Annotated in this window: 50 protein-coding genes, 2 tRNA genes and 1 pseudogene (2 of these 53 running past the window's edge); 28 read left to right on the top strand and 25 right to left on the bottom strand. The window is 70.0% G+C overall.

Annotation, left to right across the window (positions count from 1 at the left end; translation table 11 throughout):
• A protein-coding gene (locus ABZ208_RS06665; protein ID WP_328398896.1) for a LacI family DNA-binding transcriptional regulator crosses the window boundary here: on the bottom strand, positions 1-822 show its 5' portion. The gene continues 291 nt to the left of window position 1, outside the view; the window shows 822 of its 1113 coding nt (coding positions 1-822); its start codon is at positions 820-822; its stop codon lies off the left edge, out of view.
• Positions 823-1193: 371 nt separating this feature from the next.
• Here ABZ208_RS06665 and hisC point away from each other — a divergent pair, with 371 nt between their 5' ends.
• The 6 genes and pseudogenes from hisC (at position 1194) to ABZ208_RS06635 (ending at position 10333) form a co-directional block, all read left to right on the top strand.
• Positions 1194-2273, top strand: a complete 1080-nt coding sequence (gene hisC, locus ABZ208_RS06660) for a histidinol-phosphate transaminase (protein ID WP_356908461.1) — start codon at positions 1194-1196, stop codon at positions 2271-2273.
• Positions 2274-2523: 250 nt separating this feature from the next.
• Entirely contained in the window at positions 2524-4032 is a 1509-nt protein-coding gene (locus ABZ208_RS06655) for a cytochrome ubiquinol oxidase subunit I (protein ID WP_356908460.1), read from the top strand.
• A 23-nt stretch (positions 4033-4055) separates the two neighbouring features.
• Positions 4056-5057 carry a cytochrome d ubiquinol oxidase subunit II gene (gene cydB / locus ABZ208_RS06650; RefSeq protein WP_356908459.1) on the top strand — a complete coding sequence of 334 codons (1002 nt, stop codon included), beginning with the start codon at positions 4056-4058 and terminating at the stop codon, positions 5055-5057.
• Between the two features lie 6 nt (positions 5058-5063).
• Positions 5064-8645 (top strand): thiol reductant ABC exporter subunit CydD, encoded by a 3582-nt coding sequence (cydD, locus tag ABZ208_RS06645; protein WP_356908458.1) that lies wholly within the window; start codon positions 5064-5066, stop codon positions 8643-8645.
• A 256-nt stretch (positions 8646-8901) separates the two neighbouring features.
• Positions 8902-9111 (top strand): annotated as a pseudogene (locus tag ABZ208_RS06640) (histidine kinase); the annotation flags it as partial.
• Positions 9112-9286: 175 nt separating this feature from the next.
• Positions 9287-10333, top strand: a complete 1047-nt coding sequence (locus ABZ208_RS06635) for a peptidoglycan DD-metalloendopeptidase family protein (RefSeq protein WP_356908457.1) — start codon at positions 9287-9289, stop codon at positions 10331-10333.
• Between the two features lie 15 nt (positions 10334-10348).
• On the opposite strand, the gene ABZ208_RS06630 is transcribed toward ABZ208_RS06635, so the two are convergent.
• Positions 10349-11221, bottom strand: coding sequence for a Cof-type HAD-IIB family hydrolase (locus ABZ208_RS06630; protein WP_356908456.1), 873 nt, complete (start codon positions 11219-11221; stop codon positions 10349-10351).
• 95 nt (positions 11222-11316) lie between these two features.
• On the opposite strand from ABZ208_RS06630, the gene ABZ208_RS06625 reads away from it, so the two are divergent.
• On the top strand, positions 11317-12216 hold the full coding sequence (locus tag ABZ208_RS06625) for an LLM class flavin-dependent oxidoreductase (RefSeq protein ID WP_356908455.1): 900 nt from the start codon (positions 11317-11319) through the stop codon (positions 12214-12216).
• Between the two features lie 102 nt (positions 12217-12318).
• On the opposite strand, the gene ABZ208_RS06620 is transcribed toward ABZ208_RS06625, so the two are convergent.
• The 4 genes from ABZ208_RS06620 to ABZ208_RS06605 all read right to left on the bottom strand — a co-directional run bounded on the left by ABZ208_RS06620 (position 12319) and on the right by ABZ208_RS06605 (position 16645).
• Positions 12319-12888, bottom strand: coding sequence for an RNA 2'-phosphotransferase (locus tag ABZ208_RS06620; protein ID WP_356908454.1), 570 nt, complete (start codon positions 12886-12888; stop codon positions 12319-12321).
• A gap of 144 nt (positions 12889-13032) precedes the next feature.
• The gene (locus ABZ208_RS06615; protein WP_356908511.1) at positions 13033-13974 is read right to left on the bottom strand and encodes a MerR family transcriptional regulator; all 942 of its coding nucleotides are present in this window, start codon (positions 13972-13974) and stop codon (positions 13033-13035) included.
• Between the two features lie 56 nt (positions 13975-14030).
• Entirely contained in the window at positions 14031-15800 is a 1770-nt protein-coding gene (locus ABZ208_RS06610; protein ID WP_356908453.1) for an SDR family oxidoreductase, read from the bottom strand.
• The gene (locus tag ABZ208_RS06605) at positions 15797-16645 is read right to left on the bottom strand and encodes a M24 family metallopeptidase (protein ID WP_356908452.1); all 849 of its coding nucleotides are present in this window, start codon (positions 16643-16645) and stop codon (positions 15797-15799) included. Before ABZ208_RS06605 ends, ABZ208_RS06610 begins: the two co-directional genes overlap by 4 nt.
• A gap of 217 nt (positions 16646-16862) precedes the next feature.
• On the opposite strand from ABZ208_RS06605, the gene ABZ208_RS06600 reads away from it, so the two are divergent.
• From ABZ208_RS06600 to ABZ208_RS06575, 6 genes are all read left to right on the top strand, one after another.
• Positions 16863-17828, top strand: coding sequence for an ABC transporter ATP-binding protein (locus ABZ208_RS06600; protein WP_356908510.1), 966 nt, complete (start codon positions 16863-16865; stop codon positions 17826-17828).
• Positions 17825-18721, top strand: a complete 897-nt coding sequence (locus ABZ208_RS06595; RefSeq protein ID WP_356908451.1) for an ABC transporter permease — start codon at positions 17825-17827, stop codon at positions 18719-18721. Before ABZ208_RS06600 ends, ABZ208_RS06595 begins: the two co-directional genes overlap by 4 nt.
• Positions 18718-19629: an ABC transporter ATP-binding protein gene (locus ABZ208_RS06590; RefSeq protein ID WP_356908450.1), complete on the top strand. Its 912-nt coding sequence runs from the start codon at positions 18718-18720 to the stop codon at positions 19627-19629. Before ABZ208_RS06595 ends, ABZ208_RS06590 begins: the two co-directional genes overlap by 4 nt.
• Before the next feature lie 24 nt (positions 19630-19653).
• Entirely contained in the window at positions 19654-20373 is a 720-nt protein-coding gene (locus ABZ208_RS06585) for an ABC transporter permease subunit (protein WP_356908449.1), read from the top strand.
• Positions 20374-20658: 285 nt separating this feature from the next.
• The gene (locus tag ABZ208_RS06580; RefSeq protein WP_356908448.1) at positions 20659-21348 is read left to right on the top strand and encodes a hypothetical protein; all 690 of its coding nucleotides are present in this window, start codon (positions 20659-20661) and stop codon (positions 21346-21348) included.
• A 254-nt stretch (positions 21349-21602) separates the two neighbouring features.
• Positions 21603-21692: transfer RNA gene (locus ABZ208_RS06575), tRNA-Ser, on the top strand.
• A gap of 102 nt (positions 21693-21794) precedes the next feature.
• Here ABZ208_RS06575 and ABZ208_RS06570 read toward each other — a convergent pair.
• The 9 genes from ABZ208_RS06570 to ABZ208_RS06530 form a co-directional block, all read right to left on the bottom strand.
• Complete coding sequence (locus ABZ208_RS06570; RefSeq protein ID WP_356908447.1) at positions 21795-22610, bottom strand: HAD family hydrolase; 816 nt, start codon at positions 22608-22610, stop codon at positions 21795-21797.
• Entirely contained in the window at positions 22607-23884 is a 1278-nt protein-coding gene (serS, locus tag ABZ208_RS06565; RefSeq protein ID WP_328398922.1) for a serine--tRNA ligase, read from the bottom strand. Before serS ends, ABZ208_RS06570 begins: the two co-directional genes overlap by 4 nt.
• A gap of 571 nt (positions 23885-24455) precedes the next feature.
• On the bottom strand, positions 24456-25391 hold the full coding sequence (gene pheA / locus ABZ208_RS06560; protein ID WP_356908446.1) for a prephenate dehydratase: 936 nt from the start codon (positions 25389-25391) through the stop codon (positions 24456-24458).
• A gap of 76 nt (positions 25392-25467) precedes the next feature.
• Positions 25468-26709 (bottom strand): iron uptake transporter deferrochelatase/peroxidase subunit, encoded by a 1242-nt coding sequence (efeB, locus tag ABZ208_RS06555; protein ID WP_356908445.1) that lies wholly within the window; start codon positions 26707-26709, stop codon positions 25468-25470.
• A 3-nt stretch (positions 26710-26712) separates the two neighbouring features.
• Complete coding sequence (locus ABZ208_RS06550) at positions 26713-28635, bottom strand: copper resistance protein CopC (RefSeq protein ID WP_356908444.1); 1923 nt, start codon at positions 28633-28635, stop codon at positions 26713-26715.
• Between the two features lie 24 nt (positions 28636-28659).
• On the bottom strand, positions 28660-29109 hold the full coding sequence (locus ABZ208_RS06545; RefSeq protein WP_356908443.1) for a copper chaperone PCu(A)C: 450 nt from the start codon (positions 29107-29109) through the stop codon (positions 28660-28662).
• A complete protein-coding gene (locus ABZ208_RS06540) occupies positions 29106-29813 on the bottom strand; it encodes an SCO family protein (RefSeq protein WP_356908442.1) in 708 nt (235 codons plus the stop codon). Before ABZ208_RS06540 ends, ABZ208_RS06545 begins: the two co-directional genes overlap by 4 nt.
• Before the next feature lie 21 nt (positions 29814-29834).
• Entirely contained in the window at positions 29835-30578 is a 744-nt protein-coding gene (locus ABZ208_RS06535; RefSeq protein WP_356908441.1) for a YcnI family protein, read from the bottom strand.
• A gap of 91 nt (positions 30579-30669) precedes the next feature.
• Positions 30670-31452 (bottom strand): hypothetical protein, encoded by a 783-nt coding sequence (locus ABZ208_RS06530; RefSeq protein WP_356908440.1) that lies wholly within the window; start codon positions 31450-31452, stop codon positions 30670-30672.
• A gap of 239 nt (positions 31453-31691) precedes the next feature.
• Here ABZ208_RS06530 and ABZ208_RS06525 point away from each other — a divergent pair, with 239 nt between their 5' ends.
• A complete protein-coding gene (locus ABZ208_RS06525; protein WP_356908439.1) occupies positions 31692-32168 on the top strand; it encodes an ATP-binding protein in 477 nt (158 codons plus the stop codon).
• A gap of 26 nt (positions 32169-32194) precedes the next feature.
• On the opposite strand, the gene ABZ208_RS06520 is transcribed toward ABZ208_RS06525, so the two are convergent.
• Both ABZ208_RS06520 and ABZ208_RS06515 read right to left on the bottom strand, forming a co-directional pair.
• A complete protein-coding gene (locus tag ABZ208_RS06520; RefSeq protein WP_356908438.1) occupies positions 32195-33682 on the bottom strand; it encodes an aminopeptidase P family protein in 1488 nt (495 codons plus the stop codon).
• A gap of 150 nt (positions 33683-33832) precedes the next feature.
• A complete protein-coding gene (locus tag ABZ208_RS06515; protein WP_356908437.1) occupies positions 33833-35395 on the bottom strand; it encodes a PP2C family protein-serine/threonine phosphatase in 1563 nt (520 codons plus the stop codon).
• A 493-nt stretch (positions 35396-35888) separates the two neighbouring features.
• Between ABZ208_RS06515 and ABZ208_RS06510 the strand changes: the two genes are divergently transcribed.
• Together ABZ208_RS06510 and ABZ208_RS06505 are read left to right on the top strand one after the other, a co-directional pair.
• A complete protein-coding gene (locus tag ABZ208_RS06510) occupies positions 35889-36602 on the top strand; it encodes a bifunctional DNA primase/polymerase (RefSeq protein ID WP_356908436.1) in 714 nt (237 codons plus the stop codon).
• 185 nt (positions 36603-36787) lie between these two features.
• On the top strand, positions 36788-37411 hold the full coding sequence (locus ABZ208_RS06505) for a hypothetical protein (protein WP_356908435.1): 624 nt from the start codon (positions 36788-36790) through the stop codon (positions 37409-37411).
• A gap of 195 nt (positions 37412-37606) precedes the next feature.
• Here ABZ208_RS06505 and ABZ208_RS06500 read toward each other — a convergent pair whose 3' ends face one another.
• The 3 genes from ABZ208_RS06500 to ABZ208_RS06490 all read right to left on the bottom strand — a co-directional run bounded on the left by ABZ208_RS06500 (position 37607) and on the right by ABZ208_RS06490 (position 40321).
• A complete protein-coding gene (locus ABZ208_RS06500) occupies positions 37607-38599 on the bottom strand; it encodes a DUF5926 family protein (RefSeq protein WP_356908434.1) in 993 nt (330 codons plus the stop codon).
• Positions 38600-38867: 268 nt separating this feature from the next.
• On the bottom strand, positions 38868-39425 hold the full coding sequence (locus ABZ208_RS06495) for an ATP-binding protein (RefSeq protein WP_356908509.1): 558 nt from the start codon (positions 39423-39425) through the stop codon (positions 38868-38870).
• A gap of 89 nt (positions 39426-39514) precedes the next feature.
• The gene (locus ABZ208_RS06490; protein WP_356908433.1) at positions 39515-40321 is read right to left on the bottom strand and encodes a glycerophosphodiester phosphodiesterase; all 807 of its coding nucleotides are present in this window, start codon (positions 40319-40321) and stop codon (positions 39515-39517) included.
• Positions 40322-40681: 360 nt separating this feature from the next.
• Here ABZ208_RS06490 and ABZ208_RS06485 point away from each other — a divergent pair, with 360 nt between their 5' ends.
• A complete protein-coding gene (locus tag ABZ208_RS06485; RefSeq protein ID WP_356908432.1) occupies positions 40682-42151 on the top strand; it encodes a trypsin-like peptidase domain-containing protein in 1470 nt (489 codons plus the stop codon).
• Positions 42152-42240: 89 nt separating this feature from the next.
• A tRNA-Ser gene (locus tag ABZ208_RS06480) sits at positions 42241-42327 on the top strand.
• 187 nt (positions 42328-42514) lie between these two features.
• Here the strand turns inward: ABZ208_RS06480 and ABZ208_RS06475 are convergent.
• Complete coding sequence (locus ABZ208_RS06475) at positions 42515-43138, bottom strand: tyrosine-type recombinase/integrase (RefSeq protein ID WP_356908431.1); 624 nt, start codon at positions 43136-43138, stop codon at positions 42515-42517.
• Between ABZ208_RS06475 and ABZ208_RS06470 the strand changes: the two genes are divergently transcribed.
• Positions 43093-43362: a DUF4145 domain-containing protein gene (locus tag ABZ208_RS06470; RefSeq protein WP_356908430.1), complete on the top strand. Its 270-nt coding sequence runs from the start codon at positions 43093-43095 to the stop codon at positions 43360-43362. The two genes, ABZ208_RS06475 and ABZ208_RS06470, sit on opposite strands and share 46 nt — an antisense overlap.
• A gap of 221 nt (positions 43363-43583) precedes the next feature.
• Here the strand turns inward: ABZ208_RS06470 and ABZ208_RS06465 are convergent, their stop codons facing one another.
• Together ABZ208_RS06465 and ABZ208_RS06460 are read right to left on the bottom strand one after the other, a co-directional pair.
• A complete protein-coding gene (locus tag ABZ208_RS06465; protein ID WP_356908429.1) occupies positions 43584-44345 on the bottom strand; it encodes a hypothetical protein in 762 nt (253 codons plus the stop codon).
• A 1123-nt stretch (positions 44346-45468) separates the two neighbouring features.
• Positions 45469-46551, bottom strand: a complete 1083-nt coding sequence (locus ABZ208_RS06460) for a helix-turn-helix domain-containing protein (protein WP_356908428.1) — start codon at positions 46549-46551, stop codon at positions 45469-45471.
• A gap of 110 nt (positions 46552-46661) precedes the next feature.
• Between ABZ208_RS06460 and ABZ208_RS06455 the strand changes: the two genes are divergently transcribed.
• Complete coding sequence (locus tag ABZ208_RS06455; RefSeq protein ID WP_356908427.1) at positions 46662-47690, top strand: saccharopine dehydrogenase NADP-binding domain-containing protein; 1029 nt, start codon at positions 46662-46664, stop codon at positions 47688-47690.
• 19 nt (positions 47691-47709) lie between these two features.
• Here the strand turns inward: ABZ208_RS06455 and ABZ208_RS06450 are convergent, their stop codons facing one another.
• Complete coding sequence (locus ABZ208_RS06450) at positions 47710-48321, bottom strand: DUF6790 family protein (protein WP_356908426.1); 612 nt, start codon at positions 48319-48321, stop codon at positions 47710-47712.
• 516 nt (positions 48322-48837) lie between these two features.
• Positions 48838-49719 carry a bifunctional DNA primase/polymerase gene (locus ABZ208_RS06445; protein ID WP_356908425.1) on the bottom strand — a complete coding sequence of 294 codons (882 nt, stop codon included), beginning with the start codon at positions 49717-49719 and terminating at the stop codon, positions 48838-48840.
• Positions 49720-50046: 327 nt separating this feature from the next.
• Between ABZ208_RS06445 and ABZ208_RS06440 the strand changes: the two genes are divergently transcribed.
• The 8 genes from ABZ208_RS06440 to ABZ208_RS06405 form a co-directional block, all read left to right on the top strand.
• Complete coding sequence (locus ABZ208_RS06440; protein ID WP_356908424.1) at positions 50047-50355, top strand: hypothetical protein; 309 nt, start codon at positions 50047-50049, stop codon at positions 50353-50355.
• Between the two features lie 161 nt (positions 50356-50516).
• Positions 50517-51695: an acyl-CoA dehydrogenase family protein gene (locus ABZ208_RS06435; protein ID WP_356908423.1), complete on the top strand. Its 1179-nt coding sequence runs from the start codon at positions 50517-50519 to the stop codon at positions 51693-51695.
• A gap of 56 nt (positions 51696-51751) precedes the next feature.
• A complete protein-coding gene (locus ABZ208_RS06430; RefSeq protein ID WP_356908508.1) occupies positions 51752-52684 on the top strand; it encodes a bifunctional MaoC family dehydratase N-terminal/OB-fold nucleic acid binding domain-containing protein in 933 nt (310 codons plus the stop codon).
• Between the two features lies 1 nt (position 52685).
• Positions 52686-53789, top strand: coding sequence for an acyl-CoA dehydrogenase family protein (locus ABZ208_RS06425; RefSeq protein ID WP_356908422.1), 1104 nt, complete (start codon positions 52686-52688; stop codon positions 53787-53789).
• Positions 53790-53818: 29 nt separating this feature from the next.
• Complete coding sequence (locus ABZ208_RS06420; protein WP_356908507.1) at positions 53819-54211, top strand: MaoC/PaaZ C-terminal domain-containing protein; 393 nt, start codon at positions 53819-53821, stop codon at positions 54209-54211.
• Positions 54208-55377 (top strand): lipid-transfer protein, encoded by a 1170-nt coding sequence (locus ABZ208_RS06415; protein ID WP_356908421.1) that lies wholly within the window; start codon positions 54208-54210, stop codon positions 55375-55377. Before ABZ208_RS06420 ends, ABZ208_RS06415 begins: the two co-directional genes overlap by 4 nt.
• A gap of 186 nt (positions 55378-55563) precedes the next feature.
• Positions 55564-56118, top strand: a complete 555-nt coding sequence (locus ABZ208_RS06410) for a SigE family RNA polymerase sigma factor (RefSeq protein ID WP_356908420.1) — start codon at positions 55564-55566, stop codon at positions 56116-56118.
• 239 nt (positions 56119-56357) lie between these two features.
• Positions 56358-57048, top strand: the start of a protein-coding gene (locus ABZ208_RS06405; protein WP_356908419.1) for a long-chain fatty acid--CoA ligase. Its footprint extends 956 nt past the window's final position; only the first 691 of its 1647 coding nucleotides appear in the window; the start codon lies at positions 56358-56360; the stop codon falls past the right edge of the window.

Genomic DNA, 57048 nt, shown 5'->3' with positions numbered 1-57048 from the left:
CAGATCGGTGCCGTTGGGGTCGAAGAGTCCGTAGACGGCGTCGGGCCGGTCGGGGCGGGCGAGCAGCCGGTCGGCGGCCACGGCGCCCGCACACGGATCATGGGCGGGGTAGGACTCGTACACCGGGTCCTGTCCGACGCGCTCGCACCAGCTGAGATAGGCGGTCGTCGACAGGCGGGTGTAGGTGTCGGTGGTGGTGCCGGTGAGCAGGCCGATCCGGCGGGCGCCCGCGGCGGCGAGGTGGTCCAGCAGATCGAGCACGGCGGCTTCGTGGTCGTTGTCGACCCAGGCGGTGACCGGGAGGGTGCCGGCGGGGCGCCCGTCGGAGACGACGGGCAGGCCCTGGCGGACCAGTTCGGTGACGACCGGGTCGTGATCGGAGGGATCGATGACGACGGTGCCGTCGAGGGCGACGTTCGACCAGACGTCATGGCGTGAGGTGGCGGGCAGGATGACGAGGGCGTAGCCGCGGGCGAGCGCGGCCGAGGTCGCGGCTCTGGCCATCTCGGCGAAGTAGGCGAATTCGGTGAAGGTGAAAGGTTCATCCCCGTAGGTCGTCACCGTCAGGCCGATCAGGCCCGACTTGCCGGTACGGAGGGTGCGGGCGGCGGCCGAGGGACGATAGCCCAGTCTGTCGGCGACCTCACGGACATGCCGACGGGTGGCGTCCGGGAGCCGGCCTTTCCCGTTGAGTGCGTCGGAGACGGTCGTGATGGAGACCCCGGCCGCGGCGGCCACGTCCCTGATGCCCGCCCGACCGCGCCTACTGCCCCGGCGGGATGTGTCCGTCCGGCTCACCTGATGCTTCCCTGCTGCTGTCATGGCGAGCCGATAGTAGGGCTCGCGTGGGTGGTAGAGCCGGTCGCATATTCACTCGTCGGCAGGCACGTTTTTGCATGATCATTAATGGTCAAGAGCCAATAAAGCAAAGGGAGTTGGCAGCTGTCGACACGCTGTCTCCGGTGTCGGGCCGTGTGGGCCTGTCGAAGGGGTCAGGTTGCGAAGAGGTCTCAACTCACCATTACGAGGGATGCGCGCTACGGCGCGAGCCACCGGCGCACGCTGTGGCCCGACGCTCCCCCCTTCCTTGACGGCGCCCATTCGCAGCGGCCCGGAATCCTCATAAGGTGAGCAGTATTGGTGAGCGGTACCGATGTGTACGGCCCGAGGTCGACGGTCAAGGAGGACCTGCGGTGAGCGAGACGAGCCCCAAGCTGCGTGCGGTGCTGGACGGCATCCCCACCTACAAGCCGGGCAAGCCGGCGGCAGCCGGTGGCCCGGTCGCCTTCAAGCTGTCGTCCAACGAGAACCCCTATCCGCCGCTGCCGGGCGTGATGGAGACCGCGATCGCCGCGGCGCAGAACTTCAACCGCTACCCGGACATGGCCTGCACCGGTCTGATGGACGAGCTCGCGAACCGTTTCGGCGTGCCGGTGTCGCATCTGGCGACCGGCACGGGCTCGGTGGGCGTGGCCCAGTCCCTCCTGCAGTCCACCTCGGGTCCCGGCGACGAGGTGATCTACGCCTGGCGCTCCTTCGAGGCCTATCCGATCATCACGCAGATCAGCGGGGCGACGCCGGTGCCGGTGCCGCTGACCGCCGGTGACGTGCACGATCTCGACGCCATGGCCGATGCGATCACCGAGCGCACGCGGCTGATCTTCGTCTGCAACCCCAACAATCCGACCGGCACGGTGGTGCGCCGGGCCGAGCTGGAGCGGTTCCTCGACCGGGTGCCGTCGGATGTGCTGGTGGTGCTGGACGAGGCGTACCGCGAGTTCATCCGGGACTCCCAGGTCCCCGACGGGCTCGAGATCTACCGCGAGCGTCCGAATGTGGCCGTGCTGCGCACCTTCTCCAAGGCGTACGGACTGGCCGGGCTGCGGGTCGGTTTCGCCGTCGCCCAGGAGCCGGTGGCCGCCGCGCTGCGCAAGACGGCGGTCCCGTTCGGTGTCTCCCAGCTCGCGCAGGACGCGGCCGTGGCCTCGCTGCGGGCCGAGGACGAACTGCTGGGGCGGGTCGGTTCGCTGGTCGCCGAGCGCACGCGGGTGCACGAAGGTCTGATCGAGCAGGGCTGGACCGTGCCCGAGACCCAGGCGAACTTCGTCTGGCTGCGGCTCGGCGAGCGGACCCTCGACTTCGCCGCCGCCTGCGAGAAGGCCGGTGTGGTCGTGCGGCCGTTCGCGGGAGAGGGCGTGCGGGTGACGATCGGCGAGTGCGAGGCCAACGATGTGTTCCTGCACACTGCGGCGAACTTCCGCAAGGAGCTGTAGGACAGCCGCGCCGTACGTAGGGAAACCCCCATGGGCCTGTGCTCATGGGGGTTTCCCATGAGTGGGTGGCCGGTGGCGGGCGGTCGGTCCGGCGCTGAAGGGGTACCCCCGGTCGATGGCCTCGCACGGGGGTGAGCCATAATGCTTGTGAATGTGAACGCGTTCACAAGCGCTGCCGGTTTCTTCCGTAATCAGGGGAATCTGCGGGGCACACTGCGCTGTGATCACGGCGATGTAAGGAGATGACGACGTGGATCTGGCTCTGGCGCCGGAAACCCTGGCGCGTTGGCAGTTCGGCATCACCACCGTCTACCACTTCCTCTTCGTCCCGCTGACGATCTCGCTCGCCGCGCTCACCGCCGGCCTGCAGACCGCCTGGGTGCGGACGGAGAAGGAGAAGTACCTCAGGGCCACCAAATTCTGGGGCAGGCTCTTCCTGATCAATATCGCGATGGGCGTGGTCACCGGCATCGTCCAGGAGTTCCAGTTCGGTATGAACTGGTCCGACTACTCGCGCTTCGTCGGTGACATCTTCGGTGCTCCGCTCGCCTTCGAGGCACTGATCGCGTTCTTCTTCGAGTCGACCTTCATCGGACTGTGGATCTTCGGCTGGGACAAGCTGCCGAAGAAGATCCATCTGGCCTGCATCTGGATGGTCTCGATCGGCACCGTCCTGTCCGCGTACTTCATCCTGGCGGCCAACTCCTGGATGCAGCACCCGGTCGGCTACCGGATCAACGAGGAACGAGGGCGGGCCGAACTCACCGACTTCTGGCTGGTGCTCACCCAGAACACCGCGCTGACGCAGTTCTTCCACACCATGACGGCCGCCTTCCTTGTCGGCGGTGCCTTCATGGCCGGCATCTCCGCCTTCCACCTGGCCCGCAGGAAGCACATCCCGGTGATGCGCAGCTCGCTGCGGCTCGGGCTGGTCACCATCGCGGTCGCCGGTCTGCTCACCGCCGTCAGCGGCGATCTGCTCGGCAAGGTCATGTTCAAGCAGCAGCCGATGAAGATGGCAGCCGCCGAGGCGCTGTGGGACGGCGAGGCGCCCGCGCCCTTCTCGATCTTCGCCTACGGGGACGTCGACGCCGGCCACAACAAGGTCGCCATAGAGATCCCCGGCCTGCTGTCCTTCCTGGCCAACGACGACTTCGACTCGTACGTCCCGGGCATCAACGACGTCAACAAGGCGGAGCAGGAGAAGTTCGGCCCCGGTGACTACCGGCCCAACATCCCCGTCGCGTACTGGGGATTCCGCTGGATGATCGGCTTCGGGATGGCGTCCCTCGCCATCGGCATGGCCGGGCTCTGGCTGACACGCCGGAAGTTCCTGATGCCGCCGGCGCTGAGGACCGGTGAGGACGAGGTCCCGCATCTGGTCCTCTTCAGGAACAAGGCGCTCAGCCCCCGGCTGAGCAAGTGGTACTGGCTCGTTGCGCTGTGGACCACGGCGTTCCCGCTGATCGCCAACTCCTGGGGCTGGATCTTCACGGAGATGGGCCGCCAGCCCTGGGTCGTGTACGGCGTGCTGCGGACCCGGGACGCGGTCTCCCCCGGTGTCTCCCAGGCCGAGGTTCTCGCCTCGATGACCGTCTTCACCCTGCTCTACGCCGTGCTCGCTGTGATCGAGGTCAGGCTGCTGGTGAAGTACGTCAAGGCCGGGCCGCCCGAGCTCACCGATGCCGACCGCAACGCGCCCACCAGGATCGGCGGCGACGACCGTGACGCCGACCGGCCGATGGCCTTCTCGTACTGAGACCGCTGAGGAGCTGCTGAGGCATGGAACTCCATGACGTCTGGTTCGTACTCATCGCCGTCCTGTGGATCGGCTACTTCTTCCTTGAGGGATTCGACTTCGGGGTGGGCATCCTGACCAAGCTGCTGGCCCGGGACCGGAGCGAGCGGCGCGTCCTGATCAACACCATCGGGCCGGTCTGGGACGGCAACGAGGTGTGGCTGCTGACCGCCGGCGGCGCGACCTTCGCCGCCTTCCCGGAGTGGTACGCCACTCTCTTCTCCGGGTTCTATCTCCCCCTGCTGCTCATCCTGGTCTGTCTGATCGTGCGCGGGGTCGCCTTCGAATACCGGCACAAGCGGACCGAGGAGCGCTGGCAGACCAACTGGGAGCACGCCATTTTCTGGACGTCCCTGCTGCCGGCCCTGCTGTGGGGTGTCGCATTCGGCAACATCGTGCGCGGCGTGAAGATCGACGAGAACAAGGAGTACGTCGGCTCCTTCATCGACCTCCTCAACCCGTACGCGCTGCTGGGCGGAGTGGTGACGCTCACTCTCTTCACCTTCCACGGCACGGTGTTCGCCGCGCTGAAGACAGTGGGGGACATAAGGGTCCGAGCCCGCGCGCTCGCGCTGAAGCTCGGACTCCTCACCGCCGTTCTCGCGCTCGTCTTTCTGCTGTGGACCCAGATCTCGTTCGGCGACGGCCCGAGTCTGGTGGCCATGATGGTCGCGGTGACGGCGCTGGTCGGGGCCGTCGGGGCCATCAGGGCGGGGCGGGAGGGCTGGTCGTTCGCACTGTCGGGCGTGACCATCACCGCAGCGGTGGCGATGCTGTTCCTCACGCTCTTCCCGAACGTCATGCCGTCCTCGCTCAATGACGCCTGGAGTCTGACGGTCACCAATGCGTCGTCGAGCCCGTACACCCTGAAGATCATGACCTGGTGCGCCGGTATTGCCGCCCCGCTGGTCATGCTCTACCAGGGCTGGACGTACTGGGTGTTCCGCAAGCGGATCGGCACCCAGCACATCGCCGACGCGCACTAGCGGGGGATGTTTCACGTGAAACCGATCGACCCGCGTCTCCTCCGGTACGCCCGAGCCACCCGGCTCTTCCTGATCGCCGTCGTAGGCCTCGGGCTGGCCGGCGCGGCGCTGGTCATCGTTCAGGCGATGCTGATCGCCGAGGTCGTGGTGGGCGCGTTCCAGCGCGGACTCTCCACCACTTCGCTCGCGACGCCGCTGGCGCTGCTGGCTGCGGTGGCCCTCGGTCGAGGGGCCGTGTCCTGGCTGACGGAACTGGCCGCGCACCGGGCCAGCGCCGCGGTCAAGTCGGAGCTGCGCGGGCGGTTGCTGCAGCGGGCCGCCGAACTGGGCCCGGGCTGGCTCGGCGGGCACGGGGTCTCCCCTGTCCGCGGAGCTGTGGGAGGGACCGGGTCGCTTGTCGCGCTCGCCACGCGAGGCATTGATGCGCTGGACGACTATTTCTCGCGCTATCTGCCGCAGCTGGGGCTGGCGGTCGTGGTTCCGATCGCCGTACTGGCGCGGATCGTGACCGAGGACTGGGTCTCGGCCGCGGTCATCGTGGTGACGCTGCCGCTGATTCCGGTGTTCATGGTGCTGATCGGCTGGGCGACGCAGGCCCGGATGGACCGTCAGTGGCGGCTGCTGTCCCGGCTGTCGGGGCACTTCCTGGATGTGGTCGCGGGCCTGCCGACCCTGAAGGTGTTCGGGAGGGCCAAGGCGCAGGCGGAGTCGATCCGGGCCATCACCACCCAGTACCGGCAGGCGACCCTGCGCACCCTGCGGATCGCGTTCCTCTCCTCGTTCGCCCTGGAGCTGCTCTCCACGCTGTCGGTGGCGCTGGTGGCGGTCGGTATCGGCATGCGGCTGGTTCATGGCGAGCTGGATCTGTACACGGGGCTGGTGATCCTGATCCTTGCGCCCGAGGCGTACCTGCCGATCCGCCAGGTCGGGGCGCAGTACCACGCCGCGGCGGAGGGGCTGTCCGCCGCGGAGGACATCTTCGAGGTGCTGGCCGCCGAGCCGGCGCCGGCCGGTACGCGACCGGTGCCGGACACACTCCGGCTGGAGCTCGACGCGGTGACCGTGCGGCATGCGGGGCGCAGCGAGGTCTCGCTCGATGCGGCCTGTCTGGTGGTGGAGCCCGGCGAGACGGTCGCGCTGATCGGGGAGAGCGGGTCCGGGAAGTCGACGCTGCTGAATGTGCTGCTGGGCTTTGTCGAACCGGCCGGCGGCCGGGTGCGGATCGGCGGTACGGACCTGGCCGACCTCGATCCCGAACGGTGGCGGGAGCAGATCGCATGGGTGCCCCAGCGGCCGTATCTCTTCGCCGGGACGATTGCGGAGAACGTCCGCCTGGCGCGGCCGGACGCGGACGACGCGGCGGTGTACGCGGCGCTGCGGGACGCGGGCGCGTACGACTTCGTGGCCGCCCTCCCCCTGGGGGCGGACACGTGGCTCGGGGAGGACGGTGCGGGGCTCTCGGCAGGACAGCGGCAACGGCTCGCGCTGGCCCGGGCGTTCCTCGCGGACCGGCCGATCCTTCTGCTCGACGAGCCCACGGCGGCGCTCGACGGAGAGACGGAGGCGGGCATTGTCGAGGCGGTGGGCCGGCTGGCTCGCGGGCGCACCGTGCTGCTGGTCGTGCACCGGCCGGCGCTGCTCGCAGTGGCGGACCGGGTGGTCACGCTCATCCGTCGCCCGCCTGCGTCCTCGGGAACGGTACGCCCGGAAGACGGCGCGACCGAGGCAACGGGCCCGCGGCCCGGGACGGAAGGGATGCCGCCGGCGCCCGCCCACAGGTCGGAGTCACACACGGCGGAGTCCCGCACGACGGTTGCACGCTCGCCGCTCGCGCGGGTGCGGGCGGCCGCCGGAGAGGTGCGCGGCCGGCTCGCCCTCGCGCTGGCACTGGGCAGTCTGGCGCTCGGATCCGCAGTGGGGCTGATGGCGGTCTCCGGCTGGCTGATCTCCCGCGCTGCCGAACAGCCGCCTGTGCTCCATCTGATGGTGGCCGTGACGGCGACCCGGGCCTTCGGTATCGGGCGGGCGGTCTTCCGGTACGCGGAGCGGCTCGTGTCGCACGACGCCGTACTACGGATGCTCGCCGATATGCGGGTTTCGGTCTACCGCCGGCTGGAGAGGATCGCGCCCGCCGGACTGCGCCGCACGCGGCGGGGGGATCTGCTGACGCGTCTTGTCGCCGATGTGGACGCCCTGCAGGACTACTGGCTGCGCTGGCTGCTGCCCGCGGGGACCGCTGCTGTCGTCGGGGCGGCCTCCGTCGGCTTCACGTCGTGGCTGCTGCCCGAGGCCGGGATGGTCCTCGCCGCCGGCCTGCTTGCCGCAGGGGTCGGCGTACCGCTGATCGGCGGGGCCTTCGCGCGACAGGCCGAGAACCGGCTGGCACCCGCGCGAGGGACGCTGGCGATCCGTATCGTCGATCTGCTCGGTGGGGCGGCCGAGTTGACGGTCGGCGGAGCGCTGAAGCGCCGGCTCGAAAGCGCACGTGAGGCGGACCGGCGGCTGACCCGTATCGCGGCGAGGGGTGCTGCCGCGACGGCGCTCGGCTCCGGGCTGTCCGCCCTGGTGTGCGGGCTGACCGTGGTGGCTGCCGCGATCGTCGGGGTGCAGGCCGTACGGGAGGGGCGGCTCGACGGGGTCAGTCTGGCGGTCGTCGTGCTGACGCCCCTCGCCGCGTTCGAGGCCGTCACCGGACTGCCGCTCGCCGTGCAGTACCGCCGACGGGTCAGGCGCAGCGCCGAGCGGGTGTACGAGGTGCTGGATGCGCCCGTGCCGGTGCACGAGCCGCAGCACCCGGCCGCCGCCCCCGGCACGGCGTTCCCGCTGACCCTGAACGGGATCTGTGCCCGATACCCGGGCCAGGAGCGGAACGCGCTCGACGGGATCGATCTCACCCTGACGCCCGGCAAGCGGATCGCGGTGGTCGGATCGTCCGGATCGGGAAAGACGACGCTCGCTCAGCTGATGCTGCGGTTCCTCGACGCCCGCTCGGGGACTTACACGATCGGCGGAGCGGACGCCGCGGCACTGGACGGTGACGCGGTGCGCCGTTTCGTGGGGCTGTGCGCACAGGACGCCCACCTCTTCGACAGCTCCCTGCGGGAGAACCTGCGGCTCGCCCACACCGGAGCCTCGGAGGAGGAGCTGCGCCGGGCACTTGCCGACGCCCGGCTGCTGGAGTGGGTCGACGCGCTGCCCGACGGGCTGGACAGCCTGGTCGGCGAGCACGGGGCGCATCTGTCCGGTGGCCAGCGCCAGCGGCTGGCCCTCGCGCGCGCACTGCTGGCCCGCTTCCCGGTGCTGGTGCTCGACGAGCCGGCCGAGCATCTCGACCTCGCCACCGCCGATGCGCTCACCGCCGATCTGCTGGCGGCGAGCGAGGAGCGCTCTGCCGAGGGCGTGGCGACCGTGCTGATCACCCACCGGCTCCGCGGCCTGGAAGCCGTCGACGAGATCGTGGTGCTGGAGGAGGGGCGGTGTGTGCAGCGCGGCCCCTACGAGGAGCTCGCCGGAGCTGACGGGCCGCTTCTGCGGATGCTGGAACGGGAACGGGCCGCGGACCTGCTCAGCACCCGGGTTTCCGCCTGAAGCGGGGCCGTCACCACCATTCTCGTCTCCGGCGGCTACGCGGAGGAGGCGCTGTCCGTCGTCGCCGAGGAGGGTCGCTGATTCGGCGGCGGAATCATGCTCGTTGCCCGCCGGCGACGGTGGGCCGGAGATCGTGGCGGTCTCTTCCGACCGGCCCGCAGCGTTGCTGGGGCGGTGATCCCGGTGGAGAGTCAGGTTGTCGCCCCACTGCCGGCGGGCGAGGCGGGCGCATGGTCGGCGAGCTCGCCGACAGGAACTCGTCGCGGCGCTGCGCGAAGTGCTGTCCGACGTCTCCCGGCATGCGCACGCGTCCCGGATCGTCGGCGTCGATGCCACCGTGGAACTCCCTGACGGCACCGACGGCTTACGCCTGACCGTGGTGGACGACGGAGTGGGCATCCCGCAGGACGGCAGGCGCAGCGGAATGCGCAACGTGGCCTGCCGGGCCGTGTCGCTGGGCGGCTGCGGCGGCTGCGGCCCGGCATCGGGAACGACGGAGCCGGTGCGACAGCGCTGTGTTGCCCTGCCGCAGGCGTCACGGGTGTCGTTGTGGACCGAGCCGTGGCGGCCACTGGGCCAGGTGGCCGTACGACACCGCAGCGGTCCCGGGATTCGCACCGGCTCCGGGTGACGATCCGTTGATGCGCTATCGACACCGCGACCGGCTGCTGCTCATCCCGGTGCTGCTGTGCGCGCTCCTCGGTACGGCAGCACCCACCGCCGCCGCGTCCGACGGACCGCAACCGCCCACCAGCATCACCGTGGCGCGGCTGTACGCAGAGGCGGCCAAGGCGACCGAGCGGTACGAGCAGGGCAGGCGCGCGGCCGAGGCCCAGCGCGCCACGGCCGAGGGGCTCGAGGAGCGGCTGTCACGGCGGCGGCACGCGCTCGGCACTCTCCACGACGCCATCGGCGGCATCGCCCGCGAGCAGTACCGCACCGGCAGCCCGCTCGTGCAGGCTGCGGCGCTGCTCCTCGCCGACAGCCCTGAAGAGCTGCTGCGGGCACGTCGGGTGGCACGGCAGGCGGAGACGGCGGTCAACCGGCTGCTGCGCCGGGCGAAGCAGGCCGAACAGCGTGTGGCGGTGGCGGAGGGCAAGGCCCGGGCCGCTTGGCGCGACCTCGACCGGCGCAGCGCAGAGCTGGCCGAGATCAAGGGTGGCATCGAGAGCAAGCTGGAGACCGCTCAGTGGCAGCTGCAGGGGGAGGCGAATCGCAGCGCTGCGGCGGGCGCCTGCGCGGGTGCCGTGCGGCTGGAGCAGCCCGGAGGTGTACCGCGGGGGCTCAAGTGGGTGACGCCGGTGGCGAAGTACTCCCTGTCCGCCGGGTTCGACAGCACGGGGGACCACTGGGCGCGCCGGCACACCGGACAGGACTTCGCGGTGGGCATCGGCGCGCCGGTGCGCTCGGTCGGGTCCGGCCGGGTGGTGTCGGTCATCTGCGGCGGCGGCTTCGGTATCGAGATCGTGGTCCAGCACTCGGACGGCTACTACTCGCAGTACGCCCATCTGGCATCCGTCACCGTCGACCAGGGCGAGCAGGTGCGTGCCGGGCAGTGGATCGGCCAGGCGGGCACCACCGGTAACTCGACGGGGCCGCACCTGCACTTCGAGGCGCGGCTCACGCCGTACCTGGGCTCCGCGGTGGATCCGGTGGAATGGCTGCGCGAGCGCGGGGTGTACATCTGAGCCCGCGCCCGCGGATCAGGCGGGTCGGCGCTGCCGCTCGGCCCGGCGCGCAAGGATCTGCTCGATGACCACGGCGACACCGTCCTCGTTGTTGGCGACCGTCCGCCCGGAGGCTGCGGCGATCACATCCGGGTGGGCATTGCCCATCGCGTACGAAGTCCCCGCCCAGGTCAGCATCTCCACATCGTTGGGCATGTCCCCGAACGCCACGACCTCGTCCGCGGAGATTCCGCGCTGCGCACAGCACAGCGCGAGCGTGCTCGCCTTGCTCACGCCCGGTCCGCTGACCTCCAGCAGCGCGGTCGGGCTGGAGCGGGTGAAGGAGGCGAGCTCCCCTGCGGCGGTACGGGCGAGGGTGAGAAAGCCGTCGGGCGTCAGCTCGGGATGCTGGGCGAGCAGCTTGAGCACCGGGGCCCCCTGGCCGGGCCGCTCCTCGCTCAGGAGTTTCTCCGCGGGGGCGACGGTGGCGCCCGGGTCGAGGTGGAACGGCGGGTAGTGCGGCTCGTAGTGGATGCCGGTGGTCAGTTCGACCGCGAACGAGGTGCCGGGGGCGGCGTCGCGCAGGGTGCGTACGACCTCCAGGGCGGTCTCCCGCGGCAGGTCACGGACCTGAAGCAGTTCTCCTCCCGCGTGCAGATCCACGACCGCCGCGCCGTTCGCGCAGATGGCCAGGCCGTGGCCGTGGACATGGTCGCTGACCACATCCATCCAGCGGGCGGGCCGGCCGGTGACGAAGAAGACCTCGATGCCGGCCTCCTCCGCGGCGGCGAGAGCGGCGATGGTCCGGTCCGACACGGACTTGTCGTCGCGCAGCAGGGTGCCGTCGAGGTCGGTGGCGATCAGCCGGGGGCCGGCGGGCAGGGGGCGGGTATCGGTAGCTGAGGTCACTGATCCATTCTCCCGTACCGTGCCGCACGTGCGTGCGGCTGTCCGCACATCTGAGTGGGGAAGGGCATGGGCGCGGGGGACGTAGGCTCGATGACATGCGTTTGAGCACCGTGATCCTTCCTGTCCGCGCCTGGCACCAAGGCGGCCGCGATGAGTGGCTGCGTGCCGAGCAGCTCGGTTTCCACACCGCGTACACGTATGACCACCTGTCGTGGCGATCCTTCCGTGACGGGCCCTGGTACGGCGCGGTGCCGACGCTGACCGCTGCGGCGGCCGTCACCGAGCGGCTGCGGCTGGGCACCCTGGTCACCTCGCCGAACTTCCGGCACCCGGTGACCCTGGCCAAGGATCTGATCTCGCTCGACGACATCTCGGGCGGGCGGATCACGCTCGGCATCGGCGCCGGCGGTACGGGCTTCGACGCGACGGCCATGGGCCAGGCGGCCTGGACGCCGCGCGAGCGGGCCGACCGCTTCGCCGAGTTCGTGCCGATGCTCGACCGGCTGCTGACCGAATCCTCCGTGACCTGCGAGGGCACCTTCTACTCGGCCGTCGAGGCACGCAACATCCCCGGCTGCGTGCAGCGGCCCCGGCTGCCGTTCGCCGTTGCCGCGACCGGTCCGCGCGGGCTGAAGCTCGCTGCCGGGCACGGTCAGGCGTGGGTGACCACGGGTGATCCGAAGCTGTTCGAGACGGGCACTCCCGAGCAGTCCCGTCAGGCTGTCCGCGACCAGATGGACAAGCTCGGCAAGGCCTGCGCCGACATCGGCCGGGACGCGTCCGAGATGGACAAGATCCTGCTCACCGGATTCACTCCGGACCGCGGCCGGCCGCTGGAGTCACTGGAAGCCTTCGTCGACTTCGCGGGCAGGCACTTCGAGCTGGGCATCACCGAGATCGTCGTTCACGCGCCCATCCCCGACTCGGACTTCGCCGCTGACCAGGCCGTCTTCGAACAGATCGCGACCGAGGCCCTGGCCCGGCTGGGCGGCTGAGGGACGCCGTCGCGCCGCCTGACCGCCCTGGGCCTGGTCAAGGCGGGGGTCGTTGGTGGCTGCTCCTCGTGCGGGGTTCCATGGGGGCCTCGTGGCCCGTCGCTACGACGTCGGGAAGCTGATGTACTGGGGCGGCACGGCGGAGGTGAGCCAGACCCCGTTGGCACTCACCTGGAAGACATGGCCTGCCCGGTGCATCGCGCCCGACCGTACGGACAGGACGACCGGCCGGCCGCGGCGGGCCCCGACCCGGGTCGCGGTCTCGCGGTCGGGTGACAGATGCACGTCGTGGCGGTTCATGGGGCGCAGGCCCTCGGCGCGGATCGCGTCCAGGCTGCGGGGGCCGGTGCCGTGGTACAGGTACTCGGGCGGTTCCGCCTGGGGCAGGTCCAGGTCGACCTCGACGGTGTGGCCCTGATTGGCCCGGATACGGGCGCCGTCGATGGTGAAGCGCCGCTTGTCGTTGACGGCGACCACATGGTCGAGCTCGGCGCGGGTGAAGGTGAAGCCGTGCCGGGCGGCCGCATGCATCAGCTCGTCTATCGGCACCCAGCCGTTCGGATCGAGGGTGATGCCGATCCGGTCCGGCTGATGGCGTAGATGCTTCGAGAGGTACTTCGACACCTTGACGGTCCGCCGCTCGTCGGGCGTGGTATCGGGTCTTGCGTTCATTCCGCCAGAGTGCCCGGCCGGCATCGCCGGCGCCACCGCAATAAATCCCGGTTCGCAGAAAAAGTTGGCTCTCAGGTTTGATCCACAGCCAACTGGAGTTATCCACAGGGGAATTGGCGAATCTGTGGACAACAAGCCTGTGATTCATGGCTTTTGGTCAAATGGCTCCGGAGCTTCCCAGGTTGAGGTGAGGGAGTCCAACGTCCGGGCCTGGAGCTCACGTTCGGTCGCCGCGGCGATGAACGCGGCGGCGTTCTGTTCGCCGACAAGAGCCTGGACGGCCTGCATTGTCCGAGCGGGAAGCGTCACCGGACGGGCCTCAGCGGCGACCGACGGCCGCCCCTTCGCACCCAGATGGTGTTGCAGGTGCCGCGTGGCGAACGTCCGCATGGCCCGGGCAAGTTCGGCGTCCACGGTCTGTTGCGCGAGCGGACGGAGCCGCCGGACCAGAGCCGCCGCTTCCGCCGCATCCGCGTCCGTGGGCGGCCTGTGCTCCAGATAGCGCGCGAAGACATGCTCGGTGGTGAACTCCAGGAAACGCGAGGCGATGTGCTCGACCTGGCCGCGAAGTTCGCGCAGATGTCCGGAGATTGCCGGCAGAGGGACACCCGCCGCATACAACTCGGCAGCCACCGAGAGCTCTTGAGGGCTCGGAACGAGGAACTCGTCGCTCCGCCCGGGGATGCGCTCCAGTACTCCGAGTTCCACCGCCTCGGCCAGTGCGTCCTCGTCCGGAGCCCCGCCGAACCTCGCGTCCAGCTCGGCGCGGGAAATGCGGCTCGGCTCCTCGTCGGTCCACGGACCCTGCACCTCGGCCACGAGTCCGAGCACCCCGCCGAGCCCGCGCCCCGCGTCCCAGGCCTCCAGCAGCTCCTTGATCGAGGCCAGGGTGTAGCCGCGGTCGAGCAGATCGGCGATCTGCCGCAGCCGGGTGAGGTGGGCGGAGCCGTACACGTTGGAACGGCCGCGCCGTTCAGGCCTGGGCAGCAGTCCACGGTCCTGGTAGGCGCGGATCGTCCGGACCGTGGCACCGCTGCGATGCGCGAGATCCTCGATCCGGTACTCGACGACCGACTGCCCGGACAGCCCGGCCCCCTCGCCGGCGGACTGTCCCGCCCCCTCCCCTGCGGGCCGCCCCCGGCTCACAGCCGTGGCTCCACCCGGGCGATCGCCCGCAGCGCCTTCGGCGCGAACCGTGACAGGAAGTGCACTGTCCTCGCCTCGGGTGTCACCGGCACGACGGCCCGGTTGTGCACGACCGCCCGCAGGATCGCGTCGGCGACCTTCTCCGGCGGGTAGTTGCGCAGCCCGTACAGCCGGGTGGACCGCTGCTGCCGGCGCTTCTCCTCGGTCTCGTCCGCACCCGCGAAGCGCGTCGTGGCGGTGATGTTGGTGTTCACGATGCCGGGGCATATGGCGGAGACACCGATGCCCTGGTCTGCCAGCTCGGCGCGCAGACACTCGCTGAGCATCAGCACCGCCGCCTTGGAGGTGCTGTACGCGGGCAGCATCCGGGAGGGCTGGAACGCCGCCGCGGAGGCGGTGTTGACGATGTGGCCGCCCTGCCCGCGCTCGGCCATCTGCCTGCCGAACAGCCGGCAGCCATGGATGACGCCCCACAGATTGACGTCCAGGACCTTCTTCCAGTCCTCGGAGCCGGTGTCGAGGAACGAGCCCGACACTCCGATCCCTGCGTTGTTGACCAGTACGTCCACCACGCCGTGCTCGGCGGCGACCTTCTCGGCGAGTTTCTCCATCGCCTGCTCGTCGCTGACGTCCACCTGCTCCGCCCACGCCCCGGGCGCGCCGATCAGCCGGCACATCTCCGCTGTGCGCGCGGCGCCCTCCCCGTCCCGGTCGACGACCACGACGCGCGCACCCGCCTCGGCGAACGCGAACGCGGTGGCCCGCCCGATCCCGCTGGCCGCTCCCGTCACCAGGACGAGCTGCCCGCCGAACCGCTCGGCGTGGGCCCCCCGGGGAACGGACGACGGCGCGGACGTCCCGGCCGGCCTGTCCTCGTGCGCCGTGACGAACTCGCCGATCCAGGCCGCCAGCTGGTCCGGCCGGGTGCGCGGCACCCAGTGCTTGGCCGGCAGTGTGCGCCGCGTCAGCCGGGGGACCCAGGTGTCCAGGTCGTCGTAGAGCCGCTCGGAGAGGAAGGCGTCCCCGGTCGGTGTGATCAGCTGGACCGGCACATGCGCATACGCATCCGTGCGCGGCCGCCGCAGCCGCGCACGGACATTGTCCCGGTAGAGCCAGGCCCCGTGCGCGGCGTCCTGGGGCAGCGAGGCCGTGGGGTAGTCACCGGACGGCACCTTCTCCACGCGTTGCAGGATCTTCGGCCAGCGCCTGCCCAGCGGCCCGCGCCAGGCGAGCTCGGGCAGTACCGGGGTGTGCAGCATGTACACGTACCAGGACTTGGCGCCCTGGCCGAGGAGCTGGCCGACCCTGCGGGGCGTCGGCCGGGAGATCCGCTGCTTGATCCAGTGCCCGAAATGGTCGAGGGACGGCCCGGACATCGAGGTGAAGGAAGCGATCCGGCCCTCGGTGCGCTCGACGGTGACGAACTCCCACGACTGCACCGACCCCCAGTCGTGGCCGACCAGATGCACCGGCCGGTCGGGGCTCACCGCATCGGCGACCGCCAGGAAGTCGTCCGTCAGCTTCTCCAGGGTGAAGCCGCCGCGCAGCGGGAGGGGCGCGGTGGAGCGGCCGTGCCCCCTGACGTCGTACAGCACCACATGGAAACGGTCGGCCAGCCGGGCAGCGACCTGTGACCAGACCTCTTTGCTGTCCGGATAGCCGTGCACCAGCAGCACGGTCGGCCGGCTCTCGTCGCCCAGCTCGGCCACGCACAGGTCGATCCCGCCCGTACGCACCCAGCGCTCGCGCGCCCCCTTGAGACTCACGCCGACCTCTCCTCCGCCCAGCGCCGCACATGCGGCAGATCGTCGTCCAGCCAGAACGCACTCTGCTCCGGATCCCTGGAGTCGGTGACCACCAGGATCTCCTCGAACTTCGCGCCCGTCCCCCGGAAACCGAGGTGCGGCTCGACCGCCCACAGTCCGGGCCGGGGCGGGTGGTCGGAGAATCTGTACGGGCTCCACAGCGGCGACCAGCCCTCGCGGTGGCCGTGCAGTGCGTCGGAGGCCAGCCCCTTGAGCGACTGCGTACCGAACCCGAAGAGCCGTGGGGACCAGCGGCGCTCCCTGACCCGGTCGACCTTGTGTGCGATCACCCCGAACGGGTAGGCGCGATGCCGGTTGGCGTACCCCTGGCGGACCATGAGCCGGTCCACGTCCTCGTAGATCGCGCGCAGCGAGCGCCGCTCCCGTACCTCGCGCAGGATCAGCTCGCGGTGCGCCTCGAGGTCGGCGAGCAGCTTGTCGTGCAGGGGGCTCGGGCCCAGACAGCCCGAGTAGCCGATGTCCGCGGTGAAGCCGTTGTGGACGGGGGCCATGTCGAGGATGAACGGCATGCCCGCCTCAAGGACCCTGTTGGTCGGGAAGAACTGGAGCGGCACCCGGAAGCCGGTGAAGGCCGTGCGGTCCCCGAACCAGGCGAACGGCAGATGGAACCAGTCCCGCACACCGCGCTCGCGCAGCCACTCGCGCTGCATCCGTGCCGCCTCGCGCTCCGTCACGCCGGGCTTGAGCTGCGCCGCGACCGCCTCCGCACAGGCGTAGGCGAGGCGCTGGACTTCCCTGAACCCCCGTAGTTCCGCGGTCAGTTCGCTTGCCACTGCTGGGGTCATGCCACTCCGTCCCATGAGTGGTACCTGTGCGTAATGTGCCACTGATGAATGTGACAATGCCCGGCGGCTACGTCAAGAGGTGTGCACGTAGCCCCTGAGTCCACGGTGTACTTCGGTCGCAGACCCCTTACGGGTCCGTACCTCTGGAGTCGGACACCGACCGGGCCCCTGGGCTGACGCCACGTGTGCCGTACGCCACTACCTTCGAAACGTGACTGTGATCGCGACCGAAAGCCTGAGCAAGCGGTTCCCGAGGGTGACCGCGCTTGACCGGCTCTCGTTGGACATCGGCCCCGGTGTGACCGGCCTGGTGGGCGCCAACGGAGCCGGCAAGTCCACGTTGATCAAGATCCTGCTGGGTCTGTCCCCCGCCACGGAAGGCCGCGCCGCGGTGCTCGGGCTCGATGTCGCGACCAGCGGCGCCGAGATCCGTGAGCGCGTCGGCTACATGCCGGAGCACGACTGCCTGCCGCCCGATGTGTCGGCCACCGAGTTCGTCGTCCATATGGCGCGCATGTCGGGGCTTCCCGCTACGGCCGCCCGTGAGCGCACCGCGGACACCCTGCGCCATGTCGGGCTGTACGAGGAGCGGTACCGGCCCATCGGCGGCTACTCGACCGGCATGAAACAGCGCGTCAAGCTGGCGCAGGCCCTGGTCCACGACCCGCAGTTGGTCCTGCTCGACGAGCCGACCAACGGACTCGACCCGGTCGGCCGCGACGAGATGCTCGGCCTGATCCGCCGTGTCCACACCGACTTCGGTATATCGGTCCTGGTCACCTCGCACCTGCTCGGCGAGCTCGAGCGCACCTGTGACCATGTCGTCGTCATCGACGGCGGCACTCTGCTGCGCTCCAGCTCCACCAGCGACTTCACCCAGATCACCACGACCCTCGCGGTCGAGGTCACCGACTCCGACACGCACCCCGACGGCACGGCGGCGCTGCGCGAGGCCCTCGTCGCGGCCGGCGTGACCCTGCACGCCGGCCAGGAGGACGGGCTGCCCGGCGCGGGCCACATCCTGCTGCTGGAGGCGACCGGCGAGGAGACGTACGACATCGTCCGCGACACCGTGGCCGGCCTCGGTCTCGGTCTGGTGCGGATGGAACAGCGCCGCCACCACATCGCGGAGGTCTTCCGCCCGCAGGCCGCGGCCCAGCCCATGGAGGTGCCGGCTCGATGAGCACGCAGACCCCCGAGACGACACGCATCCACAACATCGGGTACCGCAACTACGACGGAGCACGCCTCGGCCGTGCCTATGCGCGCCGCTCGCTCTACTCGCAGTCGCTGCGGGGCGCCTACGGACTGGGCCGCAGCGCCAAGTCCAAGGTGCTGCCGATGATCCTCTTCGCCGTGATGTGCGTCCCCGCGGCGATCATCGTGGCGGTCGCCGTCAGCACGAAGCTCAAGGACCTGCCGATCGAGTACACCTCGTACGCGATCTACCTCCAGGCGGTCATCGGGCTGTTCCTGGCCGCCCAGGCCCCGCAATCGGTCTCCCGCGACCTGCGCTTCAAGACCGTTCCGCTCTACTTCTCGCGGCCCATCGAGCGCACGGACTACGTCCTTGCCAAGTACTGCGCGATGTCCTCGGCACTCTTCGTCCTCACGGCCGCGCCGCTGCTCGTCCTCTACATCGGGTCGCTGCTGGCGAAGATGGACTTCGCCGACCAGACCAAGGGCTTCGCACAAGGACTGGTGTCCGTGGCTCTCCTCTCGGTCCTCTTCGGCGGGCTCGGTCTGGTGATGGCCGCGCTCACCCCCCGCCGCGGGTTCGGTGTGGCCGCCGTCATCGCGACCCTCACCATCAGCTACGGCGCGGTTTCCACCATCCAGGCGATCGCGTTCGAAACCGGGGCCACGGACGCCGTCCAGTGGTTCGGCCTCTTCTCGCCGATCACTCTGATCGACGGCGTGCAGACCGCGTTCCTCGGCGCGTCCTCCGCCTTCCCCGGCGGCAGCGCCGTGGCCCCGGGCGCGGGTGTCGGAGCGCTCTACCTCGCTGTCGCCCTCGCGCTGATCACCGGCTCGTACGCCGTCCTCATGCGCCGCTACCGGAAGGTCGGGCTGTGACCACCATCCACATCGAGCACACCTCGCGCTGGTTCGGCAACGTGGTGGCCGTCAACGACGTCACGATGACCGTCGGCCCCGGTGTCACCGGCCTGCTCGGCCCGAACGGCGCCGGCAAGTCCACGCTCATCAACATGATGGCCGGGTTCCTCGCGCCCTCGACGGGAACCGTCACCCTCGACGGTCAGCAGATCTGGCGCAACGAACAGATCTACCAGCACATCGGCATCGTCCCCGAGCGCGAGGCGATGTACGACTTCCTCACCGGGCGCGAATTCGTCGTCGCCAACGCCGAGTTGCACGGCCTGGGCAAGGCCGAGGCACAGAAGGCGCTGGCCACGGTGGAGATGGAGTACGCCCAGGACCGCAAGATCGCCACGTACAGCAAGGGCATGCGCCAGCGCGTGAAGATGGCGTCGGCGCTGGTCCACGAGCCGTCCGTGCTGCTCCTCGACGAGCCGTTCAACGGCATGGACCCGCGGCAGCGCATGCAGCTGATGGATCTGCTGCGGCGCATGGGCGCCGAGGGCCGTACGGTCCTGTTCTCCTCCCACATCCTGGAGGAGGTCGAGCAACTGGCCTCCCACATCGAGGTGATCGTCGCCGGGCGCCACGCGGCGAGCGGCGACTTCCGCCGGATCCGCCGGCTGATGACGGACCGCCCGCACCGCTATCTCGTACGGTCCTCCGACGACCGCGCGCTCGCCGCGGCGCTGATCGCCGACCCGTCAACGGCCGGCATCGAAGTGGACCTCGCCGAGGGCGCGTTGCGCATCCAGGCCGTGGACTTCGGCCGGTTCACCGAGCTGCTGCCGCGCGTCGCGCGCGAGCACTCCATCCGGCTGCTGACGGTCTCACCGTCCGACGAGTCCCTCGAATCCGTCTTCTCCTACCTCGTAGCGGCCTGAGCGGCCTGAAAGGAGCTGTCAGCGATGTACGACCCCACAGTCGCCCGGCTCACCTACCGGGCGCTGCTCGGCCGTCGCCGGGCCGCGATCCTGTTCGTGCTGCCGGCGCTCCTGCTGGTCATCGCGGGCGCGGTGCGCGCGTTCAACGGTGTCGACGACCAGGTGGCCGCCGATGTACTCGGCGGGTTCGCGCTTGCCACCATGGTGCCGCTGATCGGTGTGATCGCCGGTACGGGCGCGATCGGACCGGAGATCGACGACGGCTCGATCGTCTATCTGCTGGCCAAGCCCGTGAAGCGGCCGACGATCATCGTCACCAAGCTGACCGTGGCCATCGCCGTGACCATGGCGTTCTCGGCGCTCCCCACCTTCATCGCGGGGTTCATCCTCAACGGCAACGGCCAGCAGGTGGCGGTGGCCTACACGGTCGCGGCGCTGGTCGCCTCGATCGCGTACAGCGCGCTGTTCCTGCTGCTGGGCACGGTCAGCCGCCATGCGGTGGTCATCGGGCTGGTCTACGCCCTGGTGTGGGAGTCCCTCTTCGGCAGCCTGGTCGCCGGGGCGCGCACGCTGAGCGTCCAGCAGTGGGCGCTGTCGGTCGCCGAGAAGGTCGCGGGCGGGGACATGGTCAGCTCGGACGTCGGCCTGCCGGTGGCATCGGTGCTGCTGGCCGTGGTGACGGTCGCGGCGACGTGGTACGCGGGCCAGAAGCTACGGGTGCTGAAGCTCGCCGGCGAGGAGTAGGCGGCGAGTCGTCCGGTCTGGATCGTGGTGTCGGCCCCTGCCCTCTGAGGGCGGGGGCCGACGCGTATCGCGTAACTGTACGTTTATCGGCTCGTTGTCCACCGTGCGTGGAGGCAATGGGAGTCAGTGGCGTCGAGCGTTCGTGAAGTCGGGGATTGCCGGTGCCGGGGCGACAGGAACGACGTCCGGGCCGGTCATTGAGCAGAGAGCACCGTGAGCCGATCTCCACCCCTGTGCCCGGGGAGAGGGCCGTCCAGTATCGGTTCACGTACGGAAGGCATCTCCATGCCAACGGAAGTCGCCCTGCTCGAGTCGAGGGCAATGCGCGTCGAGCACGCGGGTCGGGTCGAAGTACTCGACAAGGTGAAGGCGCTTGTCATGCTCCCGGACGGTGTGCACGTATCCACAGAGGGGGTCGCGCGCTACTTCGAAGTATCCACAGAGGTCATCAAGAAGTTGACCCAGAGGCATCGGGATGAGCTCACCCAGGGCGGAATGCAGATCCTTCGTGGCTCTGACCTGGGTGAATATCAGAGGGACAACTTGTCACTCTCATCCGAGGGTGAGGGAAGTTATCCACAGCGCCGCTCCAGCCTGACCCTCTTCACGCGTCGCGCGGTGCTCAACATCGCCATGCTTCTTCGCGACAGCGACATCGCCCGGTGCGTGCGCACCTACCTGCTCGACGCTGAGGAGGGGTGGCGCGAGGGCTACGCATCGCTCGACCGGCGCGTCACCAACGTCGAGAACTGTCTCGCCGGCGTCGGTACGGCGCTCCAGGAGCTCGGGCCGGTGCTGAACCGGATGTCGCAGCGGCTCGACAGTCTCGATCAGCGGCTGGACGCCACCAACCGGGTCGTCGGAGCGATGAGCAACCGGCTGTGCGAACTGTCCGGCGACATGTGCCGGATGGACGCCAGGATAGACGACGTCGCCCGTCAGCTGAGGAGTCTGCGACGTCGTAGGCGTCGCTGACGACGGAAATTCAGTGGCGGGGAACTCCCTGCCGCGGGACAGTGGTTGAGCCGGTGCAGCACACCAGTGCGACCGGCTCGACGACCGGGAGAGGAGAACGACGATGACCCAGGATTCGAGTCCGAGTCCGTCGAGCTCCCGTCGGGGCGCCATCAGGCAGGCCATGGAGTAGTCATCACACTCCTACGGCCGCCGGAGCGGCTGCCCAGGGGGCGGCCGCTTCGAGCGCGCGTCTGCGCGGGCCGCCCCCTCCCGGAGGATTGGCCGAGTGGTAAGGCAGCGACCTGCTAAGTCGTCGTCGGGGCACACTGACCCCCGCGCGCGTTCGATCCGCGCATCCTCCGCGTGGCCCTTTGAAATACCTCCCATGCCCGAAGGGCCATGGGGGAAGGCTGGGGTCCCCTGCCCCGGTTCGGCCCTGTGAGGCGCGAGCGCCCCCGACGGCTTCAGCCGCCTGCCAGCAGGTGTTCCAGGACCAACGCGATGCCGTCGTGCTCGTTCGACGCCGTGATCTCGTGGGCCACGGCCTTCAGTTCGTCGTGGGCATTGGCCATGGCCACCCCGTGGGCCGCCCAGCCGAACATGGGGATGTCGTTCGGCATGTCCCCGAACGCGATCGTGTCCGCAGCACGCAGGCCCAGTCGTCGCGCCGCGAGCGAGAGGCCGGTCGCCTTGCTGAGCCCCAGCGGCAGGACCTCCACGATCCCGGGGCCGGCCACCACGATGTCGACGAGGCTTCCGACGATCCGCCGGGCGGTCTGCGCCAGCGCGTCGTCGTCGAGGTCGGCGTGCTGGATGTAGAGCTTGGTGAGCGGCGCCGCCCACAGTTCGGACGGGTCCTTGTACGGCAGATAGGGGAGCGGGCCTTCCTGCACCCGGTACCCCGGTCCTATCAGCACGTCGCCGTGCAGGCCGTCCCGGCTCGCGGCCACCGCGAGCGGCCCGATCTCCGCCTCGATCTTGGCGAGCGCCAGCCCGGCCAGCTGCCGGTCCAGCGTCAGCGAGGTCAGCAGCCGGCGCTCGCCCGCGTGATAGACCTGCGCGCCCTGCCCGCACACCGCGATCCCGTCGTACCCCAGGTCGTCCAGGATGTGCCGGGTCCAGGGCACGCCCCGACCGGTGACGACGATGTGCGCGGCGCCCGCCGCGGTGGCCGCGGCGAGCGCGTCGCGTGTGCGCCGGGAGATCGTCTCGTCGTCACGCAGCAGTGTGCCGTCGAGATCGGTCGCGACAAGTCTGTAAGGGAAGGGGCCGGGGCTCACTTGGAGATCGGCTCCAGGATCTCTCGTCCCCCGAGATACGGGCGCAGTGCCTCGGGCACCCGCACCGAACCGTCGGCGAGCTGGTGGTTCTCGAGCAGGGCCACGATCGTGCGCGGCACCGCGCAGAGCGTGCCGTTCAGGGTCGCCAGCGGCTGCACCTTCTTCCCCTCGCGCATACGGACCGACAGGCGTCGCGCCTGGAAGCCGTCGCAGTTCGAGGCAGAGGTCAGCTCGCGGTACTTGCCCTGGGTCGGGATCCACGCCTCGCAGTCGTACTTGCGCGAGGCGGATGCGCCCAGGTCGCCGGTGGCGACATCGATCACCTGGAAGGGCAGCTCGAGGCTGGTCAGCCACTGCTTCTCCCAGTCCAGGAGCCGCTTGTGCTCGGCCTCGGCGTCCTCGGGGGCGACGTACGAGAACATCTCGACCTTGTCGAACTGGTGCACCCGGAAGATGCCGCGCGTGTCCTTGCCGTACGTGCCGGCCTCGCGGCGGAAGCACGGCGAGAAGCCGGCGTACCGCAGCGGGAGCTTGTCGGCGTCGATGATCTCGTCCATGTGGTACGCGGCGAGCGGAACCTCGGACGTGCCGACCAGGTAGTAGTCGTCCTTCTCCAGGTGGTACACGTTCTCCGCGGCCTGGCCGAGGAAGCCGGTGCCCTCCATGGCGCGCGGGCGGACCAGGGCCGGGGTCAGCATCGGGATGAAGCCGGCCTCGGTGGCCTGCGCGATCGCCGCGTTGACGAGCGCGAGCTCGAGCAGCGCGCCGACACCCGTCAGGTAGTAGAAGCGCGAGCCCGAGACCTTCGCGCCGCGTTCGACGTCGATGGCGCCCAGCGCCTCGCCGAGCTCCAGGTGGTCCCTGGGCTCGAAGCCCTCGGCGCCGAAGTCGCGGACGGTGCCGTGCGTCTCCAGGACGACGAAGTCCTCCTCGCCGCCGACCGGGACGTCCGGGTGGACCACGTTGCCCAGCCGGAGCAGCAGCCGGCGGGTCTCCTCGTCGGCCTCGTTCTGCTCGGCGTCGGCGGCCTTGACGTCGGTCTTCAGCTGCTCCGCCTTCTTCAGCAGCTCGGCGCGCTCTTCCGGCGAGGCCTTGGGGATGAGCTTGCCGAGCGACTTCTGCTCGGAGCGGAGTTCGTCGAAGCGGACGCCGGACGACCTGCGCCGCTCATCGGCGGAGAGCAGCGCGTCGACCAGGTCGACGTCCTCTCCACGGGCGCGCTGGGAGGCGCGAACACGGTCGGGGTCCTCACGAAGCAGGCGAAGGTCAATCACCCCACCAGGCTACCGGTGCCGACTCGGGCCACCCCACCCGATATCGCAGTGCGTGTCGCTTTGCCCGAATTGCCGGAATTGGAAAACTGGGCGGGCAATTCGCCCGGTGATCACCGGGGTGGGCCGCCCATTCGCCGGAATGGGGCATGCGGCGCACATCTGTGTTGATTCAACCAAGATCCACAGCCCTTGCGGGGGGCGGGACTTGACGGGCCTTGTCCACAGGGTTGCGCCGCTTCGCAAAGTTATCCACAGCCTGTGTGAGGGATCTGTGGATTGTGGAAGTGATCATTCCGAAAGCCGTATGCATCGCGAAGGATTCCCAGCCCAAACCCGCCTGACAGGCTCATTCGGGTGGGAATTCCTCACCTCAAAGGGTTGATCAATGGAATTGAGGTGACAGTGGCCGACCGCGGCCGGCCTGGGTCGCTGTGGACGGAAGTGGGGCCACTGGGACGATTTGTCGACCATGCGGCATTGTGTTGTCGACTTGTCCCCAGGTCGAGAAGCGTGCCTGTGGACAAGTTCTGTGGATAACGAAAATCTGCAGGTAGGACCGGCTCGCTCAGCCTCAGGCCCGGCCGTCCTGGCAGCGTGCCAGCCAGTCCGACGCGGCCGTGAATTCTGCGTCCGAGGTCCCGGACCGCAGCGGCCGTACATCCGCCACCGCGACCCCGGCCCGCGGATACGAACCGAGGAAGCGCACCTTCGGGCAGATCCGCTTCAGCCCCATCAGCGCCTCGCCGACGCGCCGGTCCGAGATGTGCCCCTCGGCGTCGACCGCGAAGCAGTAATTGCCGATGCCCGCACCCGTCGGCCGGGACTGGATCAGCATCAGGTTCACCCCGCGCACGGCGAACTCCTGGAGCAGCTCCAGCAGTGCACCCGGGTGATCGTCGCCCAGCCAGATCACCACGGACGTCTTGTCCGCGCCCGTGGGTGCCGCGGGCCGGGCCGGGCGCCCCACCAGGACGAAGCGGGTCTCCGCGTTCTCCGCGTCGTGGATCTCGGTGACCAGGGGTTCGAGTCCGTAGGTGGCGGCCGCGAACTCGCCGGCGAACGCGGCGTCGTAGCGGCCTTCCTGCACCAGCCGCGCACCGTCGGCGTTCGACGCCGCCGACTCCCACAGCGCGTCCGGCAGATTCGCCCCCAGCCAGTTGCGCACCTGCGGCTGCGCCACCGGATGGCCGGTCACCGTCTTCACCTCGGAGAGCGGGGTACCGGGGCGCACCAGCAGGGCGAACGCGATCGGCAGCAGCACCTCGCGGTAGATCATCAGCGGCTCGCCCGACGCCAGCTCGTCGAGGGTGGCGGTCACGCCACCCTCCACGGAGTTCTCGATCGGCACGAGGGCCGCGGCGGCCTCGCCGGCCCTCACGGCGTCGAGCGCCGCGGGTACGGAGACCATCGGGACGAGCTCGCGGGTGGCGGCTTCCGGGAGAGTGCGCAGGGCGGCTTCGGTGAAGGTGCCCTCTGGACCGAGATAGGTGAAGCGCGTGGCCGACATACCGTCACCCTAATGGGCCGTGCGCATCCCCGATTCCTGCCGTGGGCTCAGGGCGCGGACCGTATGCCGCCGGCGCTCAGGCCTCGAGCAGCCGCTGCCCCACGTACTCGCCCTTCGCCGGCCCGCCCGGCACCGCGAACAGTCCGCTCGACTCGTGCCGGATGAATGCAGACAGCGCATCGCCCCGGTCGAGCTTGCGCTGCACCGGCACGAAACCGCTCAGTGGGTCGGCCTGCCAGCAGACGAACAGCAGCCCCGCGTCGGGTGTGCCGTCCGTGCCGATGCCGTCGTGGAAGGAGAACGGCCTGCGCAGCATCGCGGCGCCGCCGTTCTGCTCCGGGGCGGAGATACGGGCATGGGCGTTGAGCGGGACGACGGGCTTCCCGTCCGGGCCCGCCTTGTCGAGCGCGAGCTCGGACATCTCGGTGCCGCCGGTCAGCGGTGCGCCGTCGGACTTGCGCCGCCCGATCACCTGCTCCTGCTTCGCCAGTGTCAGCTTCTCCCAGTCGTCGAGGAGCATCCGGATACGGCGCACGACGGCGTACGAGCCACCGGCCATCCACGCGTACTCGGCCTCGGGCGTCCTCGCCGGCACGAAGATCCGCTGCCGGAAGTCGGGCTCCGACGGCTTCGGATTGCCGCTGCCGTCGATCTGCCCCATCAGATTGCGGGCGGTCATCGGCCGCGCCGTGGCGCCCGGTGAGCGGTTGAAGCCGTTCATCTGCCAGCGCACCCGGGCCGCGGCGCCGGCGGACTTCTGGATCGCCCGCAGCGCGTGGAAGGCGACCAGCGCGTCGTCCGCGCCGATCTGCACCCACAGGTCCCCGTCCGAGCGGCGCGGATCCAAGTGGTCCGAGGAGAACGCCGGCAGCGGATCCAGCTGTGGCGGCCGCCGGTCCACCAGGGACGTACGGTCGAAGAAGGTGCGGCCGAAACCGAAAGTGACGGTCAGCGAGGAAGGGCCCGCGTCCAGGGCGACGCCGGTGTCGCCGTCGGGGGCCGACCGGCCCTCCATCAGCTCGGCGGCCAGCGCGGACCAGCGCCGCATGAGTGCGGCGGCCTCCTTGCGCCCGGCACCCGGCGCGAGATCGAGCGCGACCAGATGGCCGTGGGCCTGCTGCGGGTCCGTGATGCCTGCCTGGTGCGTGCCGTGGAAGGTGATGCCGGTGGAGCCGACGGTCGCCAGCGTGGTGGGCGCCTCTTCGCGGGTGGCGGCATGCACCGCGGACGACCCGGCGGCGCCGAGCGCCAGCCCGGCCGCGCCTGCGGCACCCATGGTGCCGAGCAGGCGCCGCCGGGAGATGTCGATGTCGCTCACGGGTCAGCCGATCGTGATGTTCTTGGCGATGGTCGTCTGGTCGATGTCGGAGGTCCGCACGGTCACCTTCACCTGCCAGCTGCCGGGCATCGGGATCTGGACCGCATTCGCGCTCCAGTGTCCCGCGGCGACCCGGTCGGGAGTGATCGGCAGCGGGCCGATCTGCTTCGCCTTCAAGGTGAAGGACACCTTCACCTCCGGAGCGTCCAGCGGCTTGCCGTCGGGCGACTCGGCCCACACGTTCATCTCGTTGGAGCCGGAGCGGGCGGGGTCGAGGCTGAGCCTCAGGCGGCCCTTGCCGTTCTCGCCGCCCGTGTCGAAGGGCAGCGTGATCTCGGTGGGGCCGGCGGGGGCCTGCTCGACGGCCTGGGCTCCGGCCGCCCTGGCGGCCTCCTCCGTACGGCCCGGCTCGGTGCCGGTGAGCACGGTGGTCACCGCCAGCAGCACCACGGCGACACCTGCCTCGGCCAGCACGGAGCGGCGAAGGCCGGAACGCTCGGTGTCGGATTCCCGTACCCGCCGTCGCTCGGCCGTGGCGACGGCCGCCTTCTGACGGGACAACTGGGCGGCGCGCGCCGGGTCCTCGGCCGCTTCGTCGGCGGTTGCTTCGTCGGCGGCCGCGTCGCCGTCCGGCGTCTCCTCGCGGTGCCGCTCGGTGTCCTCGGCGGCCGGCGCTTCGGCCAGCTGCGCAGTCCACCTGCGGGAGATCCAGGCCACGGCGACCATGACGGCGACGAGTGCCACCTTGGCCAGCAGCAGCCGCCCGTACGAGGTCCCGGTCAGCGCCGACCATGAGCCGACCTGCCGCCAGGACTGGTAGATCCCCGTCACGGCGAGCACGACGACGCTCGTGAACGCGAGCGTGGAGAAGCGCCGTACAGCCGCCCGCTCGATCGACGGCTCGCGGTAGAGCGCGGTCAGCAGCGCGGCGAGACCGCCGAGCCAGGCCGCCACGGCCAGCAGATGCAGGACGTCCACCGGCATCGCCAGGCCCGGCTGGACACCGGTCGACGCGTGCTCGGACAGTGCCCAGGTCGCGCCGATCCCCGCGGCGACGACCGTGCCGCCGACCGCGAGACCGAAGGTGAGGTCCTTCTTCTCCTGCTCGTCCTCGCGCCGTGCGTACGCCCCGAACAGCACGGCGACGAACAGCGCGGCCGCGCCGAGCAGCAGCAGCCGCGAGACCAGGGCCGCGCCGGTCTTGGTCTCGAGTACGTCCCCCAGACCGCCGAGGTCGAAGGCGTCGCCGAGTTCGCCCGATCCCGTGTAGGGGGTACGCAGCAGCAGCATCGCGAGGGTGGCCGCAGTGAGCGTGATCCAGCCCTGGACGACCAGACGCTGCACGGGCCGTACCGAGGCACCCCGCTGCCAGCACACGAGCACGAAGGCAGCGCCGCCGGCGAGCAGGATGAAGCCTGCGTACGAGGCGTAGCGCGCGACCCCGTAGAGGAAGCCGACGACTCCGCCGCCCGCCTCTTCGTCGGGCAGCGCGACCGTGGTCTTCGAGGGCGCCCCGATGGCGAAGGTGAAGGCACCGGAGACCGGATGGCTGTCCGCGGAGACCGCCTGCCAGGCCACGGTGTAGGTGCCGTTGGGGAGTCCGGCCTGCAGATCGACTCCGTAGACGACGCTGCCGCCGCTGCCGAGGTCGCGGACCTTGGCCTTGTCGGCGCGCTTGCCGCTGGGCTCCAGGACCCGGATCGAGTTCTCGCCCATGGCGATCTGCTCGGAGAAGGTGAGCGTGACCTGCTTGGGGGCGGTGGCGACCACCGCCCCGTCCTTCGGGTTGCTTCCGGTCAGCGCGGCATGTGCCGACGCGGGACCCGCGCCGGCCAGCAGCGTGCCGAGCACCGTGCCGATGAGCACGGTGACGGCGAGCAGCAGCCGGACCGGGGCCGGTCCGAAGCGCGGGGCGGTGGCTGTCATGGCGTCATCAGTCCCTCGGTCGGCTCAGTGCTTCGCAGGGTTGTACGTGGCTTCCTTGACGGGAAGCTCGACCCTGATCGGACCGGACTTCTCGAAGTGCAGCTCCACGGAGACCTTCTGGCCCTTTTCCGGCTTCTGCTTGAGCGCCATGAACATGATGTGGCTGCCGCCGCGCTCGAGGTCGAGTGAGCCGTCTGCAGGGACGTCGAAGGCCTTCACCTGCTGCATCCGCTGACCCTTCGACGTGTGGATGGTGATGTCGTCGGAGAGATCGCTGGTGACCGAGGTGAGCTTGTCCGCCGTACCGCCGTTGTTGACGACGGTCAGGAACCCGGCGGCCATGTCGTCGCCGACGGGCTGCGGCATGAACGCACCGCTGACCTTCAACTCGGGTGCGCTGTCCGCCGAGCAGCCCGCCAGGGCCAGTCCCGCGGTCATGACCAGGGCGACGGCAAGGGGGGTACGGCGCATCACGGCGTCTCCCCCTTGATCAGCTCCGGCAGGTCCCCGGCGTACTCCTGGTGCGAGGTGTCGTCGTCGTACAGGACATAGCCCTGATCCGTCTTCGGGGAGAAGGCGAGGACCTGCGCGCCGTGCATGGACACGACCGTGCCGCCCTTCTCCTTCTTCGGCGGGTCGATGCCGATACCGACCTGGCGCGCGCCCGCCTGGATGGTCGGGAAGTCGCCGGTGAGGCCGATGAAGGACGGATCACCAGCACTGCGCAGCCACTTGCCGAGCTCGGCCGGGGTGTCCCGCTCCGGGTCGGTGGTGACGAAGACGACCTGGAGCTTGTCCCGGTCCGCCTCGGGCAGCTGCTTCCTCGCGATGGCGAGATTGCTCATCGTCAGCGGACAGACATCGGGACAGTGCGTGTAGCCGAAGAAGAGCAGCGTCGGCTTGCCCTTGGTCCGCTCCCGCAGGTCGAACTTCTTGCCGTGGGTGTCGGTCAGCACGAGATCCGGCTTGGTGAACGGCCGGCTGAGCACGGTCGCGGCCTTGGGTTTCGCCTCGGCCGAGACCTGTGCCGCAGGGGTGCCGTCACCGTTCGCGGCGAGGGCGAATCCCGCCGCGACCGCGAACGCGACCGCGACGGCGGCTCCCGCGATCAGCGGAGCGCGCCGGGCGCGGCTCGGCGCCGCGTCACTCGTCGGGTTGTGCATGGGGTTCTCTTTCATGGACGTGGTCCCGCGGGATCGTCAGGCGGACCGGCGGCGTCGGGCCAGGACACCGAACGCCAGACCGGCGCCGCCGACGACGATTCCGGCGATGCCGAGGACGCGGGCCGTGGTGTCGCTGCCGGAGGCGGAGGCCGAAGCCGGCTCGTCGTGGTGACCGGCGTTCTCGCCGCCGTCCTTCGATCCCTTGGCGCCGGCACCTGCCGCACCGCCGCCGTGGTGGTCCTCGGTGGCGGCCGAGAGCGTCAGCACCGGCGCGGGCGACTCAGGCTCCTCGGAGCCCTTCTTGAGCTCCTCGATCCAGCGCACGACGTCCTTGTTGTCGTACGTCTGAACGGCCTTGAACACCAACTGGTCGGCGTCCTCGGGCAGCTGCCCTATCGAGAGCGGGAACTGCTGGAACTGACCCGGACCGATCTTGGAACCGTCCGCGGTCCAGGTGACCTTGGTGGCCGCCTCGGTGATCTGGTTGCCGTGCAGCTCGAGCGGCTTGTCCAGCTCGGACTTGGTGACCTCCACCTTCCAGCCCGGCACCGGCTGAGGCATCACGGACGCCAGCGGGTGCTCGGCCGGCAGGCTGACCTCGAGCTTGATCGTCGAGGCGTCGTCGCGCTCGTTGGGGACCTTGAAGTTGACGGTGGCGTAGCCGCCCTTGGCCGCCGGGCCCTGCGGCTGCACGGTGACGTGCGCGAAGGCGGTGCCGGAGACGAGCAGTGCGGAGGAGACGGCGACGCCGCCGGCAAGCGCGATACGGGAAACGTTCATGAGGTGGGAACACTCCACGATGAAGGAGAGGGGACGTGCCGGCACACGGGTGCGCGGGCACAGCGGCACCACTCCCGTCGAGTGGACCGCGTCAGGCTGCCAGGAGTACGGCCGGTGGCCCGCGCCTGATCACCGTGTGCGCGAGTACGTGGCCGGCGGCCGGAACCCGGGGCTCCGCCGCGGCGGGCACCGTACGCACCGCCGGACCGAGCCCGCCCGCGGGACCGCTCAGCAGGGCCCGTACGAGAACGAGCGCGGCCCGCAGCGCGCGCAGCCACGCCGTCTCGGCGACCTCATGGGCCGAGTCGGCCGACATCCGCATCAGCCGGAGCAGCGCCGCATCCCCGCGGCGCAGCAGCAGACCGGTCACCAGGGCGGCCAGCAGATGCCCGAGCAGCATGGGCAGCGTGGGCAACAGACCAGGAGCCGCGGCGGCCTCGGCGGTATGCGTGTGGGCGGCCTGCTGTGCGGCCGGATCCATGCCGGCCATCGTGACGATGCGCCGGGCGTCGGCGGGTGTCATGGCGGCGGCACCCGCCCCGCACACCAGCTTGGCCGCCATCCTGACGACCGTTTCGTCCGCGGTCGGAGCGATACGCACATGCTGCTGCCCGGCCGTGAACAGGGTGTGCAGTCCGAGTTGTCCGACCGTCAGCGCGGCGGCGATGGCCGGCAGCGAACGCTCCCGCCCCGCGAACGGCACCACCAGGGCGAACACCCCGGCGAAGCCGAGAGCCAGGGTCCACCAGGGGACGGCCGCGCAGGCGGCCAGCACATGTCCCGTCCCGGACAGCACGACACAGACCGCGGTGAACACCGCGGCCCTCAGCAGCCGCAGACCGGCTCCGGTGCGCGCTCGATGGAGGGACGACATGGCCGGGTCATCATCGCACTGCGCCGCCGGCGACCGTACGGCAGGTCCGGAAGATCCCCTTTGCTGCCCTCGGGGCGGGCGTGTGCCGCTCTCATTGCGGGCGGGCGTGCGCGACATACACCCCGTGGTGCGCCCCGCGCATCCGCTGAATGAGGGGTATCACATCAAAGGTGCGCTTACCGACCGTGGATGGGGGCAATACGTATCGGTATGTCGAGCCGCGGCCAGGAGGCTGGAGCATGAGCATCTGGTGGTCACTCCATCTGCGGCGCGAGGCTGCCAGCGTCCCGCTCGCCCGGCGGCTTCTGCTCGGCACGATGGAGACCGCGGGCGTCGACCCGGACATCTCCTACGACCTGTCGGTCGCTCTGAGCGAAGCCTGTGCGAACGCTGTGGAGCACGGCGGTGACCTGCACTCCGGCGGAGCTTCGCAGGCGTACCGCGTCACCGCATATCTGGACGGCGAGAAGTGCCGTATCGAGGTGGCGGATTCGGGACCCGGTTTTCCCGCACCAGGACCGGGCTCTGCCGTCCGGCGCGGGGCAGTGCCCGGGGCGGCGATCCCCGCCGTCACCGCGGAGAGCGGCCGCGGGCTGTGTCTGATCGAGCAGCTCGCCGACCATGTGCAGGTGCGCAACCGGCCGGGGCACGGCGCGGTGGTCTGCTTCGACAAGATCCTCAAATGGCGCGAGGGCGCGCTGCTCAAGGTCTCCTGAGCAGCGCGCCCCCATCGTGACGCCGGTCAGCCCTGCTTGAGGGCGGCCATCCAGGTCTCGATCTCGTCGGCCTGGCGCGGCAGCGCGGCCGAGAGGTTCCGGTTGCCGTCCTCGGTGACGAGGATGTCGTCCTCGATCCGGACGCCGATGCCGCGGTACTCCTCGGGCACCGTCAGATCGTCGGCCTGGAAGTAGAGGCCGGGCTCCACGGTCAGGCACATGCCGGGCTCCAGCGTGCCGTCGACATACGCCTCGGTACGGGCGGCGGCGCAGTCGTGGACGTCCATGCCGAGCATGTGCCCGGTGCCGTGGAGCGTCCAGCGGCGCTGCAGACCCAGCTCGAGCACGCGCTCCACAGGGCCCTCGACCAGGCCCCACTCGACCAGCTTCTCGGCGAGCACGCGCTGTGCGGCGTCATGGAAGTCGCGGTACTTGGCCCCCGGCTTGACCGCCGCGATACCCGCCTCCTGAGCCTCGTACACCGCGTCGTAGATCTTGCGCTGCAGTTCGGTGAAGCGGCCGTTGATCGGCAGGGTGCGCGTGATGTCGGCGGTGTAGAGGGTGTGGGTCTCCACACCGGCGTCGAGCAGCAGCAGATCACCGGAGCGGACCGGTCCGTCGTTGCGCACCCAGTGCAGGGTGGTGGCGTGCGGGCCCGCGGCGCAGATGGAGCCGTAGCCGACGTCGTTGCCCTCGACGCGGGCGCGCAGGAAGAACGTTCCCTCGATGTAGCGCTCGCTGGTGGCCTCGGCCTTGTCCAGGACCTTGACGACGTCCTCGAAGCCGCGCGCAGTGGAGTCGCACGCCTTCTGCAGCTCGCCGATCTCGAACTCGTCCTTCACCGCGCGGGCCTCGGAGAGGTAAACCCGCAGCTCCTCGTCGCGCTCCGCGGTGACCTTGTCGGTCAGCGCCGCCTCGATCCCGGCGTCGTGGCCGCGTACGACACGGACCGGGCCGGTCGCCTCGCGCAGCTTCTCGGGGAGCTCCCGCACATCCTCGGCCGGGATGCCCAGCAGCTGCTCGGCCTCGCCGAGGGAGTGGCGACGGCCCACCCACAGCTCGCCCTGGCCGGACAGCCAGAACTCGCCGTTCTCCCGGTTGGAACGGGGCAGCAGATGGATGGTCGCCTCGTGCCCGTCGCCCTTGGGCTCCAGCACCAGTACGCCGTCCTCGGTCTGGTCGCCGGTCAGATACGCGTACTCGGTGGCCGCACGGAAGCTGTACTCGGTGTCGTTCGAGCGGGTCTTCAGGTTGCCCGCGGGGATGACCACACGCTCACCGGGGAAGCGCGCCGAGAGCGCGGCACGGCGGGCGGCGGTCTGTGCGGCCTGCGGGACGGGCGCGAGATCGCGCAGCTCGGTGTCGGCCCAGCCGGTCGTCATGTTCTCGGCGAGCTCGTCGGACACGCCCGGGTACAGGCCGTTCTTGCGCTGCTTGATCGGCTGCTCTTCCTCTTCCGCGCCCGCTGCGGTAGCAGCGAGATCGGATTCCGCCGGGGTGAGCTCCTCGGCCACGTCTGCCTCCTGGGCCTCTCGGCCTTGCCTGATACGACACGGGAAACCCCTGCTTCCCTCCGGCCGGTCGGGCCTTCGGGCAGGGGTGACGACTCCATCGTATGTGCGACAGGAAGATCGCCTGCAGTGATGTGAGAAACCAGCCAGTACTCAGTCAAAACGGGCGGCCAGCAGGACGATGTCCTCGCCGCCGTCCATCCGGTCGAGACCCTCGGGCAGCACGGTGTGCAGCACATGGTCGGCGATCGCGCCCGGGTCGTCGCGGACCGCCTTCGGTACGGCGGCGGCCGCCGAGTGCAGCCGCGCGAAGGCCCGGTCCATGGGGTCACCGGTGCGTCGCAGCAGCCCGTCGGTGTACAGCAGCACCGTTTCTCCCGGCTCCGGGGAGAGTTCCACGCTCGGCGCCTCCCAGCAGGCGAGCATGCCCAGCGGCGCCGACAGCGAGGTCTCGACGAACTCCGTACGCCGCTCACCGACCACCAGCGGCGGGGTGTGCCCCGCCCCGGCCAGCACGATCTTGCGGGCCGCCGGCTCGGCGTACGCGAACAGTGCGGTGGCGGTACGCGCCGGTTCGGTCAGCCGCAGCAGCAGCTCCAGATCGGAGAGGACGGCGACCGGGTCCTCGCCCTCCATCACGGCGTACGCCCGCAGGGACGCGCGCAGCCGGCCCATCGCCGCCAGCGCGCTCGGCCCTGAGCCGCTGACCGACCCGACCGCGAGTCCCAGCGCGCCTTCGGGCAGCGGAAGTGCGTCGTACCAGTCGCCCCCGCCGTGCGGGCCGGTGCGATGCCGGGCGGCGAGCTGGACACCGGGCACCCGCGGCAGGCGGCTGGGCAGCAGCTCCTCGGCGACGGTCGCCACGGTGGCGCGCGCATGCTCCAGCTCCAGCAGCCGGGCCAGGTGTTCGGTGGCGTAGCGCATGTAGAGCCCGGCGAGATGGCACCGGCGCTCTCCGGGGGCGGCCGGCTCGTCGTACAGCCAGACGGCCGCGCCGAGCGTGCCGGACCCGTCGCCCGCGAGCGGCAGGGTGTAGCTGGCCGCGTAGCCGAGGCGGATCGCGACCTCGCGATGGCGGGGGTCGAGCGCCGGGTCGCCGAGCAGATCGGGGTGCGCCACGGCCTGCGGCACGCCGGGCCGCCCCGGGCGGCCCGGCTGGGGGGCCAGGCCGTCCAGGATCCTGCCGTACGCGGTGGCGCTGCGTGGAACGGTTTCGATGTGGCCGAGCTCGGCATGGGTGAGACCGAGGCCCTTGGCGAGCGAGGGTCCGCGGCCTCCGTGGAAGCAGTCGTCGCGCAGGGGGCCGGGGCGCGGCTCGAGAGTGACCAGGCCCCGACGGGCACCGACCAGCGCTGCACCTGCGCGCAGCAGCTCGTCCAGTGCCTCGTCGAGCGTGGCCGTTCTGGCCAGACGCTCGGTCAGCTCATGGAGGGTGGTCAGATCGGAGACCCAGCCGGCGAGCCGGTCCTGAATCAGCGCGCCCGGAGCGGGCGGTGCGGCGGGGACCGAGGGCAGGGGTGCAGCAGCGGCGGCAGTGTGCGGGGGGCCGGCAACCGTTGAATCGATTCCGGCCACTTTCGGCAGGTGAGGGGCGCTCATGTCAGCCGGCTTTCCGGCAGGTGCGTTTTGCTCAATAGCATCGCAAACCCCCATGTCATTCTGCGCCGCTATCAATGCATCCACATGTACACGTACACGTAAGGTGATGTCCAGCATTGTCCCGGTGGGATCAGTGGTGTCTATGAGGGTGTGAACTTGGCTGAAAAATGCACCCAATGGCGGTTGATTGCGGTCTGCTGAGGGTGATCGGCGTGGGGATCCCCGTAGGGCGCAGGCCCGAGGGGAAGCGTCATTCCACACCTGCTGGGTACGTAAACGGTGATGGCCAGGGGCGGTTGGGACAGCCCCGGAACCCGGCGGCGGGCCGCGGCGTCCTAACAGCCGAAGGTCGCGCCCCATCCCGAGTGGCGGGAAAAGATACAGCGGGACAGCAAGCGCCAGGCGCGCGCCACCCCTCGCCACGCGTTTAATGGAGTAAGCCCCACGTTGGGCCCCCGGGCGGCGATCCTGTCGCTGAACAGTGGGGGTCGCCCATGCCACCGGCATGGGCGGTGACGCGCCGATCAGTACCGCATTTGTACGCACAGTGAAGAGCTGCACACATGGTGTGATGTGGACCCCGGCGTTCAACGGAAAGGAACGAGCGCTCATGCGCGAGATCCTCGGAAGGCGACGCAGGCTCCGGTACCGGCGAAAAAGGGGGCCAGTCCAGCTCGACGCAGCGCTCACCTGCGCCGTCGAGTGGCAATGGCCCGTACTGCCCGGTGCAGGACCGAAGGCGACCGGCAGCCGCGGCGACCGCGGGCGCGGCTGCTCCTGCCCCGACTCCGAGTGCGTCGTACCCGGCGCACACCCCTTCGACCCCGGAATTCTGGCGGCGACCACCGACGAGCGCATGGTGCGCTGGTGGTGGACCAACCGGCCCGCCGCCCCGATCGTGCTGGCCACCGGGGGCCGCGCGCCATGCGCGCTGAGTCTGCCGGCCGTCGCCGCCACCCGCGCGCTGTCGGCGCTCGACGGTATGGGCATGCGGCTCGGGCCGGTCGTCGCGACACCCACAAGATGGTCGATCCTGGTTGCCCCGTACACCCTCGAGCAGCTCGGCGAGCTGCTCTTCGCCAAGGACTGCGTGCCGAGTTCGCTGCGCTTCCACGGTGACGGCGGCTATCTGGTGCTGCCGCCGTCAGAGACGGGCGCAGGGCAGGTGCGGTGGGAGCGGGCGCCGCTGCCCGGTTCCGCGACACCTTGGCTGCCGGATGTGGAGGCGGTCGTGGACGCACTGGTGGAGGCGAGTGCGAGCAGCGCACCCGACAGTGGTCTGTACCCGCCGGAGGCGGGCGAGGGCAGCCGACTCACCTACTGACGCACCCGCCGTGGTCATGGACGCCGACACGGCCCGGCTCTCCCACCCGTCGCGCTGTCACTCGTACGGGTAGGAGCCGGGCCGAGTTGGGGCGGTCGTAGGCGCGCGGCGGCGGGAGCGCCTGCCATCCGTCGATATCTTCGGGCCACCGTCAACAATCCCAGCGCGAAGCCGGCAGGTGGCCCATGAATCTCCGTATGTTCGGGATCACCGCCCTGGTGGTGTGCGGCACGCTGCTGCCGCTCACCGCCTCCGCCGGGCCCGCTCATGGTCCCCGGCGGGACGCGGGCCGGGCGGAGGCTGAACCTGCCGGTGATGCGAAGAGCGACGGCGAGCCGCACCCCCGCACGGGCGCATCCGACATGTCCGATGTGATCTCCGGGGCGTACGGGAGGCGAGGGGCCGACGGGGCCAGGGACACCGGCGAGCCGGACGGCGCCCCGGATGCACGACCCCTGACGGCCTCGCGATGTGGGCCGGAAGTCGCCTCCCCGGAGGGTGTCGAGGCACAGACATGTGTGCTGGACGAGGGCCGCGACACCTGGGCGCGTGTCTATTACCGCAACGCGACGGGCGAAGAATTGACGTCCGTGCTCACGCTGATGGCGCCCGGCGGGCGCACCCTGCAGACGAACTGCTTGATCGGGACCGGAGACGAGCCGGGCGCCTGCGACACCCCGAAAGAGCCCTCGCGGGGTGCGGCTTCGGCGTACTGGGCGGTGACGGAGTTCGCCATTTCCGACGGCGCCGACGACGGGCCGCTGCTGCTTCGATCGGGAAGCAACTCCCCGACGGCCAATGAGCGTTGAGGCTGGAGTGCGCTCAGCGGAAATGGAAGCGCCCGGTCGCTGGCGACGGGGGATGCACCAGCGACCGGGCTTCTAGAACCGTAACAAGAGATCTGCGGTTCGCAAATTCGATCTCTGTTATTCGGACAAGGATTTACCTGCCGGCAAGGCGAGTTGTGACTGGAGTCACCTATCGGTCGACCGAAACCGTCACTCTCAGCTGAGGGTCACTTGGCGATTGGTGAGACCGCCTCGCGCCCGGCGCTCCTCCGCCGTCAGCGGAACGTCGCTCGCGAGGGCCTCGGTGAGCCGCTCGGCGAACTCGGCGGCGGGCTTCTCGCACTCCTCGGCACCCATTCCGCTCGGCAGGTCCCACACCGGGACCATCAGCCCGTGGGCGCGGAAGGAACCGACCAGCCGGGTCCCCTCACCGAGCGAGTCGGTGCCGGCGGCATGCAGCCGGGCGAGCGCGTCCAGGAGCTGCTCCTCGGGGTGGGGCATGACCCAGCGGAGGTGGTTCTTCTCCGGCGTCTCGCACCAGTACGCGGAGTCCACATCCGCAAGCTTCACCGTCGGGATCGCCGCGGCGTTCGCGCGCTCCAGGGAGGCGGCCACCTCGGGGGACGCCTGCTCGGCCGATTCCGGGATCCAGAACTCGAACCCGGAGTGGACGGCCGGCTCGAACGGCGCCTGCGGGTCGAGCAGGTCCTGCAGCCGTACGCCGTCGGCCTCGGCGCCGCCGCCCGTCACCGGCGTGCCGGGGGTGGCGGCGAGCGCGCGCTGCAGCGTGCGGGCGAGGTCGCGGCTGAGGTCGCCGGAGGGCGTGTCGTTCTGCAGGCCGAGCAGCACGGAGCCGTCGTCGCGGCGCAGCGCGGGCCAGGCCATGGGCAGGACGGTCGCGAGCGTGACCGACGGAACGCCCTCGGGCAGCCCGTCCTTGAGGGTCAGCGCGACGGTCGCAGCGGGCACCAGCTCGCGCATGGCCACCCAGTCGCACTCGCCGGCCAGTCCCTCGAAGGGGCGCTGGACCAGCTCGGTCACGGCGTGTGCGGCGGCCCGGCCGTGACAGGCCTTGTAGCGGCGACCGGATCCGCAGGGGCAGGGCTCGCGGGCTCCTACCACTGGAACCGGCTCGTTGACGCCTGCGGCGCGGGCCCCGTCCTTGAGCTGAGGCTTCGTCGCCTTCGTCTGGGGGCGCTTCTTGGCCATGGTGTGGCTTTCTCCCGATTGCGGCGGTGCTGTGTCGGGCGCGAGCCTAGCCGTACGTGCCGCCGAGGACCGTGTGGATCGTCGTTCCGGCCGGGCGGGTCGCCGGCCCGGCGTGTCGGCATCCGCCCGGAGCGCCGGGTCAGCGGCGTCGTTTCGCGGTCGCGGGAGTCGGGAGCGGTCGAGCCCGCTGCCCCCGTCGTGTGCGCCGGCTGCTCCCTGCCGCGTCGAGTCTCTGCCGCAGTCGGGTGCGTGCCGTCGGGTCCAGCCGTCAGTCCAGATCCTCGAAGGGGTCCGCGTAGTCGAACGACGGGCCGGTGACGCGCGTAGCGAAATCCTCGCGGCGATGCCCTTCGGTGACGATCACCCACACGGTGACTTCACCGCTCGCGCTGTCGCGTACGCCCCAGTCCTGGGCCAGTGCGGTGATGATGTTGAGCCCACGGCCGCCGCGTGCGGTGACCGAGGGCGTGGCCGGAACCGGTCGGGTCGGACCACCTCCGTCCGTCACTTCGACGGTCAGCCGCCCCGCTTTGTCGACGCGCCATGCGGCGCGGATGTCCCCGTCGCCCACTTCGGCGCGCCCCAGTGGTCTGCCATGACGGCAGGCGTTACTGAGGAGCTCGGAAAGGATCAGAACTGCATCGTCGACGACTGTTTCGGACAATCCGCTGAGCCTGAGTTGCTCGCGCATCCGCTGTCGTGCCGCACCCACGCCCGCAGGGCCATGGGGTACGGCCATGCTCGACGACGTGGGCACCTCCTGTGCCACCACAAACGCCACCCCCGAGACCTCCTTTGCCCCACGCCACGGTGTGAATGCCCCAATGGCCTGGACCGGAAACCGGCCAAGAGCAGGTCAGTGACGCACTCGTAACGGTCGGATACGGAGCGAACGCGCCGGAGCACTCCCCGTTATCAGGGCGAGAGGCGGCCCAGTTGGGACAGAACCTGTTTGGGGCGATTGGTGATGATTGCCTCCACACCCAGCCCGGCGCAGAGCTCCACATCCTCCGGTTCGTTGACCGTCCAGACATGGACACGGTGGCCCGCGGCATGCAGCCGGGCGACGTAGGAGGGGTGGTTGCGTACGACCCGGATGCCCGGTCCCGCGATGCGGGAGCCGGCCGGGAGCCGTCCGTCGCGCAGCCGGGGGGACATGAACTGCATCAGATAGACGGTGGGGATGTTCGGCGCGGCCGCCGCGACCCGGTGCAGCGAGCGGGCCGAAAAGCTCATGATGCGCACGGAGGAGTCGTCGGGCGTCGCCGGTGCGTCCAGACCGAAGCGTTTCAGCAGCTGCAGCAGCCGCTCCTCCACCTGTCCCGCCCAGCGGGTGGGGTGCTTGGTCTCGATGGCCAGCTCGATACGGCGGCCCGCGTCGGCCACCAGTCCCAGCAGCTGTTCCAGGGTGAGTACGGAGGTGAACGAGGGGTCGCCCCAGTCCGGGCTCTCCGCCGCGTCCTTCCAGGAGCCGAAGTCCAGCGCGGCGAGATCGGCGAGCTCCAGGGCGGACACGGCGCCGCGGCCGTTGGAGGTGCGGTTGACGCGACGGTCGTGGACGCAGACCAGATGGCCGTCGGCGGTGAGCCGTACATCACATTCGAGCGCGTCCGCGCCGTCCTCGATCGCCTTGCGGTAGGCGGCGAGGGTGTGCTCGGGTGCGTCTTCGGAGGCGCCGCGGTGTGCGACGACCTGGATGCTGTGCTGCCGTGCTTGGGTCACGGCGTCATGGTGTCACCGTGACGGGGTAGGCGCGTGCACGGGGCGGACCGAGGCGGACGAATCGGGGCCGAAGCAGGACGGAAGCCGGACATGAGGCGGACGGAAGACGGACGGAAGTCGGCCGGCCATCGGGCGTCGCTCGGAGACTCCAGCGGCACCGTTCGGACGCTCCACGCGTGCGCCCGTTTCGTCGCAAGTAAAGGATTGCCGCGATACACACAGGTGCTGCTTACAGTGGATTGACGTGCTGTGGGAAAAGCTGGCCGCAGACAAGCGACGTGCAATCAATGTGGCGTGTACATGGCGCGCGCCGTGCCATCTGGTGTGCAACCCGACGTGGACCCTGAGGAGAACAGAGCTGTGAGCACCGAGAACGAGGGCACCGCGGTTCCGGCCGCCCCGTCCGTACCTCCAGTGCCGGTCGCCGCTCCCGACGGAACGCCCGCGTCCGAGCATGCCGCCCGCACCACGCCTCCTGCCCCCGCAGAGCCGGCGGCGATGGACCCGGCCGGGCATACCCCCCAGCCCGAGCCGGCCTCGTCGCCCGCACCGGCACCGGCAGCTGCGCCGACAGCGGCGCATCACGCCGGCGCCGAGTGGCCGCCGCCCCCGCCCGCACTCCCCTCCTATGGGGGCGGGGGCAACGGCGGTCCTGTCTGGGGATCGCCCGTTCCAGCGGCGCACGCCCCGCGGCGCAGGCGCTCCGGCGGTGTGGTCGCCGCCGTCCTCACCGCGGCGCTGGTCGCGGGCGGCGTCGGCGGTGGCATCGGCTACTGGGCCGCCGAGCACAACGACGACGGGATCGACTCGACGACGGTCTCCGCTGCCCAGGCGCCCCGGGACCTCAGGCGCGAGGCGGGCACGGTCGCCGCGGTGGCCAACCAGGCGCTGCCGAGCGTGGTCACCATCGAGGCGCAGTCCGGCGGCGCGGGCGTCGAGGGCGAGAGCGAGGGCGGCACGGGCACCGGCTTCGTCTACGACAGACAAGGCCACATCCTCACCAACAACCACGTGGTGGCCTCCGCCGCCGAAGGCGGCACGCTGTCGGCGACGTTCTCGGACGGCAAGAAGTACGACGCCGAGGTCATCGGCCGCGCCCAGGGCTACGACGTCGCCGTCCTCAAGCTGAAGAACGCCCCCTCCGGGCTGACCCCGCTGGCGCTCGGCAACTCGGACCGCGTCGCGGTGGGCGACTCGACCATCGCGATCGGCGCGCCCTTCGGTCTCTCGAACACGGTCACCACCGGCATCATCAGCGCGAAGAACCGCCCGGTCGCCTCCGGTGACGGCTCGAGCGGCAGGAACTCGTACATGAGCGCCCTTCAGACCGACGCGTCCATCAACCCGGGCAACTCCGGCGGCCCGCTGCTGGACTCGCGCGGCGCGGTGATCGGTATCAACTCGGCCATCCAGTCGGCGGGCAGCGGCGGCCTCGGCCAGTCCCAGGCCGGGTCGATCGGCCTCGGCTTCGCCATCCCGATCAACCAGGCGAAGACGGTCGCCCAGCAGCTGATCAGGTCGGGCAAGCCGGTCTATCCCGTGATCGGTGCGACGGTCGACATGACGGGCGAGGAAGCGGGCGCCAAGATCGCCGGCCAGGGCGCGGGCGGCACCGCCGCCGTGAGCCCGAACGGCCCGGCGGCAAAGGCCGGGTTGAAGGCGGGCGACGTCATCACCAAGTTCGACGGCAAGACGGTCGACAGCGGCCCGACCCTGATCAGCGAAATCTGGACCCACAAGCCGGGCGACAAGGTGACGCTGACCTACGAGCGCGACGGCAAGGAGCGCACGGCCGAGGTGACCTTGGGCGAGCGCAAGGGCGACAGCTGACCTCCCGCGCACCGAACGGAACACGGCTGCGCCCCCCGGCCCGGGCCCGGTAGTCTGTAGCCCGCTCCGCCGCTGGTGGCCGGGGCGTGGGTGGGTTGCCCGAGCGGCCTAAGGGAACGGTCTTGAAAACCGTCGTGGCAGCGATGTCACCGTGGGTTCAAATCCCACACCCACCGCAGCAGGTCAGAAGGTTGCAGGTCAGAAGGGGTGCCACTCTCCGGAGCGGCACCCCTTCTGCGTGCAGCCTTCCTCACCTTTCCTCCCCTGTACACCACCTCTGACCAGTGTTCGTGGGCCAGCCGTGGGCCAGAGTCAGGTGGGGGTTCCCTCGTCCAGCGCGCGGGAGATCAGGTCGTTGGAGTGCTACTGGCCGCCCTTGAGGATCTTCGCGTAGAAGCGATACAGCACTGCGATGCTGTGGCCGGCACGCGCGGCGACTTCCGCCGGGTCCACTCCGGATTTGATCCACAGGGATACGCCGGCATGACGCAGGGAGTACGGCACGGCGGCAAGATCGGACGTGATCTCACCTGGAGTGAGAACCTTCTTCCGGGCTCTTTCCCAGATGTCGCAGTATTCCGTGGACGGGACCCTTCCGCCCCGGGCAGCCCGGAACAGACGGCCGTCGTCAGCAGTGCCGTAGCGGGCGATGTGCTCACGGAGCAGGTGCACCAGAACGGGAGGGATCGGTACAGTCCGCGTCGCGCCGCGCTTCCGACGCTTGAGCCCGCGGGTCTCGTACGACGTGCCCTCGTCTGTCCATCCGCCGCCAACCTCCGGACGGCTCTCCCCGAGCAGAAGTTCGCCCCATTCCTTCACGGCTGCCGCGGTGTTGGGTGGCAGGGTGCAGTCCGACTCTTTGAGCGCGACGATCTCGCCCGGACGCATCGAGGCGTAGTACAGGCACCCGAGGAACGCGTGTCCGCCGTACGCTGGAAGGCATGTGCATCGAGCAGGGCACGCAGAAGAAGGCCCTCTTCCAAGCACTCCAGGAACTCCGAGATGACGGGAAGATCGAGGGCCGCCTCTTCGACTGGGCACAGGCGCTGCGAGTGCTTGGCAACCAAGGCGCGCACTTCAGCGAGGAATCGGTGAGCCGGGAAGACGCAGCGGACGCCTTGTCTCTTGCCGAGGCTCTTCTGAACTACATCTACGTCTTCACAGCCAAGTACGAGGAATTTCAAAACCGTAGGCAGTCGTCAGCAAACTGAGTTCTGACATCCACAGCTGACATCAACGACGCCAGACAGAGGCGTACGTCAGCGTCTCTGTCCAGTTGCCGCGCCAGTCGACGGCAGCAGCCGGAGCGGACTCGGATCGAACTCCTAATGCGGGTGTCGCGGGTTCGAATCCTGCCCGGGGCACCAGGCAAAAGGCCCCGGACCGATCAAGGTCCGGGGCCTTTTGACGGCAGGATTGACGGCAGTGGCTGTTAGCGCACGTCGACGTAGTCGCCTGTGGCGCTGACCGCCGAAGTGGTGGACGTGCCCGCGAAGGACCAGCGCCAGTAGCCGTCTGCCGCTGCCGTGACCGTCGTCGACAGGTTGCCCGTCGAGTTGGTGTAGACCGTCTTGAGGGTCGTGTAGGTGGTGGTGCCCGCCTTGCGGAACTGCAGCTTCACGGGCTGGTTGGTGTAGCCCGCGTAGATGCGCTTGTCCCAGTTGGCGCGGGCCAGCTTGCCCGTGACCGTGATCGGCTTGCCCTTGGCGACCGGCTCGGGCCCGGCGTTGACGCTGAGCGTGCCCCGCCGCAGGACCGAGTGCTTGGTGGCGCCGCCGTTGTTGTAGAGGTCGCCGTCCTTGGACTGGAGTTGGACGGTCACGTCCCACTTACCCGCGAGGGTGTTGCGGGGCACGCCCCAGCCCGAGTCGAGCTTAAAAGTGAGCTTGCAGGTGGAGGTGGTGGCGTTGATCGCGGTGCACGTCGGGCTGCCGTGGTATGACCAGTAGTCGTCGCCGACCTCCCGGTCGATCTGGAGGAACGCGAGGTCCTTGCTGATCCCCGAATCGTCCGAGGCGGTCACCGAGATGGTGAACGACTCGCTCTGGGAGGTGCCGAGGACGATGGGCTTGCCGCCGTTCACGGACAGCTTCTGGATCACCACGCCGGTCTCCGCCGCGTAGGCGGCCGGGGCGGTGACGGCGGAGGCCGAAAGCGCCAGGGCGCAGGTGAGGACGGCACCTATGGATTTCATGCGCATGAATCCCCAATTGGTTCGGGCCTGCCCCGGCCGTGAATCCCCCCGGCCGCAGGCATGGCAGGTGGGGCGAGAATATGTCACCCGTGCAGCTCAGCCGCCGTCGGAGTGCGGACCCCGACGCCCCATGCCTCATGCATCGCAGGGCGTAGGCGGCGGCGAGCTTGTGTTCGCAGGAGGCGGACGGGATGGGAGCCGGGGTGAGTGGTGGGTGATTGGCCGCTAGGCGCGGAGAGGATGCGCCAGCTCCCGCACCCACGGCCGGCTTTGTTCCCGCCTCAGCGCTCGCGAGGCCGCAGCGTTGGTGGCCGCGCAGGCACCGGAGTCAGCGCTACCAAGGTCAGCGCCCAAGTCGCCCCACGCTCCTATGGAGGTGATCAACCGCTCTGCGCTCGCTCCGTGGGCCATGTGTGGGCCAGAGCGATGGATCCGAGTGATAGACGGCAGTACTGCGCAGGTCAGAGTCCATGCGCCACACGGCACCGCGACGCTCTTGAAAACCGTCGTGGCAGCGATGTCACCGTGGGTTCAAATCCCACACCCACCGCAGATGAACGGCCCCTGACCAGGTGACTCGGTCGGGGGCCGTTCTCATGAGCAGTGAGCGCGTCCAGCAAGACGGTCGGCGGAAGCGACAGATGCAAGGAGAGGCCGGACCGCGGCGACAAGGACAACTGCAGGAAGGGCCCGAAGGGCGCGACGGGGCCCACGGGATCGCAGGGGATCCGGGTACGCCGGGCGCCACCGGCGCTACAGGGCCTACGGGCCCGACCGGCCCCGCAGGCGCAACGGGGGCTACCGGGTCTCAGGGCGTCTCTGGCGAGGCTGGTCCGACCGGGGCGACCGGGCCTGCTGGCGCGACGGGTGCCACCGGCGCCACCGGCCCGACCGGGCCAACAGGAGCTACACGTCCCATTGCCATCACCGAGACGCTCGGAAATATCGTCCAGCCCCTCCGGGCGGTAGTGCCGAGAGCAGCGCCGACTGTCCGGACAACCAGGGGCGGTCTCCGTCGGTTGGCAGACGAACGGTCCCGGCCTTGTGGCCGGCGTGTCCCGGCGGGGCCCGGCAGTTGGCGAGTTGTCTTCGACAACCTCAGCAATAACGACAGTCTGCAGGGTCAGACCGCCGTGTACTGCTCGCCGTCCGGGACGCCGTGGCGATACATGGTGCGGGCCTCTGCGGGCCCTTCCGTCTGCTGGACGCCAGGTTCGCGCACTGCCTCGCGCTGGTGGTGTCGCCCGCCGTGGTTCGGGCCGGGGCGGGTCTGTGAGCGGAAGGTGCGGCGGTAGGTGTCCGGCGGTACGCCTACCGTCCGAGCGAAGTGTCGGCGCAGGGTGGTGGCGGTGCCCATCCCGGTGGCCGCTGCGACGGTGTCGACGGTGTCGTCGGTGGTCTCCAGCAACTCCTGCGCGTGGCGGATGCGTTGGGTGAGCAGCCACTGCAGCGGGGTGGTGCCGGTCACCGACCTGAAGTGGCGGCCCAGGTTGCGCGAGCTCATCCGTGCCTGGCGGGCCAGGTCCTCCACGGTGAGCGGCTCATCCAGCCGTTGGATCACCCAGGGGAAGAGTTCGGCGAGCGGATGGTTGTCCGGGGCGGGGACGGGGGTGGTCACGAACTGGGCCTGGCCGCCGTCGCGGTGCGGCGGCACGACCAGGCGGCGGGCGAGCCTGTTGGCGATCGACGAGCCGTGGTCGAGGCGGACGAGGTGCAGGCACAGGTCCATGGCGGCGGCTTTACCGGCGGATGTGAGCACGCTGCCGTTGTCCACGTAGAGGACGTCCGGGTCCACCGTCACCAGGGGGTGGCGCTTGGCCAGCTCCTGGGTGTGTGCCCAGTGCGTGGTGGCACGCTTGCCGTCCAGCAGGCCGGCGGCGGCCAGCACGAAGGCGCCCGTGCACAGGGAGGCCACGCGTGCGCCCGCCTCGTGGGCCGCGCGCACCGCGTCGATCAGTTCGGCCGGCGGGTCCTGGTCGACGTCGGCCCAGCCCGGGACGATCACGGTGTCGGCGCGGGAGAGGTGGTCGAGTCCGTGCTCGGGCTCCAGCCGGAAGCGGTCGACCCGTACGGCGCTCGGTCCGCAGACCGAGAGGCGGTACCAGGGGTCTGCCACGCTGGTCGGTTTGGCTCCGAAGACCTCGCATGCCAGGGACAGCTCGAAATGCAGCATCCCGTCCGTGACGGCCAGCGCGACAGTAGTCATGTCCGGAATTGTATGGGCCATGTCGTTCCAGACACTCGTGTGGGGGTGCAGGTCCTCGTCAAGATGTCCGTGACAGATCGCAACAGACCATTCGAGTACGGGGAGAACCCATGGGATCGGGACTCACGGTGGCGGTGTTCGGCGCGTACGGGCACACCGGGCGGTTCGTGGTGGCAGAGCTGAGGGAGCGTGGGTTTCGCCCGGTCCTCTCCGGACGCGACGCCGACAAGCTGAAGGCCCTGGCGTACGAAACCGGGCTGGACGCTCGTCCGGCGTCGGTCGACGACCCGTCCTCGCTCGACCGCGCACTGGCCGGCGCGGCGGCCGTGATCAACTGCGCCGGGCCCTTCGCCTCGACGACCGCCCCCGTGATCGAGGCGGCCCTGCGGGCAGGGATCCCGTATCTGGACGTTGCGGCAGAGATCGAGGCCAACCTCGACACCTTCGCGCACTTCGCCGACCGGGCACAGGAGGCGGGAGCGGTGATCGTCCCGGCGATGGCCTTCTTCGGCGGTCTGGGCGACCTGCTGGCCACCGCGGCGATGGGCGACTGGACCAAGGCCGACGAGGCGCACATCGCGTACGGGCTGAGCAACTGGCACCCCACCGCCGGGACGCGTCTGTCGGGCGCGGTGTCCCGGGAGCGGCGCGGCGATCGGCGCATCCGTTACACCAACGGACAGTGGGAGCACCGCACCGACGCCCCGCCCACCCTGGAGTGGCGCTTCCCCGACCCGATGGGGCCCCGGTCTGTCATCGGGGAGTTCACGATGGCCGACGTCGTGACCGTGTCCAGCCACCTGTCCATCCCCGACGTGCGCACCTACATGACGGTCGAGGCGGCCCGGGACATCGCGGTCCCGGACACGCCGACGCCGGCCGCGACCGACGAGCGCGGACGGTCCGCTCAGACCTTCCTCGTCGACATGGTCGTACGCTCGGGCGACGCCGAACGTCGCGCCATGGCCCACGGTCAGGACATCTACGCCGTCACCGCACCACTCGTCGTGGAAGCCGTCGACCGCATCCTCACCGGACGTACCCATGCGGTCGGTGTCGCCTCCGCGGGAAAGATCTTCGACGCGCCCGACTTCCTCCGCGCGCTGTCCCCGCACATCACCCTGGAACTGCACCCGTAACGGACCGGCCATCCGTACCTCACGCAGGGCTTGCTGAAGTCGTCGGCTCGAGCGCGCAGTTGGTCGGCCATACCGGGTGCAGATGCGGGGGAACCTGCACCATGGGGATGCGTTGGGGTCCTCTACTGGGCGTGCTGCTGGGGGCCGGACTCCGGCCGCCGCCGTGGCGACGGTAGGCGACGAGTAGGAGCACGGCGATCAGGGGTTGAAGAATGTCGGTGTAGATCGGCTGCACATTGTGCGGAGCGGTGTTGTCGTGGGCGGCGAGCTGCATGATGTGACCGACGGCGTCCCCCCAGTACAAGATGGCCAACGCGATGACCGCGGCCGTCATGAAAGAGTCCCGGCGCCAGATGGACATGAAGCCGATGGTGCCGATCGCGATGTCGGCCCAGCCGACTTCCCACTGGAACGGGCTGTGGGCGAAGCCGATGCCGTCGGCGACGTCGGGCGCGTTGGGGCCGATGTGCCCCAGGCCGGTCAGCACCGACAGTGCGCCGCTGGCGCCGACGAACCAGAGCAACCAGATCTCAATGACGCGAAAGCGTGTACGGCGATTGGGCCGGCGGTCGACGAACGTGTGGATCAACGGAAAGAGGACGAGTACCACAAAATAGGAGATAAGGAACATGGTGGCAGCATACGTTTGCCGTGCGCGTGGAGACTTCCAGCCGTAGCGGGGCTGCGCCGTTCGGGTGCGCCGGCACCCCTGGCGGCCCGCTTCTGGAAGCCCTCCGGGGCGGCGCCCGGGGCCCGGACGCTGTACGCCGTGTGGTTCATGAACTGCAGGAAGGGCAGCGTCGCGCGCCGTGGCCGGGCCACGACGGCGCGACTGCACGACGGCCCCTGCGACGCTACGGCCCCCTGGGCGTCGGCCCTTTCGGCGACGACGAGGCCGCAGACGTCGCCGTTGCTGATCCCGCGGGCAGGGGGCGCAACACGGTTCAATGCCGCACCAACTGGGGCTGTGAGGTAGGGGGTTGGCGGCTACCTGACAAGTAGTTCGGCTGTGCCGGTGGTTCTGACCGGTGGCGAACAGCCACGTACGTGGTCACGCAATCCGGCGTGGCAGCGATGTCACCGCATGACGTGGTGAAGACGTGGTGAAAGCGCCGCCCTTGCCCGGGCGGGCCGAGCAGGCGGCGCCTCACGGTTGTCCGTGGCGGCCCGCGTGGAGGCGCGCGGCCGATGCGATCGTCGCGCGGGCTTCGTGTTCGGTCAGGCCCGCCTGGACCGCTGCCCAGGTGAGCGCCTCGGCGAGTGCTTCGCCGAAGCCGTTCTCGTACGCACGGCAAGCCGCCCAGAACAGACGGGTGTTGCGCTGGCCTTCCTGCGCGGCGAGCACGAACTGGACCAGGCCCTCGCCCTGGTTCGTCGCAGGGCGGGGTGGTGCTGTGCGGTGGTGCGGTCGTACGGGCGGTGCGATCAGGCGCAGGAGGGGGCGTGGACAGGGCGCGGGGCCGAGGTGGGCCGTGCCCGGGGCCAGACGGTACGCGCCGTGTGCGGTGACCGAGCCCGGGCCGACGAGGTAGCCGCCGGCGCCGCGGATGTCGATGCCGGGAGCGAGGCGGCTCGCCGAGTTCGGTACGACCACGTCGGAGGGGCCGGTCAGCCAGAGGTGGCGGCCGCCGCTGGGCGTGAGGACGGTGACGGTTGCCGGAATCGTGAACAGATGCTGCAGCGCAAGGTGTTGGAGCGCCGCCAGGGAGTCGGTCTGCGACTTGGTGTCGAGGTCGATTCCGATCAGGTGGTGCGGGGGCCGCCCGCATGCGATGCCGTACCCGGTGGCCCATGGCGCGGCCGCGAACAGGGCACGGATGCCGGCGGGGTCGGTGGTGGCGTCATGGACGCCATGACCCGTAAGGCCGCATTCGCCCCGGCACAGGACCGGCTCGGGGCTGTCCCGGTGGGGGGAGCGCAGGGCGGGGAGCTTCGTCGCGGAGAGAGGGATGACGGGGAGCCCGCGCTCGGCGGCCGAGAGAGCGTGGGCGAGGGCCAGGGTGGCGGTCTGCCGGTCGATGATGGCCATGGCTCTATTTTCGTACAGACGTTCGAAGAAGGGAAGGGGGAACCGGCGCCGGGAGGGGGAGATGCCTGGAAATGTGCCGTAACGCTTCGCCCCTTGCGGTGACTGGTCACGGCCACTCCGTGGCGGACCGGGCCGGGGGTGCGTGGGCAAGAAGGGGGTTTATCGACTTGTCCTCACGCTTGCGGGGGAATCAGGGATCCCGAGGTGGTTCGGGGGGATTCCGTGGGCAATTCTGATCTCGCGACGTCGAGACCAAGACCCGGGGCGGTCGGCCAACTGCCTTGGAAAAAGCCGTATGTGAGCAGTACCGGTTCATGGAGGAAAGTCATGGCAAGCATCCGCCCCGCCCGAGTTCTCGCCGCAGTCGCCGCCCTGCCTCTCGCCGCCGTTCTCTTCGGCGGAGTCGCCCAGGCCGACACCATCGGTGGTATCGGGGACGACGGATCGAACGTGTCGGTGGCCACGATCGTCGGCAGCGGCGTCGGCCACGACAACTACGGCAATTCGACGACCACCCAGCAGGTGGCGACCGGCACCGGAGCGAGCAATCAGAACAACACGGCGAATGTGAACGGATTCGGCTACACGGTGATCGACCAGGACAACGTGGTCGTGAATTTCTCACCACTATGGTGACCGCCGGCCCGAGGGGGTGAGGTCAGGGGGACGGGGGACAGGCGCCTGCGCGGCGGCACTTCGGTGCTGCCGCGCAGGCGCCTGTCTGTGACCTTGACAGGGTGACCTGATCTGACGGACAGTCAGAAACCCTGACCCGTACGCCCGGGAGGTCCGCCGCCGTGCACCTCGCCCCGACGGCGCGACAGCAAGAGCTGCGCACCGAACTCCGTACGTACTTCCGTACCCTGATGCCGGACGGACCGCCGCCCGCGAGCGACCACGCCGCGCAGCGGGTGCTGCTGCGCAGGATCGGCGCCGACGGACTGCTCGGACTGGGCTGGCCCGTCGAGTTCGGGGGCCAGGGCCGCGGCCCCGACGAGCAGTTCGTGTTCTTCGACGAGGCGTACCGGGCGGGCGCCCCCGTCTCCATGGTCACGCTGAACACCGTGGGTCCCACTCTGATGAGGTACGGGACGCCGGAGCAGAAGGCCTACTTCCTGCCGCGCATCCTCGCCGGTGACCTCGTCTTCGCGATCGGCTACAGCGAGCCCGGAGCCGGGACGGACCTGGCCTCGCTGTGCACCCGCGCGGTACGGGACGGGGACAGTTGGCTCGTCGACGGTCAGAAGATCTTCACCAGCAACGCCCAGAACGCGGACTGGATCTGGCTCGCCTGCCGTACCGATCCGGACGCGCCCAAGCACAAGGGGATCTCGATCATCCTGGTGCCGACGGATGCGCCGGGGTTCTCCTGGACCCCGATCGAAACCGTGGGCGGGCTGACCACGACGGCGACGTACTACGACGGGATCCGGGTGCCGGCCGCGCATCTGGTCGGAGAGGAGAACGACGGCTGGGCTCTGATCACCAACCAGCTCAACCATGAACGGGTGGCGCTGGCCGCGATCGGGATGCAGGCCGAGGACTTCTACGAGGCGGCGCTCGCGCGGGCACGTACACCTGATCCAGTGACCGGGACTCGCCGTATTGACGAGCCCTGGGTGCAATTCCGAGCGGCCGAAGCGTATGCCCGGCTCGCGGCAACACGCCTGCTCAACTGGCGTTTGGTGGGGGGTGCGGGGGCAGGTCGGCCGGCGCCGGGAGATGCCAGCGGCGTGAAGTTCGCCGGAACCGAATCCGCGGTCGAGGTGTATCGAATGTGCCAGGAAATCGCGGGGGAGGCGGGGTTGATCCGGGCAGGATCTCCCGGCTCGCTCGGGACGGGGACTCCGCAGGAGGGGGAGCTGGAGCGGATGAACAGAGCGGCACAGATCAATACGTTCGGGGGCGGCGTGAGCGAGGTGCAGCGCGAGATCGTCGCGACCATGCGGCTCGGCCTGAAGAGAGGGAAGAGGTGACGCGCAGCGAGGCGGCGCGGACCCGCAGCGAGGCGGCGCCGACCCGCGCCGATGCGCTGTATTCACGGCTCAAGGCGTACGAAGGGCGGGCCGCCGCCGCGGGGACGGGCAAGGACCTGGTCAACGAGCCGATGATCAGGCACTGGTGCGAAGCCATGGGGGATGCCAATCCCGCGTATCAGGGGCCGGATGCCATCGCGCCGCCGGCGATGCTTCAGGCATGGACCATGGGCGGTCTGTCCGGGCACCGCGGCCGGACCGCCGCGCAGGACGAGCTGTTCGAGCTGCTCGACGGGGCGGGATTCACGTCCGTGGTCGCCACCGATTGCGAACAGGAGTATTTGCGCCCGCTCCGCCCCGGTGACCGGATCACCTTCGACGCCGTGATCGAGTCGGTGTCCGAGCGCAAGAGCACCAAGCTGGGCACGGGGTACTTCGTCACCACGCGGATGAATGTCCGGGCGGGCGACGAGCTCGCCGGTACGCACCGCTTCCGCATCCTCAAGTACGCCCCCGCTGCCAGGACACCGGACGGCGACCGGCCACAACATCAGCAGCAGCGACAGCGACCGCAGCGACCACGTCCCGTGATCAACAGGGACAATGCAGGGTTCTGGGACGGGGTGGCGGACCACCGCCTGCTGATCCAGCGGTGCGACAGCTGCGGGACACTGCGCTTCCCCTGGCTTCCGGGGTGCGCGGCCTGCGGATCGCCCGACTGGGACACGGTCGCGGCGAGCGGCGCCGGCACGGTGTTCTCGTACGTGGTGATGCACCACCCGCCCTTCCCGGCCTTCGACCCGCCGTACGCGGTGGGGCTGATCGAGCTGGCCGAAGGCGTACGGATCGTGAGCAACGTGGTCGGAGTTCCGTACGACAAGGTGCGCATCGGCATGCCGGTGGAACTGGAGTTCCTCAGGGTGGACGGGGAGTGGGAGCTCCCGGTCTTCCGTGGCGCGCAGGGGCGCCTGGACGGAGGTGCGGGCTGACATGGACTTCACGCCCACGGACGAGCAGGCGGCCGCCCAGGAGCTGGCGGCGCAGATCTTCGGGGACCTGGCGACCCATGAGCGGCTGGCCGCGCTGGGGAGCGGCAGCGACGCACAGGTGTGGAAGGCGCTCAGCGCGGCAGGGCTGATCGCCGCCGTCGAGGAGACCGGCCTGCTGGGGCTGGTGCTGCTCCTGGAGGAACAGGGACGCACGACCGCGCAGACACCCTTCGCCGCCGTGTGTGTGTACGGACTGCTGGCGGTGGCGGCCCATGGCTCCGACGAGCAGCGGGCCCGGCTGCTGCCGGGGCTGCGGGACGGCACGGTGGTGGCGACCGGCGCGTTTCCGCTGCGTGGAGCGGCTGTGCGGGCGGACGGGCAGGGACGGCTCACCGGAGTCCTGCCGTATGTGCCGTGGCTGCGCGACGCGACGCATGTCCTGGTCCCGGCCGTCGAGCCCGAGCGGGCGGGATCGGAAAGCGCCGGGCGCGGGCCGGTGATGCCCGAGCCGCCCGGGTGCCGTCCGCGCATCGGCTGCTTCCTGCTGGAGACGGCCGGGTTGAGCGTCGAGCCTGTCGAACTGACCGCGCCCTGGGCGGCCGGGCGGCTCGTGCTCGACGACCGTCCGGCCGAGCGCATCGGCGGGCCCGATGCGTACGACGACATACTCGCTATGAGCCGTACCGCCTTTGCGGGTCTGCAGGCGGGGGTGTGCGCGGGCTCCCTCGCCCGCGCCGTGGAGCACACCTCGGCCCGCGAGCAGTTCGGGCGGCCGCTCTCCACCAACCAGGGGGTGCTGCTGCGCGCGGCCGAGGCGTACATGGACACCGAGGCGATACGGGTCACGGCGTACGAGGCGGCCTGGCGGCGCGACGCGCGGCTGCCGTACGCGACACATGCACTCACCGCCGCCTGGTGGGCGTCGGAGGCCGGCAAGCGGGTCGTGCACGTGGGCCAGCATCTGCACGGCGGCACGGGCGCGGACCTGGGTCACCCCGTCCACCGCCACTTTCTGTGGGGCCGGCAGCTGGACGCGTATCTGGGCTGCGGCAGTGAAGTCCTTTCGGAACTGGGCGCGTTGCTCGCCGGTCAGGAGCCGGTATGAGCACCGCACACAGCATCGGGACGACCGGTGTGCACATCGGCATGGAGCTGCCGCCGCTCACCGTCCCGGTCACCCGCACCCTGATCGTCGCCGGCGCTGTGGCGTCCCGCGACTACCAGGACGTCCATCACGACGCCGAGCTCGCGAGATCGAAGGGCTCACCGGACATCTTCATGAACATCCTGACGACCAACGGACTGGTCGGGCGGTATGTCACCGACTGCTTCGGGGAGCATGCCGTGCTGCGCAAGGTCGCCATCCGGCTGGGCGCACCCAACTATCCGGGAGACACCATGGTGTTGAGGGGCACGGTCACTTCCCTGGACGGCGCGACGGCCGGGGTGCGGGTCGTCGGGGCCAACGGCATCGGCACCCACGTCACCGGCACGGTGACCGTGATTCTCCCGGAGGCCGGCACATGAGCGTCCGAGGACGGGACACCCTCGGTGGCAGGGCAGCCATCGTCGGTGTCGGGGCGACGGAGTTCTCCAAGGATTCCGGGCGCAGCGAGCTCAAGCTCGCCGTCGAGGCGGTGCGGGCGGCGCTGGACGACGCCGGTCTGACGCCCGGTGATGTCGACGGGCTGGTCACCTTCACGATGGACACCAGCCCCGAGATCACCGTCGCCCAGGCGGCGGGCATCGGGGAGCTCTCCTTCTTCTCCCGTATCCACTACGGCGGTGGCGCGGCCTGCGCCACCGTGCAGCAGGCCGCCCTCGCCGTCGCCATGGGCGTCGCCGAAGTGGTCGTCTGCTACCGGGCGTTCAACGAGCGCTCGGGCCGCCGTTTCGGCTCCGGGGTGCAGCAGCGGGAGCCCTCCGCGGAGGGCTCGGCGCTCGGCTGGAACCTCCCCTTCGGGCTGCTCACCCCTGCCTCCTGGGTGGCCATGGCCGCCCAGCGGTATCTGCACACGTACGGGCTGACGCCCGACGTGTTCGGCCATGTCGCCGTCACCGACCGCCGCCATGCGGCGACCAACCCCGCGGCGTACTTCTACGAGCGGCCGATCACCCTCGCCGACCACGCGGCATCGCGCTGGATCGTGGAGCCGCTGCGGCTGCTGGACTGCTGCCAGGAGACCGACGGAGGCCAGGCCGTCGTCGTCACCAGCGTCGAACGGGCCCGCGACCTGCCCAACCCCCCCGCGGTGATCGTCGCCGCCGCGCAGGGTGCGGGGCGGGGGCAGGAGCAGATGACCAGCTTCTACCGGGACGACCTCACGGGGCTTCCCGAAATGGGGGTCGTCGCCCGGCAGTTGTGGCGGACGTCCGGACTCGCGCCCGCCGATGTCGACGTGGGCATTCTCTACGACCACTTCACCCCGTTCGTGCTGATGCAGCTGGAGGAGTTCGGGTTCTGCGGGCCGGGCGAGGCGGCGGAGTTCCTGGCCGCGGACGCCCTGCCGGTCAACACGCACGGCGGCCAGTTGGGGGAGGCGTATCTGCACGGCATGAACGGCATCGCGGAGGCGGTGAGGCAGCTGCGCGGCACATCCGTGAACCAGATACCCGGCGCTGCGAGGGCCTTGGTCACGGCCGGTACGGGCGTCCCCACGTCGGGGCTTGTCCTTGGCGCGGACGGCATATGAGCGGCCCTCCCGTCACGGACGGACGCGTCCTGGCGCGGCTGCGCCCGGCCCCTGCCCGTAACCGACCCTGAGAGGCACCTCCACCTTCAGGAGGTGCGACCGGCGCCGGCCCTACAACCTGAGGGGGACAACGCTTCGGGACCTGGGGCCGATCCGCGGCACACAGCCCGCTCCTAGCGTGGAGACATGACCACGCCAGTCTGTACGAGCGCCTCCAGAGCCGCCGCGCCGGTGCCGTCGTACACGTCCTATCCCTCGTTCTCTTCGTATGTACGGGCGCGGGGGCCCGTGCTGCTGCGCACCGCCCGGTCGCTGACCGCGAACCCGAGCGATGCCGAGGACCTGTTGCAGACCGCGCTCACCAAGACCTTCGTCGCGTGGGAGCGGATCGAGGATCACCGTGCGCTGGACGGCTATGTCCGGCGTGCCCTGCTCAACACCCGCACCTCCCAGTGGCGCAAGCGCAAGGTGGACGAGTTCGCCTGTGACGAGCTGCCGGAGCCGAACACGGCGCCCGCGCCCGACCCGGCCGAGCAGCAGGTACTGCATGACGCGATGTGGCGCGCGGTGATGAAGCTGCCGGACCGGCAGCGGGCCATGGTGGTGCTGCGTTATTACGAGGACCTGAGCGAGGCGCAGACCGCCGAGGTGCTCGGGGTCTCGATCGGCACCGTCAAGAGCGCGGTGTCGCGGGCGCTCGGCAAGCTCCGCGAGGATCCGGAGCTCCATCCGGTCCGCTGATCTCCCGGCAAGGGGCATGGGCTGCGGCAAGGGGGCAGCAGGGGGGATTGCGTGGATATCAGGGGGATCTGGGGGCGTAAGCGGGGCGTACGGGGGAGCAAGTGCGGTTGTGTGTCGTGATGTGTGCGGTGGTGCGCCGGGATTGGATTACCTCCGGGTAGTGACATACCGCGCGGTACGTGAGCAGAATCTTCCCACCCTTACTGCCACGTAGCGCTAGCGCCCACCGGGAGGACGCCGTGCTGAGCACCATGCAGGACGTACCGCTGACTGTGACCCGCATCCTTCAGCATGGGATGACGATCCACGGGAAGTCACAGATCACCACCTGGACAGGGGAGCCCGAGCCGCAGCGTCGCAGCTTCGCCGAGGTCGGCCGACGGGCCACCCAGCTGGCGAACGCCCTGCGCGACGAGCTGGGCATCGACGCGGACCAGCGCGTCGCCACCCTCATGTGGAACAACGCGGAGCACGTCGAGGCGTACTTCGCGATCCCCTCGATGGGCGCCGTGCTCCACACGCTCAACCTCCGCCTCCCCGCCGAGCAGCTCGTATGGATCGCCAACCACGCCGCCGACCGCGCCGTGATCGTCAACGGCTCCCTGCTGCCGCTGCTCGCCCCGCTCCTGCCGCACCTGCCGACGATCAAGCACATCGTGGTCTCCGGCCCCGGCGACCGTTCGCTGCTCGCCGACACCGAGGCGCGGGTGCATGAGTACGAGGAGCTGATCGCCGGCCGCCCGACCACCTTCGACTGGCCGGAGCTGGACGAACGCACCGCGGCGGCCATGTGTTACACCTCCGGCACCACCGGCGACCCCAAGGGCGTCGTCTACTCCCACCGCTCCATCTACCTGCACTCCATGCAGGTCAACATGGCCGAATCGATGGGTCTGACGGACGCGGACACCACGCTCGTGGTGGTCCCCC

The sequence above is a fragment of the Streptomyces sp. NPDC006208 genome, from assembly GCF_040613775.1.
GTDB lineage: Bacteria > Actinomycetota > Actinomycetes > Streptomycetales > Streptomycetaceae > Streptomyces.
Note: the sequence above shows the minus strand (reverse complement) of the source record. Positions and strands in the feature narration are given on the sequence as shown.

Bases quoted from the DNA above. Each gene is read 5' to 3' on its own strand.
- cydB (WP_356908459.1), top strand. From the start codon at position 4,056: ATGGAACTCCATGACGTCTGGTTCGTACTCATCGCCGTCCTGTGGATC.
- cydD (WP_356908458.1), top strand. From the start codon at position 5,064: ATGTTTCACGTGAAACCGATCGACCCGCGTCTCCTCCGGTACGCCCGA.
- ABZ208_RS06635 (WP_356908457.1), top strand. From the start codon at position 9,287: ATGCGCTATCGACACCGCGACCGGCTGCTGCTCATCCCGGTGCTGCTG.
- ABZ208_RS06625 (WP_356908455.1), top strand. From the start codon at position 11,317: ATGCGTTTGAGCACCGTGATCCTTCCTGTCCGCGCCTGGCACCAAGGC.
- ABZ208_RS06620 (WP_356908454.1), bottom strand. From the start codon at position 12,888: ATGAACGCAAGACCCGATACCACGCCCGACGAGCGGCGGACCGTCAAG.
- ABZ208_RS06605 (WP_356908452.1), bottom strand. From the start codon at position 16,645: ATGACCCCAGCAGTGGCAAGCGAACTGACCGCGGAACTACGGGGGTTC.
- ABZ208_RS06595 (WP_356908451.1), top strand. From the start codon at position 17,825: ATGAGCACGCAGACCCCCGAGACGACACGCATCCACAACATCGGGTAC.
- ABZ208_RS06585 (WP_356908449.1), top strand. From the start codon at position 19,654: ATGTACGACCCCACAGTCGCCCGGCTCACCTACCGGGCGCTGCTCGGC.
- ABZ208_RS06580 (WP_356908448.1), top strand. From the start codon at position 20,659: ATGCCAACGGAAGTCGCCCTGCTCGAGTCGAGGGCAATGCGCGTCGAG.
- pheA (WP_356908446.1), bottom strand. From the start codon at position 25,391: ATGTCGGCCACGCGCTTCACCTATCTCGGTCCAGAGGGCACCTTCACC.
- ABZ208_RS06550 (WP_356908444.1), bottom strand. From the start codon at position 28,635: ATGACAGCCACCGCCCCGCGCTTCGGACCGGCCCCGGTCCGGCTGCTG.
- ABZ208_RS06540 (WP_356908442.1), bottom strand. From the start codon at position 29,813: ATGAAAGAGAACCCCATGCACAACCCGACGAGTGACGCGGCGCCGAGC.
- ABZ208_RS06535 (WP_356908441.1), bottom strand. From the start codon at position 30,578: ATGAACGTTTCCCGTATCGCGCTTGCCGGCGGCGTCGCCGTCTCCTCC.
- ABZ208_RS06530 (WP_356908440.1), bottom strand. From the start codon at position 31,452: ATGTCGTCCCTCCATCGAGCGCGCACCGGAGCCGGTCTGCGGCTGCTG.
- ABZ208_RS06525 (WP_356908439.1), top strand. From the start codon at position 31,692: ATGAGCATCTGGTGGTCACTCCATCTGCGGCGCGAGGCTGCCAGCGTC.
- ABZ208_RS06515 (WP_356908437.1), bottom strand. From the start codon at position 35,395: ATGCTGGACATCACCTTACGTGTACGTGTACATGTGGATGCATTGATA.
- ABZ208_RS06510 (WP_356908436.1), top strand. From the start codon at position 35,889: ATGCGCGAGATCCTCGGAAGGCGACGCAGGCTCCGGTACCGGCGAAAA.
- ABZ208_RS06505 (WP_356908435.1), top strand. From the start codon at position 36,788: ATGAATCTCCGTATGTTCGGGATCACCGCCCTGGTGGTGTGCGGCACG.
- ABZ208_RS06500 (WP_356908434.1), bottom strand. From the start codon at position 38,599: ATGGCCAAGAAGCGCCCCCAGACGAAGGCGACGAAGCCTCAGCTCAAG.
- ABZ208_RS06470 (WP_356908430.1), top strand. From the start codon at position 43,093: ATGTGCATCGAGCAGGGCACGCAGAAGAAGGCCCTCTTCCAAGCACTC.
- ABZ208_RS06465 (WP_356908429.1), bottom strand. From the start codon at position 44,345: ATGAAATCCATAGGTGCCGTCCTCACCTGCGCCCTGGCGCTTTCGGCC.
- ABZ208_RS06460 (WP_356908428.1), bottom strand. From the start codon at position 46,551: ATGACTACTGTCGCGCTGGCCGTCACGGACGGGATGCTGCATTTCGAG.
- ABZ208_RS06455 (WP_356908427.1), top strand. From the start codon at position 46,662: ATGGGATCGGGACTCACGGTGGCGGTGTTCGGCGCGTACGGGCACACC.
- ABZ208_RS06450 (WP_356908426.1), bottom strand. From the start codon at position 48,321: ATGTTCCTTATCTCCTATTTTGTGGTACTCGTCCTCTTTCCGTTGATC.
- ABZ208_RS06445 (WP_356908425.1), bottom strand. From the start codon at position 49,719: ATGGCCATCATCGACCGGCAGACCGCCACCCTGGCCCTCGCCCACGCT.
- ABZ208_RS06440 (WP_356908424.1), top strand. From the start codon at position 50,047: ATGGCAAGCATCCGCCCCGCCCGAGTTCTCGCCGCAGTCGCCGCCCTG.
- ABZ208_RS06425 (WP_356908422.1), top strand. From the start codon at position 52,686: ATGGACTTCACGCCCACGGACGAGCAGGCGGCCGCCCAGGAGCTGGCG.
- ABZ208_RS06415 (WP_356908421.1), top strand. From the start codon at position 54,208: ATGAGCGTCCGAGGACGGGACACCCTCGGTGGCAGGGCAGCCATCGTC.
- ABZ208_RS06410 (WP_356908420.1), top strand. From the start codon at position 55,564: ATGACCACGCCAGTCTGTACGAGCGCCTCCAGAGCCGCCGCGCCGGTG.